The following is a 53963-nucleotide window of genomic DNA, read 5'->3' as shown; positions in this document are numbered from 1 at the left end:
AGGATTGCGAACTGGCCTTGGCTTCCTCTAATGCGTTGCCGGTCATGGAGCAGCCTCCTCGATTGAAAGGCTGAGAATAATGATCAGTTTTGTATAGGTCAACAAAGTTAGGCTGTGATAAACTCGACCTTATGACAACTTCGCCCCCGATCCGCAACTCGCCGCGCATCGGCGCCATGCTGCGACTCAAGCGCCGGCAGCTCGACTTGACCCTGGAGCAGGTCGCGGCAGCCGCCGACGTCACCAAGGGCTTCCTCAGCGAGGTCGAGCGCGACAAGGCCTCCCCGTCGGTCGCCCTCCTGGTCAGGTTGTGCGATGTGCTGTCCCTGCCGGTCGGCAGTCTCTTCTCGACTGTCGGGTCCGCGGTGGTGCGCAAGGCCGAGCGCATGCCGATCAAATTCGGCGGCGCGCGGATCAGCGATTACCTCCTGTCGCCGAGCAGCGCCGTCAAAGCCAAAGTCATCATGTCGGATCTGGCGCCCGGTGGCAGCGGGGGCGAAGCCCTCTACAGCCTCAATTGCGAAGAGGAATTCGTCTTCGTCCTCAAAGGTCGGCTCCTCGTCAGGGTCGATGACGAGGAAACGGCCCTCGATGAAGGCGATGCGATGACCTTCGATCCGCGCCGGCCGCATACATTTCGCAACGCCTCCGAGAGCCTGCCGGCGCAAGCTCTGTTCATGCTGATGCCGCCGCCGGCGTGAGCCGCATCCTTATTCCCGCTTTATGCCGGACGTCCCGAATCCACATCGTTTTCCGATGGCGGGATGACTAGATGAGAACCGATCGAAGGTTCCGAGCACACCACCATGACCAGGATCCATGCCCGCAAATGGGGACCGCCGCTGTCGCGGGCGGCAGTCGGCTTCGCTCTCGCGCCGGCGCTGGTGGTGTTGATCGCCTCGCTCGCGCCACTCGTCTTCAAGAATATCCCTGAAACGCCGAAATCGGGCATTGCCGAATGCCGGGCGACCGAGGAGGCGCGAAGCCGGCTCGCCTGTTACGACGCATTCGCAAAGCAGCCTGCGCCAGTCCCGGCGAAGGGTGGCGAACCCATTCTTACGCAGCACTGATTTCGCTCGTGTTGATCACATCAAACGGGTGCCGCGGATGTCGAGGCCCTTAGCGCAAGATCGTGATCTGTTTCATCAGATATCCTGTGCTATTGCACGTCCACCGGCATAGTGCCGGCGAATTGGGAATGGAATGTCTGAAGTCTTGAAATTATCACGGCGCGGCGCTCTCGCTTTCTGCGCTCTCATGGTCGGTGGTCTGCCGGTGCGCGGCCAACTGGTCGACAAGGACCCTTATGCGCTGAAGCCCGGCGAGTTCACCTGGCATCCCGAGCGCGCTGAGGCGGGTCCCCTGGCCATCATCGTGTCACTGCCCGAGCAGTGCGTCTTCGTCTATCGCAATGGCACCCGGATCGGGAGCTCGACCTGCTCGACCGGCAAGCCCGGCCATGAGACGCCGACCGGTGTCTTCCACATCCTGCAGAAGGACAAGAACCACCACTCCACGACCTATAATAATGCGCCGATGCCGAACATGAACCGGCTGACCTGGTCGGGCATCGCGCTGCATGCCGGTCAGCTTCCCGGCTACCCGGCGAGCCATGGCTGCGTGCGTCTGCCGCTTGCATTCTCTGACCTCCTATTCGGGATCACACATGTCGGCATGACCGTGATCATCGCCAATGCCGCCACGCAGCCACAGGACATCGTCCATCCCGGCATGGTGCTGAGCGAGTATGTGGAGGAGGAGTTCGGCGAGACTGCCGCCCGGCTCAAGAAGACGCCGCTGCCAGCCACGGCGCCCGGCGACCAGACAGTCCTGCCGCTGGCGGTCGTCATCAGCTCGGCCGACAAACAGGGCTATCTCTATGAGAATGGGGTCCTTATCGCCGAGGGCAGTGTCATCATCGCCAATCCCGGCAAGCCGCTCGGCTCGCATATTTACGTGCTCGCCGGCACCCATGACGGCTCCAAGGGGCTGGCATGGCAGGCGATGGGCTATCACCGGCAGACGCCCGGCGGCGCGTCAGATCCCTCGCTCGATGTCATCAAGCGCATCAGGGCGAATTCGACGCTTCTCGACGCGATGAAGTCGCGTATGCATCCGGGCATGGCCCTGGTGCTGACGGATGAGCCCGCCAACAGCGCGGCGCGCAGCGAGAAAGGTTTTGTGATCATTACCGACGATCCGAAAACGACCTGAGCGCGCCTGCAGCCGCCGCCTCAAAGGGCGGCGGTTCGGCGCAGCGTCTTGCTTGTCAGAGCTTCAATTTGAAAATCATGTCGGCGCAAGCCTGGGCAACCTTGGAATCAGGTGCCGTGCTCCCGGGCATTGTCGCCCAGCCGGCTTTCTCGACGAATGAATTGCGGTCATAGAGACCGATCTTCTTCAGCTCGTCCTGTTTTGCCGTGGCATCGGCAGTGAGCTGGAACTGGCTGACGCAGATCGGCGCCAGGGCGGCGACAACGGCGCTCGAGGCCTTTTGCTCTGCCGTACGCTCGGCAGTGCCGGCGGTCACCCAGCCGCCCCAGGTGAAACCCACGATGGCCAGAAGCACTGCGCCGCCGGCGGCACCCCACAATGCGGGCGCGAGAGATGAAGGAATTTTGGGAGCGCTCATGACTATGCCTTTCGTTCAGATGGTTCTCGGCGGATTCTGGGCGTAACGCGACCGTTGCCGTGCCGAGATGGCCGGCGCCGATGGGATCGGGCAGTTTCAGCTGTCAGTACTGGTAGCGAGGAAATACGGATTCGGTTGGAAAGATGGCACCGGCAGAGCTGAACCGCCTGCGCCGTTTCGAATCCTGATCCTCCTGAACGTCATTGTTGCATTCGTTTTCCAGCCTGAACCGCCTCGTAAAGAGGCGCTCATAGCGAGCGGCGAGCAACATACGAAGAGTGGAGAGCTTCATGAATAGCTTCCAGTGCCAACGGGCGGGAGCAGCTATCTCTCTGTCACCAACATGCCAGGAGGTCGAAGCCGGTGATGCCATTACACATACGCTCTTCCTGATGAATCACCTAACTAATTCACCGGTCGACGAGAACTATCGCACTGTGCAGACGCCTTTGTACTTGTTTGTGGCGCAAAGCTCCTCATATTGACAGTACTTCCACGGCAATGGTCCGGGAGCCCATCCATGTTCAATCGCATCAAGCGGTTCACCTATAATTTTCCTACGCCGTTTCAACTGACCGGCATGAACGAGATTTGCGCCGCCGGCGACTACGAAATCACGACCGAGGACGAACAGATCGGGGATTTCATCGTCCCGGCCTATCGGCGGATATCGACCACGATCTACATCCCGCCGCCACTTGGCAGTCCCGGCATTGGACAGATCATCGAGATCAATCCGGAACAGCTCATGGTGCCAGTACTCAAGTCTTCATCGTGAAGCCGCTCGTGGCCGAGGAAGTGGTATTCGACGCGGACGAACTGCGCCTATTGATCATGATCCTGCGGCAGGCTTGCGAGGATATCGGCCCCGTCGACGACAAGCTTAGATCCGAGATCGCAAACCGCATCCTGAGCATGGCTTGCCACGGTGAAAGAGATTTTGAAACACTGAGAAACCATGCGACCCTGGGCATTGCCGGGCGCAGCAGAGCATGATCTGGAAGAGTGGCAGCCGCCCGCGATGTCTCCGGCGGCGGGATGCTTGTGTTTCTTGTCAGTGTGGAGGGTTGTTACTTTGAAAAAGTACGAGGAATTGCCGGCAGCGACCGATTTTGTGGTGGTTTTGCTTACGCCGCAGCTCCTGCGCGCGCTTGATCGCTATATCGATGAGGAAACCGACGGTACGCCGCGGCCCGCGGCATTGCGCGCCGTCTTCGAAGATTGGTGCATCGCGATGGGATATATTTCTCCCCATGAGATGAACAGGCGGCTGAACTGAGAAAACTGCGGTCTCATTCGGCGCATCAAATTCACCGACGCGGGCCTTCCGCCGTCCTATATAGCCTTCGTCGTAAGGGGGCGCTAAGCGTGGACCCTCCGATGGGTCATTTGGGCTTCTCTATCGCCGTCTGGCCGAGGCCCCTGGCCGGGCTGCCGTCCGCCAGCTGGCGCCAGGCTGCCAAAAACCCGTTTTCCCTCGCCATCGATTATTGCTTGAATATTCGGCAAAACGCGCCCATATAGGCGGCTTCGAGTTTCGGCCGCATTGATTATCGGTCTCGCGTCTTGGGCAAACCCGGCGCGCTTACTGACGACCTCTCTCCAGAACATCGATCGTTTGAGCGGACGCAATAGTGTGTCCCGCGCTACCATATGAAAGGCACAAGCATGCCGGTTGGCATAGTTAAATTCTTCAATACCCAGAAGGGTTTCGGCTTCATTCAGCCGGAAGACGGAAGCAAGGACGTCTTCGTCCATATCAGCGCTGTCGAGCGCTCGAATATGGGCACTCTCAAGGAAGGGCAAAAAGTCCAGTTCGAAGCGGTCACGGATCGCCGCACTGGTAAGACCTCGGCCGAGAATCTCGCGAAACCGGCGTAATCGTCGGCTTGGCAGAGCAGACCGCGGATGTACCGGCTGTTCTGCCAGCCATAGAAGTTCACTCATTCCAAGCGCGAGGTGCCGATGCAAGTCTTCGTACGCGACAACAATGTCGACCAAGCCCTCAGGGTCCTGAAGAAGAAAATGCAGCGCGAAGGCGTCTTCAGGGAACTGAAGAGGCGTTCGGCCTATGAAAAGCCCTCCGAGCGCAAGGCGCGCGAGAAGGGAGAGGCGATCCGTCGGATGAGAAAGCTGGCGCGCAAGAAGTTGCAGCGCGAAGGATTGCTGCCGCCGCCGAAGCCCAAGGAGAAGCCCGTCAGACGCCCTGATACTTTCCGCTCGCCCGCCCCGGCCGGCGCATCTGCGGTTCCAGAGGCCGGCAAGACGCAAGCCTCATAATCGGCTGAGTCGATCGCATCGACATCGCTGCAACGTGCCCTGGCGCGGGATGCGAAAAAGTGGGCACCGGTTTTTCGCAAGAATCCCGCGCCAACATATAAGAATCGATCACGTTTATGAGTTTGGATTGACTCAATCCAAACTCATCGTGATCTATGCGCCGATATGGCGCCGGGGCTCAGCTCGGCAGCACCTTGCCGGGATTAAGAATACCATGGGGATCGAGCGCCAGCTTGATGCGGCGCATGACCTCGAGCTCCTCCGGCTTACGGGAAAACCCGAGATAATCCCTTTTGAGCGTGCCGATGCCGTGCTCGGCCGAGACTGATCCGCCAAAGCTGGCGACGAGCCGATAGACAATCTCGTCGATTTCATGAAGGTCGCTGTCACCCGCAGCCTCGACCGAGACGGCGATATGCAGGTTGCTGTCGCCGATATGGCCGAAAAACGAGACATGGGCGGCGGGAAAGCGCGCCTTCAGCGCCGCGTCGCAGCTTTCTGCGAAAGCACCCAAACTGCCGATCGCGAGGCTCACATCGAGATTGACGAGCGCCGGCAGGCGGTCCAGCGACCGGCCCTCGCGGACCATCCAGAATGACTGTCTCTCTTTCTCCGACTGCGCGATGAGCGCGTCGGCAATCAGCCCGTCACCGAGAACGCCTTCGAGAAAGGCCTCCAGCGGAGCACTCTGCTCGGCGCCTTCCGTCTCGATGATGACGGCGAAGTCCGGCTCGCTGTCGAAGAGGCGGATATTCTCGGCCGCGGCGGTGAAGCTGAAATAGCTTCGCCACATGGCTTCGAAGGCGGAGAGCCCGGAGAGCTCGCGCTGTGCCCGCTGCAGCAGCCTGATCACATCGTCATAGGTGTTGAGCGCACAGAGCGCGGTCGCGCGGCCCTGGGGCAACGGCTTCAAGCGCAGAACGGCACGGGTGATCACACCGAGCGTTCCCTCAGCACCGATGAAGAGCTGGCGCAGGTCGTAGCCGGTGTTGTTCTTGACCATCTTGTTCAGCATGGTCAGCACCGTCCCGTCGGCGAGTACCGCTTCGAGGCCCAATACATTGTCGCGGGTGACGCCGTTGCGGATCACGCGGATGCCGCCGGCATTGGTCGAGAGATTGCCGCCGATCTGGCAGCTGCCGCGGGCGCCGAGATCGATCGCCAGCAGAAATCCCGCCGCTTCCGCCGCCTTCTGCGCCGCTTCGAGCGGCGTTCCCGCCTTGACCGTCATGGTCTGCGCGGCCGCGTCGATCTCCTCGACGCCGGCGAGGCGCTCGAGCGACAGCGCGAAATCGCCCGTGGCTGGATTGGCGCCGCCGGCGAGACCGGTCATTCCACCTTGCGGCACGACGCTCTGCCGGTGCGCATTGCAGATACGCAGTGCCGCCGCGACCGCCTCGACGCTCGCCGGGCGCAGCACGGCCTTCGGCAGGCTCAGGCCCGTGCGGCTCGCATCGCTCTTGTGGCGATCGCCGATCTCGCCGCCGGTGAGCACGGCGTCGTCGCCCAAGGCGCGCTTCAGTTCGTCGATGATGTGTGTTGTCTCAGCGGACATAGCTCGCGCCGTTGATGTCGAAAGTGGCGCCGGTCATATGGCGCACCTGGTCGGTGCAGAGGAAGGCGACAAGAGCGCCCACTTCCTCCGCACTCGCCATGCTGCCGAGGGGGATTTCGGAGAGAATGCGGCGGATATCGGCGTCCGTCATGCCGACATAGGCCATGTCGGTCTCGGTGAAGCCCGGCGCCACGGCGAAGGCCAGGATGTTCTCCGCCGCATAGCCGCGCGCGATGGTCTTGGTCAGCGCCACCAGGGCGCCCTTCGAGGCGGCATAGGGCCATTGATCGGGCGCGTCGCCGCGATGGGCGGCGCGGCTGGCGATATTGACGATCTTGCCACCGCCTTTTCCGCGGAAATGCGCCACCGCCAGCTTGCACAATTCGGCCGGGGCGGTGAGGTTCACCTGCATCACGTGAGCAAAGCTGCGTTGCCAGTCGGCCATGGGCGCTGTGATCGGCGCAGGTGCGAAGATGCCGGCATTGTTGACCAGCACATCGATGCGCGGCGCGGCCGTCTCGGCCTGGTGCCACAGATCGCTTGCCGCATCGGCCAAAGCAAGATCGGCCGCGAGGAGCTGGCAGGAGGCGGGGCCAATCTCGTCGCGCAATCTCTCCGCCGCTTCCCGGCTCTTCGCGAAGTGAAGCAGCACGCGGGCGCCCGCCGCCGCGGTCGCCCGCGCGATGGCGGCACCAATGCCGCGCGATCCGCCCGTCACCAGGACGGTCTTTCCTTTGAGATCGATCATGATGGGGTTCCCCTTTGAGGCCGGTATTCTGTCAGGCCTGCAGGTGTGTCGGCAAGGCGCCCTGGCAAGTATTTCAATCTGGTCGGAAGGGACCGCCGGTCAGTCGGAAAAGCGTTTCACTGTAAGGCAGGCGCAGGAGGATGACACCACGCTTGCTGATCTGGGCCGCGGCCACCGTCCATATCAAGGAGGAGCGTGCTCTGATGCGGGGCGTGCCAGTCGAGTCGTAGAGCAAATCTGGAACAACGACGCCACGGCCAAGGGTGTGATGCTCGACGCCGTCATAAAGTTCTTCGACCGTCCGGGCGCCAAGGATGATCCCACGTGTTTGGTATGGACGTGGTCACGGATCGTGTGGCTATCAGTCGGGACTAATGACGTTGTCCGGTCAGGCGATCAGAAAGCGCGGCCATAGGGCCGGCAGAATGGCGGTATCCAGCCGTCGTAGGTATCGAAGTAGAAGATGCAGCGGTCGTCCCAACCCGCATTGGGTTCGCCCCACGGGTAATTCTTTTGTCCGTGCGGGTGCTGTTGCTGCTTCTTCTGGTTCTGGCTTGGCTTCTTCTCTTTCTTTTTAACGGTGGTTTGCGCGGCCTCCGCGTGTTGTGGAGTGACGGGCACGATGGCGAGAACGAGGCTTCCCAGGATCGCGCCAATGAGCAGATGCCGGATACCCATGCTTCAGTCCCTCCTTCTCATCACCCGATATCACTGGTGACGGCGGCCCGGCTCGCGGGGATGCCTACCCCTTTATGCAACAAAATCCTGATAACGAGAAGAAGCCGGTGCCGTCTAGCGCGGGATGAGATTAGGCGGGGTTATATCCGTCATTTGTGAAGTAGTCTGCGCATACGTACGCGCCACGGTGGGCGCTTGACATCGTGGGCCAGACGGCAGGATTTTGGAAATATCAAGTTCAGGAGTTGCGTTCGGACGTCAACTCCTGAGTCTGACCGGACAGGCTCCTCTATCCGAACTCCGATAGGATCAACCGAATGGCTCTCGGCCTCCGAATAATCCGTGAAATCGTGCAAGTTTTGCTACGCGTGTGGAACAAGGAGGATGAGGGTAATCTCCTCGAGAATGTCGCACAAACCAGCACGGCGTCTGGCGATGGAGCTGCGAGTCAAGCGCCCGGGACTCCATCACGGCTGGCGAATGTACAGACCATCCATGGCCGGCCATTGAATGCGGCCGGAGGATTGCGTGCCGCTGAGCGCGCAACACAATTGGTCTTTGGCGGAACAGGGTCGCATCAACGCCCCGAGAATACAAACAAGGGATTAAGTGATCCCGGAGTTCACATCGATATGGCCAAGAAAGCTCCGCACCTGGAGAAGCAGTTGCCGGAAATTCGCTGCAGAAGGTCCGGCGAAGTCAATTGGCAAGGGCTGCCAGATCAAGTCTGCAGGCAGGTGTCGCCACGTAGATTACGCAACGCGGGCTAGTTGTCCGGATGCGAAAAAGTAGATACCGGCTTTCGCAGGAATCCCACGCCACGGATCGATAAGAGGCTCCGCGGTAACTCGCAGCAGGCGCGCGGTCGCACATCATCGCCACAAGTCACCCTTCCGCCACCGTCAGTGGTAAGAAAGCAACGCGACGATCAAATGCGCCACACCAGACAGCTCGACCAGACTCGTCTGGTCGAGCCGCCAGGATTCAGAGTCTATTTATACGGAATAACCCAGGAATGCCTTGGCCTTGGAAACTTCCGCATCCCACTTCGTCAGCTGCTCCGGCGTCAGGAATGCTACCACACGCGCGCGTAGGGGGTCACGAGCACCTTTCAGCTTCGCAATCACGTCGGCCTTTGTGATATCCGGATTGTTCTTGCGAATTTCATCAAGTTTCTCGCGGGCATTCTCCAGCGCAGACTTCAGTCGGGTCTTTTGGTCATCTGACAGATTCAGATCGGCTGCGAAACGCTTCAGCTCACTCTGGACTGCTTGGGTTGCTTCAGGGGAGAGGTTCATTTCACTGCTCCTTTCATGGATATGGTCGCAAACGCATCTTCGCGTCGGGCCATGAACAGGAATGAAGGAGCGAGAGCTTCTCTGGTGATTGTGTTCTTAGTATGGATGTAGTCTGGAATCTGCGATGAGAAGACGTGATGATTGCGATGCTCGAACGGGCGATCTGCGAGCCGCTGAGTTTAAACTAGTGTTCCGACCGCCGGTCAACCGCCGGCTTAGTTCAAGGCTGCGAGTTCTATGATAAGAATTGATCATGTTTAAGAGTTTGGATTGATTCAATCCAAACTCACCATGATCTAGGCACTGCCTGCGGGGTCGCAGAAAAGGAGTGCATCCAGCTGTTCAGGGGCAAGTTTCTTGGCCAACTCGGCGGCGGCGTCCATCTCTGCTGAACTCAGACGCTCTGTGGTGCCAGCCATCGGGAGACACTTATAGTCGTCGGGATGGTTCCAGCGCAGCTCCAGGATGTCACGCACCTCCTTGGGGGGAACGCGACGATACATCCAGGCAACATTCGGCATGGTGTAGGACATTCCCCTTTCCTCCAAGGCAAGGGTGGCAGCCACATGCATGGCATCCGAGAAGATGACGTCCTCATGCAGGTTGTCGCGCTTTCCGATCTCGGCAGCGAATTGCCTCGCCTCGTGATACTCGGTGAATCCATCGAATATGATTGGCGGTGATTTGCTCGTCTCTCTACGTTCCCCCAAACGGATCTCCCCAGATGCAGTGGCCGAATCGGACTCCCTCCAACATATAGTGCAGGATTTGTAGTCAACCGCAAATGCCGGCCAGCACAGCTAACCGTCTTATGCACGATCATGGCCACCGGGACGGCAATGGCAGCCTAGTACAATCTTCTGTTCCAACCGGCATGACCGGGCCGGGGTACCGCCCCTGCCTTCGGGACAGCTCGGAAAATGCCGGAGCAAGGGCCATGCCGAGAACTTGTTCCACACTGGCGATCACTCCGCCGACTGGCGGCCCTTCGCTAGGCGACGAAAATCGCAATCCTCTGTGAATTTGATCCGGACGAAACATGGTGCCATCCTCGCGAATGAGTAAAATTCCTACTCAATTTTACAATAGTATTGTTAAATTCCGACCATTATACTGAGAAAACGCACCGCAATATTGTCCAGCTCCAGGGAAAAATTGGTGGACATGAGCCAGCAGAGGCGCGCGGAGTTTCCCCAGCGGGGTGTTCTCGCGGCGCTCCAGTTGCTCTTCTCATTACGGTTCTCCGTCAATGCATCGGCCATCGGGACACTAACGCGATCGGCTACGCAAGTGTGGCGCGTCGCGGCTCGGGGAAGTGGCTGCTGTCTATCGCGCGACGCTGGAAGAGAGGAAACGCGAGCACCTTCCGTTTGAATGCGACATGATCCGAAACCCTGTCGGAACGGCGAGACTCGAGGAAGTGGTTGCTGCCTGCCGCGCCGCGCTGGAGGAAAAGACGCGCGAGCGGGTGCCGCTCGACTGGGCCAGGATGCAAAACAATCTCGGCGTTGCGCTTTCGAGGCTCGGCGAACACAGGGGTGATGTGGCCCGGCTCGAGGAAGCAATTACCACTTTTCGCGCGGCGCTGAAGGAATCGGACCGCGAGCGGTTGCCTCTCCTTTGGGCCACGGCCCAGAACAACCTCGGCAATACGCTTCGGACGCTCGGCGGGCGCGAAAGTGATCCAGCACATCTCAAGGAAGCGATTGCAGCCTATCGCGCGGCGCTGGAGGAGTGGACCCGCGAGCGGATGCCGCTTCAATGGGCCGGCACACAGAACAATCTTGGCCTGGCGCTTTGGACACTGGGCGAGCGCGAGAGTGGCACGGCTCGGCTCGAGGAGTCGGTTGCCGCCTTTCGCGCGGCGCTGAAGGAGAGGACACGCGAGGAGGTGCCGCTCGACTGGGCACTGACTCAGAACAATCTCGGCAATGCTCTATTGACGCTCGGCCGGCGCGAGAGCGGGACGGCGCGGCTCGGTGAAGCGGTTGTCGCCTATCGCTCGGCGCTGGAGGAATGGACCCGCGAGCGCGTACCGCTCCGTTGGGCTGCAGCGCAGAACAATCTCGGCACTGCGCTTCGGAAGCTCGGCGAGCGCGAGGACAGCCAGGCGCGGCTCGAGGAGGCGGTTGCTGCCTTTCGCGCGGCGCTGAAGGAGAGGATACGCGAGCAGGTGCCGCTCGACTGGGCAGTGACTCAGAACAATCTCGGCAATGCTCTTTTGACGCTCGGCCGGCGCGAGAGCGGTACGGCGCGGCTCGAGGAAGCGGTTACCGTCTTTCGCGCGGCGCTGACGGAATGGACCCGCGAGCGATTGCCGCTTCTCTGGGCCACGGCCCAGGGCAATCTCGGAAATGCGCTTCGAACGCTGGGCGAGCGCGAGAGTGGCCCGGAGCGGCTTGTGAAGGCGGTTGCCGCCTATCGCGCGGCACTCGAGGAACAGACCCGCGAGCGGGTGCCGCTTGAATGGGCCAGGACACAGAACAATCTCGGCACTGCGCTTGTGACGCTCGGTCGGCGCGAGAAGGGAACGGCGCGGCTGGAGGAGGCTGTTGTCGTATATCGCGCGGCACTGGAGGAGAGAACGCGCGAGCGCGTGCCGCCCGATTGGGTGGCGACCCAGAACAATCTCGGCACCGCGCTTCTTATTCTTGGGGTTCGTGTGCGCTCAAGAGATCTCGTCACAGAGGCAAAGCATGCGGTACAGCTTGCATGGGAGTGCCTGCGGTCAGAGGACATCAGCAAATACGATGCATATCTTGCCAACAGGGTGGCGCGGATCGACGCCGAGCTCAGCAAATTGGGCTCCGCTATAGATGCTGGCAACTGATGACGAGAACCTCAGGGATAACTCGACTCGACTAGACGCCAGCGCGTTCGAGTTGCCGAGAGGCTGGAACGTGACCCGCAAACACGTGACTATAGTGCTTAGGAAAATGGTGCCGCCTAGGTGACTCGAACACCTGACCTACGCATTACGAATGCGCCGCTCTACCGACTGAGCTAAGGCGGCCCGCCTTGAATGGGGCGGACTGATACAGCGTTCGCCCGGCCATTTCAACCATTTGTCGATGGTTCAGCCTTCGGCAGGCGATCGGCGGGTGGATAGCTCCGGATCGTCTTCCGGCAGGCCCGGATCGTCGGGCGGGCGGACCGGCTCGACGATACGCGGCTTGGCCGGTTTGCGGGCCACAGGCGGGGCTGGGGGCGGGGACGGAACAGGCGTGGGGGCTGGGGGTTCCGGCGCCGGGGGAGGCTCCGCGGGGACCGCTGGGGCCGCCAGCGCCGGCGCTTCTTCGGCCACCACGTATTCTGACTCCGGGGCAGGCGCCTGGGGCTCGGGGCCCGTCCGGCGCGGCAACTGATCGTAAGGCACCTTCCACTCGGCGAAGGCGATCTCGCCGGTCATCGGGGAAATCGGCGTCCAGTAAGGCGAAGCGGCGCCGTCGATCACCCACATGGGATCCGAGGGCGCCCGGACCGCTCGCGCCAGCCATTCGCGCGCCCGGCCCTTGTCGCCGCGGCCCTCCTCGACCTCCGCCATGGTGGCGCAGACACGCGCCTGAGGCTCGCTTGAAAGAAGCGGCTCCAGCGCCTTGGCGGCGTCGTCCCATTGGCGCGCCTCGGCAGCCGCCCGGCCGAGGGCAAAAGCACCCTCGATGCCGCCGGCATAGGAGCCGATCAGCCGGCGCACCCGTTCGTAGCGCTCCTGTGCCGGGCTCGTCGGGCGGGCATAGGCATAGGCTTCGGCGAGATCGGGATGGGGCTGCAGCGCCCAGGTCCTGGAAGCGACGCGCCAGGCCCGGCGCAGCGCGCCATCGGCGCCGTAGAGACGGACCGCCATGGCGGCCGCCGGCACCAGAGACGGGTCGAGCTTGTGGGCTTCGAGCGCCCAATCGAGCGCCGCGTTGCGGTCGCCCGTCTCGGCAGCCAGCGCCTTGGCCGCGAGCAGTACTGCCTTCACGCGCTTGACCTTGTCGGCCGGCGCCTGGCCCGCTTTGCGTTGGGTTTCGAGCGTCACAAGTGCTGAATCCCAGTCCCGCGCCTGCGACTGGATGGCCAGCAGCGCGGATGAGGCCCAGCCATGCGCCACGTTGAGCTTCAAAGCGCGCTCGGCGTAACCGCGCGCAGCGACGAGGTCGCCGGCCTGGCGCGCCTCGGCGAAGAGGCCGCGCAGGCCCAGGGCCTCCGTCTCCGGCGAATTGAGCATCGCCTCGAACCCCTGGCGCACTTTGCCGCGGTCGCCCTTGAGCTGGGCCGCCTGTACTTCGAGCAGCTTGAGCAACGGCTCGTCGGTCAGCGACTTGGCGGCGATGGTGGCGAAGCGCTGGGCGCTGGCGCCGTCGCCAGCGCCCGCCGCGATGATGCCGCGCGACAGGCTCTCATAGCCGCGGCGCGCCTTGCGGAAGCGGAAATAGCCGCCAATGGCGCCAGGTGTGCCGATCAGCCGGCGCAGCAGACCCAAGAGGAACCACAGAGCGAGCATGGCGAGGATAAGGCCGGCCAAGCCCGCCACCACGGATGTCTCGATCTCGTGGTTCAGCCAGCGGATGACGATGGTGCCCGGCCGGTCGGCGATCCAGGCGAAGCCCGCTGCGGCGGCGGCGAGAAGCAGGAAACGGAAGAGCAGTCGGGTCATGGCGTGCCCGAAATGACGGCGGTGAGCGCGGCGGAGAGTTGCGCCATCGCCCCTTCGGCCTTGAGACGCTGGCTCGCCTTGTCGCGCCATTGCGCGAGCTCGGGTGGCAGGTCGCCGCCCGGCTCCTCGAGCCTGGCAATGGCCGATCTAAGATCGCCGGACCTTGCGGTGAGGGCGGCAGCCTGCGCGAGATCGGCCCAGTTCAGCGTCTTGAGGTCGCGGATCTTCACCACCGTGCCGAACCAGGCCCAGAAGCCGCCCGTGTCGCCAGAAGGCCCATCGGCCGCACCCGGCTGCGACAGGCTGGGGACCAGCGCTTCCAAAGCCGTGGCCAACCCCTCCGGATTGACGATGCCGGTTGCCGCAATGGGCTGGAGCGCGGCGAAATCCGGATTGCCAGGCACATAGATGGCGATGCGATCGAGCTCTTCCTTGAAGGGGAAGCCCGGCGGCGAACTTCGCCTTGAGGTCGGCGAGCGCCTGCGCCAACTGTGTGAAATCCTGGCCGCCTCCGGTGGTGGTTGTGGTCGTCGTGGTCGCGCCACCTGATTGGCCGAGCGCGGCGACCGCCTGTTCGAGCTTCGCGACACGCTCGGTGAGGGCGATGAGCGCCGTTGGATCGGCGGTGGCGCCGCCGCCCGTCGTCTGACCGAGTGCCGCGACAGATTGGCGAAGCTCGGCCACCGCCTTGTCGAGATCACCGAGACGGGTCTCGACACTCGCCGCGGCGTTCGTGTTGTCCTCGGCGCGCTTGGCGATATCGGCCTTCAGCGTATCGAGCGTGCCGCTGAGCGCTAAGAGCTGATCATTGACGGTGCGGTTCGAGGCTTCGAGCGTCGCCAGCCGTTCGGCCATGGAGGAGGGTGGCCACAGATCGGAGATGAAAGTGCGATAGAGCCAGGCGCCGAGCAGAATGGCGATGATCGCCGCAGCGATGGCGCCCAGATTGCGTGACCAGAAAGAGGGCTGTTTTTTGGGTGGAGGCGGTGGCGGCGCGGCGGGTTCTTCCGTCTGCTTCTGCGGTTCGGTGTCGCCGGTATCGGAGGGCGGGGAGATGTCCTCCGCTTCGAGGTCGATGACGGGGCTCCTGGCCTTCGAGCCTTGCGATTCGTTTTCGATGTTGCTGTTCATCGGCACTCATTCATCTCGTGGCTGTACCCGTCATGCTATTCCAATCACTAGAGCAAATCCCGCCAAAGTTGAAGACTTTGGCGATGAGGATTTGCTCCAACATATTGATTTGGCGCGTATCCTTATCGGCGAAGTGAATTCACTTCGCCGGGATGCGCGCTAGGCGTGGCCAATGACTTCCAGTAAGGCGTCATCCACCGGCCGCGCCGCCACCCGTCTGGCAAAGGCGTCGGGCAGAATCGCGGCAATATTCGCCGAAAGACAATAATGTACCATGGCGCCGGCCGGAATCGCGTGACGCTGGACGAGATCGAGCCAGATCTTCGCGGAGCGCGGCGAATAGAGCAGCACGCCTTGCGCCTTTGCGGCCTCAGGGGCGAGCGCGCCCGCGGGTTTCGCCTCATAAACGACGACCCGCCGGGCATTGAGCCCGCCTCTTTCGAGAAGTCCGGTGAAGTCGCTCGCCGTGTCCTGCCCTGAGAGATAGAGAACCGGGCCGGCATTCGGATCGAGCGAGGCGATCACGTGGCGGGCCAGGCCGACGCCGTCGCCGCCCGCTTCGGTGATCTGGGCGAAGCCTGCCTGGCGCGCCGCTGTCGCCGATTGCGGCCCCACGGCCATCACCGGCAGATGGCGCAAGCCGTCGAGATGGGGGCCGCCTTCGAGGGAGCGCACAGCATTGGCGCTGGTGAGGGCGACGGCTTGATAGTTCTCCGCCGGGATGGTGATGGCCGGGCGTGGTGCGATGACGAGCAGCGGCGATAGGATCACCTCATGACCGAGCGCTTCAAGCCGCTGCTTGAGAGGCTCGGCGTCTTCGACGGGACGGGTGACGAGAAGCCGCATGGTTCAGGCTAGATGCAGCAGATGCCCGCCGCCCTTGGCTTTCACCTCCTCGCCGGCCTCGCGGCCGAGACGCGCCGCATCGGCCAGGGCGCCAGTGCGCTCGGCAACAAAGGTCATGCGGCCATCGAGGGTCAGCGCCTCGCCGCGGAAGGAGATCACGCCGTTCTTCAGCGTGGCATGGCCGGCGATCGGCGTGCGGCAGGAGCCGTCGAGCGTGGCGAGGAAAGCACGCTCGCAGGTGACGGCGATTTCCGTTGCCGCGTCGTTTACCGCGGCGAGCAGTTCGCGCATGCGCATATCGTCCTTGCGGATCTCTATGCCGATCGCGCCTTGCGCGACGGCGGGAAGCATCTCGTCCTCGGGCACGGGGGCGGTGATGCGGTGGCTGAGGCCGAGGCGGTTCAGGCCGGCGCAGGCGAGAAAAGTCGCCGCCACTTCCCCGCGGTCGAGCTTGGCGAGACGCGTTTCGACATTGCCGCGCAAACTCACCACGGTGATGTCAGGGCGCAGCCGCTTCAATTGCGCCGCGCGGCGTACCGAAGCCGAGCCCACGGTGCAGCCTTGCTGCAGATCGCCGATGCGGGCGCAGAGATTGCTGATGAAAGCGTCACGGGCGTCCTCGCGCGGCAGATAGGCCGTGATGGCGAGAGATGCCGGCAGCACCGCCGGCATGTCCTTCATCGAATGGACGGCGAGATCGACGGCACCCGAGACCAGCGCCTCCTCGATCTCCTTGGTGAACAGGCCCTTGCCGCCGATCTCGCTCAGAGGACGGTCGCGGATACGGTCGCCGGTGGTGGTGATGGCGACGATCTCGATGTCCGCCGGCGCCCACCCATGCGCGGCAGCGAGGCGCGCCCGCGTCTCTTCCGCTTGGGCAAGGGCCAGGCGCGAACCGCGCGTTCCGATCTTCAGTCTCGGTGTATGCAAGTCGACTCCACAAGATACTGAAGCGCCAGGGCCCGGATTGGCCATCACGCTTTATCTCATTGTTTGCGCATGATCTTTCTGGAAAATCGGTATCCCCTTTTCCAGATCATGCTATATCACGGCTCCTCTTAATCTCTAACGCGCGAAACGTCATTGGCATTCATGGCCGCACCGGATCAGACCATTCTTGGCATCGAAACCTCCTGCGACGAGACCGCGGCGGCGCTGGTGCGCCGCCATGCCGACGGGTCAGGCGAGATCCTGGCCAATATCGTCCTGTCGCAGATCAAGGACCATGCGCCCTATGGCGGCGTGGTCCCGGAAATCGCCGCGCGCGCCCATGCCCGCCATCTCGACCGGCTGATCGGCGACGCGCTGGCGGAGGCCGGCTTGCGCCTCTCCGACATCGACGGCGTGGCGGCCACCGCCGGGCCGGGCCTGATCGGCGGGCTTCTGGTCGGCCTCACCACCGCCAAGGCGTTGGCGCTCGCTACCGACAAGCCGCTCGCCGCCATCAACCATCTCGAAGCCCATGCGCTCACCCCGAGGCTGCTCGGCCGCGTCGATTTTCCTTATCTGCTGCTCCTGATCTCGGGCGGCCATACGCAGATCCAGATTGTCGAAGGAGTCGGGCGCTACCGTCGCATCGGGACGACCATCGACGATGCCTTGGGCGAGGCCTTCGACAAGACGGCGAAGCTGTTAGGCCTTCCCTATCCCGGCGGCCCTAAGGTCGAGCAGCTGGCGCGCCAGGGCAATCCCAAACGCTTCGATTTCCCGCGCCCGCTGAAAGGGCGCGAGGGCTGCAATTTCTCCTTCTCCGGCCTCAAGACCGCCGTGCGCGAAACGGTGGAGGAACTGCGCCCGCTCAGTGATCAGGACATCGCCGATATCTGCGCCGGTTTCGAGGCCGCCGTCGCCGAGACGATGCGCGACCGGCTCGGCCGCGCGCTCAAATTCTTCAAGGACGAGTTTCCCGAGGTGCGTTCTCCGGTGCTGGTGGTAGCGGGCGGCGTCGCCGCCAACCGCACGCTGAAGGTCGCCTTCGAGGAGGTCTGCGCGCGCTCGGGCTTCAGCCTGATGGTGCCGCCGGCTCATCTGTGTACGGACAATGCCGCGATGGTGGCCTGGGCCGGGGCGGAGCGCCTGGCGCTGGGTCTCGCCGATCCGCTCGACGCGCCGGCCAAAGCACGCTGGCCGCTCGACCCCGACGCAAAGCGTCTCACCGGTGCGGGGGTGAAGGCATGAGCCGCATCGGCGTTCTGGGCGCCGGCGCCTGGGGCATGGCGCTCGCCAGCGTCGCTGAGCGCGCCGGCCACGACGTCACCGTCTGGGCGCGCAAGCCTGAAACGGCGGCTCTCATCAACGGCACGCACCGGCTCGAAGTGCGTCTCCCGGGCATAGAATTCGGAAAGAAACTTCGCGCCACCAGCGACCCGTCCGACCTTTCGGGCGTCGATGCCGTGCTGGCGATGGTGCCGGCGCAGGTTCTGCGCGGCGTGCTGGCGCAATTTCAGCACCTTAAGGTGCCGGTCGTGCTGTGCGCCAAGGGCATCGAGGCGGACAGCGGTCTCCTGATGAACGAGGTCCTGGCGCAGTGCCTGCCCGAGGTGCCGGGCCTCATCCTGTCGGGCCCGAGCTTCGCGGCGGATGTGGCGCGCGGACTGCCGACGGCGGTGACCCTGGCGTCGTCCGATCTCAGGCTCGCCAAGGACTGGGCCCAGGCTTTGAGCCTGCCCACCTTCCGCATCTATCCCTCGGACGATCCGCGCGGCGTCGAACTCGGCGGCGCGGTCAAGAACGTGCTGGCGATCGCCTGCGGCATCGCCGCCGGCAAGAATCTCGGCGACAGCGCCCGTGCGGCGCTGACGACGCGGGCCTTCACCGAGCTCACGCGTTTCGGCAAGGCGTTGGGCGGGCGGCCTGAGACGCTGACCGGCCTGTCAGGATTGGGCGATCTGCTGCTGACCTGTTCGAGCCGCCAATCGCGCAACTATTCCTTCGGTCTGGCGCTGGGCGAGGGCAAGAGCGCAGAGGCGGCGCTCGCCGAAGCCCGCGGAACGGTCGAAGGCATCGCCACCGCGAGGATCGTCGCCCGGCTGGCGCGCGAGCAAAGTATCGACATGCCGATCTCGGTCGCGGTCGCCGCGGTTATTGACGGCGCCTCCGATCCTGAGACAGAAATCGCCAGACTGCTCGCCCGTCCCATCAACCCAGAATTTCACAGAGGGTAGAAAATGCTGTACGCCTTGATCTGCACGGACAAGTCCAATTCAGTCGATCTGCGCCTGAAGGAACGTCCCGGCCATATCGATTATCTCAACGGTCTCGGCAACGCGCTCAAGGCGGCCGGACCTTTCACCGACGAAGCGGGCAGCCCGATCGGTTCGCTCGTCATCGTCGAGGCGAAGGACCGCGCCGGCGCCGAGGAGATCGCCAAAAACGATCCCTATGCCAAGGCCGGGCTCTTCGCCGCCGTGGAGATCCGGGCGTGGAAATGGGGTCTCAAGAATCCGGAGGATAAGTGATGGCATATTGGCTGTTCAAATCGGAACCCGATGCCTGGTCGTGGGATCAGCAGAAGAAAGCCGGAGCCAAGGGCACCGAATGGACCGGCGTGCGCAATTTCCAGGCGCGCAACAACATGCGGGCGATGAAGCTCGGCGACAAGGGCTTCTTCTATCATTCCAACGAGGGCAAGGACATCGTCGGCATCGTCGAGGTGGCGAAGCTCGCGCATCCGGATTCGACCGCCAAGGAAGGCAATTGGGAATGCGTCGACATCCGCGCCGTCACCGATGTGCCGAAGCCGGTAACGCTCGATTATATCAAGACCGACAAGCAGCTGAAGGACATGGTGCTGGTCAATAATTCGCGGCTTTCCGTCCAGCCGGTGTCGGCGGAAGAGTGGAAGATCATCTGCGATCTCGGCGGCGTGAAGAAGGCATAGGGTTAGTTAGGCTAGTCTAACCCATCCTGATGGACGCTTCGAGGGCCGCACGCGCGGCCACCTCAGCGTGAGGGTACTTTGGAGAGATCAAGCCAGTATGCTGAAGCTCATCGATCATCTGGAATTCATCCGGCAGAATACCAGCCTGCTGGCGCCGCCTCTGGTGCCGGAGGTGACGCTCCATCTCGCCCATGAAGCGGTGCCGATCTGGCAGAAGACCGAAGAAGAATTGGGCGAGATCGGTCTGCCGCCGCCTTTCTGGGCCTTTGCCTGGGCGGGCGGCCAGGCGCTGGCGCGTTATGTGCTCGACCATCCTGAACTCGTGGCGGGCAAGCGCGTGCTCGATCTCGCCACCGGATCGGGTCTTGTCGCCATTGCGGCGAAGAAGGCCGGCGCGAAGGAAGTGCTTGCCGCCGATATCGATCTCTTCGCCTGCGCCGCGACGAGGCTCAATGCGCGCGCGAATGATATCACGCTCGAGATCATGGACGACGATCTGCTGCGAAATAAGCCCCAAAGCTTCGACGTCATCCTGGTCGGCGATCTGTTCTACGAGAAGGATCTGGCGGCGCGTGTTCATGCATGGCTCGACCAGGCGCGGGAGCAGGGCGCCCTGGTGCTGATCGGCGATCCCGGCCGCTCCTATTTGCGGAAATCGACGCTCGTCCATGTCGTCGATTACAATGTGCCGGTGACGCGCGAGCTCGAGGATTCCGAGATCAAGCGCACTGCCGTGTGGCGACTAAGAAACGTCGTTTAATTTGCCCTCCCCCTTGTGGGATCCTCGTGGGAGGGTAGATTCATAACGCCACCCGTCGCGTGCTGTTGTTGAGCCACAGCGCCGCCATCAGGATGGCGAGGCTCGCCCAGATCCACGCATCGGCGGGTTTGCTGAAGATCACGATCGCCCACAACACAGCGGCGGGCGTCGACACATAGATGGCCTGGATGGTGTAGAGCGCGCCCTTCTCGCGGATCAGGGTGAAGAAGGCGATGCGCTCGACGATCCACAAAGCCGATGCCGCGAGCGCTGTCCAATAGGCCCAGAGAGGCGGGGTGGCATCGCTCCAGAGCGGCGCCAGGACGAGCATGAAAGGAATGGCCAGCAGGCCGGAAAATACCGATTCCAGGGCGCCTACCGTCATGGTGTCGGCCTGCTTCGGCCAGTATTCGGCGGCGAAGGAATTATAGGCGCTGTAGATGATCGGCACGATGAAGGCGGCGGCGAGCCACCAGGAAATGACCGCTTGCGAGCCATGGTCGCGCGTCAGGATGAGGACGGCGCTCGACAGAAAGCCGAGCAGGAGGGCGCCGATGCGGCGCGGATGGGCGGTTTCGCGCCGCCGCGCGAGCGCCAGCACGTAGTTCCAGAAGGGGGCAGTCGACACGACCAGGGCATATTCGGTCGCCGGCACATGGCGCGCGAAGAACAGGCTCAAGGAAAAGGGGATATTGAGGAGCGTCGCGCAGCCGAGGCCATAGAGAAGGGTCTCGCGGGTAAGCGTGAGCCGGCCGCGCGCCAGGGGGACGAGCGCCAGCGCGGCGCCGACGATGAGCCCGGTATAGACAATGATATGACTGACCGGCAGGCCCGCCTCGCCCATGAGTTTGTAAAAGGAGGGGGTGAGACCCCAGAAACAGCCAAGGACGAGGAACCAGATGAGATGGACGGGCATGGCTGTCATGGGCCGATTTTCTTAGACACTTGTCGGATTGCAGGATAGGACTCTGCGCCGTCATATTGCTTGCCCGAACCCGGCATGAGAGGGAGGATTTTGCCTATGTCCGAGAAGGTTTACCCGGTCCCGGCCCAGTGGAAGAAGCGGGCCTTGGTGAACGACGACCAGTACAAGAAGATGTATGCGGAGTCGATTGCCGCGCCCGACAAGTTCTGGGCCAAGCATGCCAAGCGGGTGGACTGGTTCAAGGCGCCGAAGAAGATCAAGAACACCAGCTTCGCCCATGACTATGTGTCGATCAAGTGGTTCGAGGACGGCATCCTCAACGTCTCGGTCAACTGCATCGACCGCCATCTGAAGAAGCGCGCCAACCAAACGGCGATCATCTGGGAGGGCGACGACCCCTATTACGACAAGAAGATCACCTATCGCGAGCTCTATGAGCAGGTCTGCCGCTTCGCCAATGTGCTGAAGGCGCATGGCGTCAAGAAGGGCGACCGGGTCACGATCTACATGCCGATGATCCCGGAAGCGGCCTATGCGATGCTCGCCTGCACCCGCATCGGCGCCGTGCATTCGGTGGTATTCGGCGGCTTCTCGCCGGATTCGCTCGCCGGGCGGATCAACGATGCGGATTCGAAATTCGTCATCACCGCCGATGAAGGACTGCGCGGCGGCAAGAAGATCCCGCTCAAGCTCAATACCGACGAGGCGTTGAAGAAGTGCTCCGGCGACGAAAAGGTCATCGTGGTCAGGCGCACCGGCGGCCAGGTACCGATGGAGGAGGGCCGGGACTTCTGGTATCACGTCGAGGCGGCAAAGGTGCCGGCCGAGTGTAAGCCGGAAAAGATGAAGGCGGAAGATCCGCTCTTCATCCTCTACACGTCAGGCTCGACCGGCAAGCCGAAGGGCGTGCTGCACACGACGGGCGGCTATCTCGTCTATGCGGCGATGACGCATCAATATGTCTTCGACTATCACGACGGTGACATCTACTGGTGCACGGCGGATGTGGGCTGGGTCACCGGCCATTCCTATATCGTCTATGGTCCGCTCGCCAATGGCGCCATCACCTTGATGTTCGAAGGTGTGCCGAATTATCCGACCGCCTCGCGCTTCTGGGAGGTGATCGACAAGCACCAGGTCAACATCTTCTACACCGCGCCGACCGCCATCCGGGCACTCATGGGCGCCGGCGAGGATCTGGTGACGCGCACCTCGCGCAAGTCGCTCCGGCTGCTCGGCAGTGTCGGCGAGCCGATCAATCCGGAAGCCTGGGAATGGTATCACCGCGTGGTGGGCGACGGGCGCTGCCCGATCGTCGACACCTGGTGGCAGACCGAGACCGGCGGCATTCTGATCACGCCGCTCCCAGGCGCCACCAAGCTCAAGCCCGGCTCGGCGACGCGGCCGTTCTTCGGCTGCAAGCCGGCGCTGGTCGATGATAGGGGCGAGTTCCTGAAAGGCGAAGCTTCCGGCAATCTGGTCATCCTCGATTCGTGGCCCGGCCAGATGCGTACCGTCTATGGCGATCACGAGCGCTTCGTGCAGACCTATTTCTCCGCCTATAAGGGCACGTACTTCACCGGCGACGGCTGCCGGCGCGACAAGGACGGCTTCTACTGGATCACCGGCCGCGTCGATGACGTGCTCAACGTCTCGGGCCACCGGCTCGGCACCGCGGAAGTCGAATCGGCCCTCGTCTCGCATGTCAAAGTGTCCGAGGCCGCGGTGGTCGGCTATCCGCATGACATCAAGGGTACCGGTATCTATTGCTATGTGACCTTGATGGCCGGCGAGCAGGGCTCGGATATTCTGCGCAAGGAGCTCGTCGCCCATGTGAGGAAGGAGATCGGCCCGATCGCCTCTCCCGACCTCATCCAGTTCTCGCCGGGCCTGCCCAAGACACGCTCAGGCAAGATCATGCGGCGTATCCTGCGCAAGATCGCCGAGGACGAATTCGGCAATCTCGGCGACACCTCGACGCTCGCCGATCCCGCCGTGGTCGAAGACCTCATCGCCAACCGTCAGAACAAGAGATAGGACTCCCCAAGAATGTCCCGCCTGTCGAACATGGCCGTCCGCGACATCGAGACGGTCATCCACCCCTATACGAATCTCGCCCGCCACCGCGAGACCGGCCCGCTCATACTTAATGAGGGCCGCGGCATCCATCTCTATGACGACAAGGGCAAGCGCTATATCGAGGGCCTCGCCGGCCTGTGGTGCACCTCGCTCGGCTATGGCAATGAGGAGCTTGTCGAAGCCGCCGCGCAGGCCATGCGCAAGCTCTCTTATACGAGCATCTTCTCCGGCAAGTCGCATGACTCGGCGATCGAACTCTCCGAGAAGCTCAAGGAGATAGCACCTTGCCCCACCTCCAAGGTGCTGTTCGGCGGCTCGGGCTCGGAAGCCAATGACATGCAGATCAAGCTCACCTGGTACATGAGCAATGCCAGGGGCCTGCCAAAAAAGAAGAAGATCATCTCGCGCCAGCGCGCCTATCACGGCGTCACCATCGCCAGTGCGTCGCTCACCGGATTGCCCTGGGTGCATGCCGATTTCGATCTGCCGATCGCCAATATCCTGCATACTTCCTGTCCGCATCACTATCGCTTCGCGGAAGCCGGCGAAACGGAAGAGCAGTTCGCCGATCGCCTCGCCCAGGATCTCGACGATCTCATCCAGAAGGAGGGCCCCGACACGGTTGCCGCCTTCATCGCCGAGCCGATCATGGGGGCGGGCGGCGTCATCATTCCGCCCGCGACCTACTTCGCCAAGATCAATGCGGTGCTCGCCAAATATGACGTGCGCTATATCGCCGATGAAGTGATCTGCGGCTTCGGGCGTACCGGCGACTGGTTCGGCACCACCACCATGGGCATGAAGCCCTCCTCGATCTCGATGGCGAAGGCCATCACCTCGGCCTATTTCCCGATGGGCGCCATCACCATCGAGGAAGAGCTCTACCAGGCGATGCTGGACGAAAGCCGCAAGCTCGGCACCTTCGGCCATGGCTTCACCTACACCGCGCATCCGGTCGGCTGCGCGGTGGCGCTGAAGACGATCGAGATCTATGAGCGCGACAAGACCGTGGAGCATGTGCGCCGGGTGGCGCCGGTGTTCGAAAAGCGCATCGCCGAGTTCGCCGATCACCCCTTGGTCGGCAATGCCCGCGCCAAGGGCCTCATCGGCGCGCTCGAGCTCGTCGCCGACAAGAAGACCAAGCGCCCCTTCGATCCGAAGAAGGCGGTGGGGGCGCTGTGCGCCGACATCTTCCAGGAGAACGGTCTCATCGTGCGCGCCATGGGCGATGCGGTCGCCTTCTGCCCGCCGCTCGTCATCACGGCGGATGAGATCAACGAGATGTTCGACATCGTGGCCAAGGGCCTCAAGATTCTCGAGGAGCGCGTGCTCAAGGAGAATCTGCGGAGCTAGATCGGGGAAAGAAATGAGTCGGATCGCGGAAAAGAGCGTCCTCAGAGCCAAGATGGGTGAGGTCGGCGAGCTTGCCGCCGGCAAGACCCTCAAGCGCATAGACAAATATGCGCGGACCTATATCGAGCGCTCGCCCTTCCTGTGCATCGGCACGGCGGATGAGAACGGCAATGCCGACGTCTCGCCGCGCGGCGATCCGCCAGGCTTCGTGCGCGTCGTCGATGATCGCACGCTGATCATCCCGGACCGGCCGGGTAACAACCGGGTCGACACGATGGCGAATATCATCGCTAATCCGAAGATCGGCATCCTGTTTCTTATTCCAGGGATAGACGACACTCTGCGCGTGAATGGCACGGCCGAGATCATCGACGATCCGGCCGAGCTGGCACCTGCCGCCGTCAATGGCCGGCCGCCCAAGATCGGCATCCGCGTGCGTGTGGAGGAAGTGTTCTTCCACTGCGCCAAGGCTTTCCGCCGCTCGAAGCTGTGGGATCCCGCGGCGCAGCAGGATCGCTCCTTCCTGCCCGGCCTCGCCCATATGGTGATGGAGCAGGCGCGCGCCTGCGAGATCGAAACGGACGAGTCCGACAAGGTCGAGGCGGAGATCCAGGAAGAATACAAGACCGGGCTTTACTGATGACGAACGCAACCGATCTCAAGCATATCCGCCGGGCGGTGGAACTCGCGCGCGAGGCGCTGGAGGTGGGCGATGAGCCTTTCGGCTCGGTCCTCGTCGCGGGCGACGGCCAAGTGCTGGCCGAGGACCGCAACCGCGTCGCGGGCGGTGACCAGACGCGCCATCCCGAATTCGACCTGGCGCGCTGGGCCGGCGAGAACATGACGCCGGCCGAGCGCGCCCGGGCCACTGTCTACACGTCGGGCGAGCATTGCCCGATGTGCGCGGCGGCGCATGGCTGGGTCGGGTTGGGCCGCATCGTTTATGCGGTGTCGTCGCGCCAGTTCACCCAGTGGCGCAAGGAAATGGGCGCCACCGGTGAATCGGCAGTGCGGCCGCTGCCGATCCAGGAGATCGCGCCCTTCGTAAAGGTCGAAGGGCCGGTGCCCGAAGTCGAGGACGAGGTGCATGAGCTGCACCGCCGTGCCTTCGCGCGCGACACGGCCTGAGAGTTACCGGAAAGGACCAAATGAGTGAGGCGGCGCGCCTTTGAAGAGCGCCAGCCTTCCCGCGCCCGTTACCGCGACAAGCAAAAAGCCGCCGGCCATCACCAGGTTCTTGAAGAGTTGCGTCGCGTCGCCGCCATGGATGAGAATGCCGGTCGCCACGCACCATAATGCCAGAAGGATGCCGGCGAGCCGGATGGGAAAGCCGATTACCACCGCGATGCCGCCCACCAGCTCGAACAGACTGATCAGATAGGCGAGCAGGAGCGGCGCCGGCAGTCCCATCTGGGTCAGGCCGCCCGACAGACCCACCGCGCCGCCAGCCAGCTTGAGCGCCCCCCAGATCACGAAGGGCACGCCCAGGAGAAGCCGCGCAAGCAATAGGCCTTCATTGTTCATCTCAGCGCCTCTCCACCGGCACAATGAAACGTTCGCGCAATTCGCCGCGCCGCAGGACCGTGACGCGCGTTTCATGGCCGACGCGCTCGTGGTTGAGCAGCCGCAGCATATCGTCGATTCCCGCCACCGGCTGGCCATCTATGGCGATGATGAGGTCGCCCGATTTGATGCCGCCATCATCCGCCGGACTCTTCTCGACCACTTTCATGACGCGCACACCCATCTCCTGGTCGATGCCGGCAAAGCGCGCGACGTGACGCGGTACCACGGTCTGCTGGCCCTCGATGCCGATGGCGGCGCGGCGCACGCGGCCATGCTGCAGGATCTGGCTCAGCACGTAAAGCGCGGTATTGCTGGCGACCGAGAAGCAGATGCCCTGGGCGCCGACGATGACGGCGGTGTTGACGCCGATCACCCGGCCTTTCGAATCGACCAGCGGCCCACCGGAATTGCCTGGATTGAGCGCGGCGTCGGTCTGGATCACATCGTCGATCAGGCGGCCCGTCGAGGCTCTTAGCGAACGGCCGATGGCGCTGATGACGCCGGTCGTCACCGTCTGCTCGAAGCCCAGAGGGTTGCCGATGGCGATGGCGAGCTGGCCGCGTTTGATCGCCTTGGAATCATGCAAGGCGAGCGGCGGAACCTGCAGGTTCTCGTCGGTGCGGATCACGGCGATGTCGCTGTCGGGATCCTCGCCGATGATGCGCGCCGTGGCGCGCTGGCCGTCGGGCAGGCCGACCATGATGGCCTTGGCGCCCGAGACGACATGGCTGTTAGTGAAGATGAGGCCGTCGGAGGCGACGACGAAACCCGAGCCGCCACCCTGGCGGCCCTGGCCGTTCTTCACCGCAATATGGACGACGGACGGTCCGGCCTTGTCGACCGCGCCGATCACCGCCGTGGAATAGGCGTCAAAAATTTCGCCGTCGGACACCGGGTGGGTGACCTCCGGCAGGGACTGGCCCTGTTCATCCAGATCAAGCATGAGAGTTCTCCGCCAAAGCATATGGGGAGAAGAGGTGGGCGGTTCCAGAGGGGGCATAAGGCGTCGTCCACCCCCTGCCGTCATCCCGGCGCAAGCCGGGATCCAGTAAATTCCTCAGCCCAGCGCCTGGTCGAGATCTGCTATGAGGTCGTCGGCATGCTCGATGCCGATCGACAGGCGGATGAGATTGTCGGGAACCGGGCTTTCCGGACCCTCCACCGTCTTCCTGTGCTCGGCGAGGCTTTCGACACCGCCCAGGGACGTCGCGGGCACGATGACCTTGAGGCGGGTGCAGACGCGGACCGCTTCCCCCGCATCGCCCTTGATCAGCAGTGAAATCATGCCGCCGAAGCCGTCGGTCATCTGGCGGCTGGCGATCGCATGGCCGCGATGCGAGGCGAGGCCCGGATACAGCACCCGCTCGATCCTCGGATGCTTCTCGAAATGGCGTGCGATGGCGAGCGCATTGGCCGATGCCTGGCGATAGCGCACATACAGCGTGCGCAGGCCGCGGATGAGTAGCCAGCATTCGAACGGCGCCAGCGGCGATCCGATCTTGGTGCGCAAGGCCTGGATCTCCTTCCAGCGCGCATTGGCCTGCCGGGTGACGAGCGCGCCGGCGAGCACGTCGGAATGGCCGTTGAGATATTTCGTCGCCGAATGGAAGACGATATCGGCGCCGAGGGTGAGCGGCCGGGTGGTGACGGCGGCGCTGGCGGTGGCATCGACGGCGAGGATGGCGCCCACGGCATGCGCGGCCTCGGCGGCCTTGGCAATGTCGATCACATCCCAGGTCGGGTTGAGCGGTGTCTCGATCCAGACAAGATCGGTCTTGCCCTTGCGCAGTGCGCCGGCAAGCGCCTTGGGGTCGGCGGCGTCGAACAGGGTCAGCTCGATGCGGCCCTTGGCCTCCAGCCGCTTCAGCCAGTCGCGCGTGCCGTAATACATGACATCGGGGGCGGCGACATGGGCACCTTGCGGCACCGTCTCCAGGAGCGTCGTGATCGCCGCCATGCCGGATGCGAAGAGCAGCGCTTCCTCGCCCAGTTCCAGAGCCGCCACCGCCTCCTCGGCATGCCACAGCGTGGGATTGCCGCTGCGGATGTAGTTCTCCTTGAGCTTCGGCGTGTAGGTTTCATCGCGCGCATAAGTGGACGCAGTGTAAAGCGGCGGGGCGACCGATCCCGTCGTGGCGTCGGTCGCCTTCAGCGCATGCGCCGCAATAGTCTCAGGACGCAGATTACGATTAGACATGCTGGCCGCCATTGATGTGCAACTCGGCGCCGGTCACATAGCTCGACGCGTCGGTGCACAGGAAATAGATCGACTTCGCCACTTCCTCGGGCTGGCCCAAGCGATGCAGCGGGATCTGGGCGACGATCTTCTCGGTGCCGGGCGACAGAATCGAAGTTTCGATCTCGCCCGGCGAGATGGCGTTCACGCGGACGCCGAAGGGGCCGAAATCGGTGGCCATCTCGCGCGTCAGAGCGGCAAGTGCCGCTTTCGAGGTGGCATAGGCAGCACCGGCAAAGGGATGCACGCGCGAACCGGCGATAGAGGTGACATTGACGACGGCGCCCTTGGCGCGGGTGAGTTCGTCGATGAGGCCGCGGGCCAGCATGATCGGGGCGTAGAAGTTGACCTGAAAGACCGTCTTCCAGTCGTCTTCCGACGTCTCGATGGAATTGAGGCGGCCGCCGCCCGGCTTCTTGGGCGAGATGGCGGCGTTGTTGACGAGCGCATAAAGGCGCGAGCCCTGCGCCTTGAGGCGTTCCTTGATCTGGGCGATTGCCCCGACCGTCTCTTGCGGATCGGCGAGATCGGCCTGGATGTGATCCTCAGGTCCCGCATCCCAGGGGCAATCCTCCGGGAAGGGATGGCGCGACACCGTGATCGCCCGCCAACCGGCGGTCGAGAAGCGCTTCGCCGTTGCATGGCCGATGCCGCGCGAGGCGCCGGTGAGAATCAGAGTCTTGCGTTCGCTGTCGGGAATATTGGTCATGACCTGCTTTTCTTTAGAGCATCGGGCCGAAAAGTGCGCGTGGTTTTCGGACAACTCGCATCGGCGATGCGATGCTCATGGGTATAGCGGAGTTTTGCTCCAGCCACCCTGCGGTATCTCGCGGCGGAAAACGACGCGGTCATGCAGGCGGAAAGGCCGGTCGTGCCAGAACTCGATGGAGCTCGGCAGCAAGCGGAAACCCGACCAGTAAGGCGGGCGCGGCACCTCACCGATGGCGTAGCGCGCGCCATAGAGCGCGACCTGGGCCTCGAGCTCGAAGCGGCCCTTCAACGGTCTCGACTGTTGCGAGGCCCAGGCGCCGATGCGGCTGTCGCGCGGGCGCGAGGCGAAATAGGCATCCGCCTCGGCGTCGCTCACGGTCTCGACCGGGCCTCTGACCCTGACCTGACGACGCAGCGACTTCCAGTGGAAGCAGAGCGCGGCTTTCTTCGCCGACAGGAGCTCATGGCCCTTCTGGCTTTCGTAGTTCGTGTAGAAGACGAAGCCGCGGCCATCCACCGCCTTCAGCAGCACCATGCGCACATTGGGCAGGCCCTCTTCATCGACGGTGGCGAGTGCCATCGCATTGGGGTCGTTGGGCTCGCTCTTGCCGGCATCCTTCAGCCATTCCTCGAACAGCGAGATCGGTTCCGCGCGCTCGGTGAAACCTTGGGCTGCCATTAGGGTAGGAAGATCGCTCAGTGACATCTGGTTAACCGCTCGTTGCTATGCCTCAGACTTACCATATTTCGCCCGTCTTGCCGCCATTGCCTGGGCTTAGTCAGGCATGCGCCCATCGGGGTGGGTTTCTAGTTTCTTTAGAGTGCTGGGGAAGTCGAATGCAATCCAAGTGTGTTGTCGTCATTGTCGCCACGGGTCTTCTGCTCGCGGGCTGCGCCAATTCGGGCCCGAAGGAAACCGGCGGCGCCGTCATCGGCGGTGTGGCGGGCGGTCTGCTCGGCAATACGATCGGCGGCGGCAAGGGCCGAGCGGCGGCGACGATCCTGGGCGCCGCTTTGGGCGCGGTGGTCGGCGGTGCGGTCGGGCGCAATCTTGACGATGCCGACCGCGAGCGCGCTTATTATGCCGCCGACCGTTCCTTCCGCACCGGCCGCGAAGCCTCTTGGGAGAATCCCAACAACGGCCATCGCGGCCGCATCAAGCCGCGCCGCTCTTATCGCGACGATGATGACCGCATGTGCCGCGATTTCGAGCACACGATCTGGGTCGAGGGCGAGCCGGAGTTGATCGAAGGCACGGCCTGCGAGATGCGCGACGGCAGCTGGCGCGTCGTCGGCTAATTCGCCACCGTCTCGGATACCGCAATATCTCTCTGCGCTCTTATCCAGTAGGGGAAGTAGGCAAACCCCAGGTTGATGAAGGCGCGGAGAGCGATCAGCGCATCGCCAAATAGTGAGGGGCGAAAGCGCGGCGGCCGGAATTTCCATCGACTTGACACAAACCGTCTGGACGGTACAGTTGCCTTAAGAGGAAACTGGCCATGGCGTCCCCCTGCCGCTCGCGACACCCGTGCCCTGCTTCTCGACGCCGCCGAGGCGGTCGTCGCCCGTGACGGCGTGCGCGCCTTGACCCTCGATGCGGTCGCCGCCCGTTCGGGCATCTCGAAAGGCGGGCTTCTCTATCATTTCCGCTCCAAGGAAGATCTCGCCGCGGCGATGATCGAGCGCTCGATCGCCTGGTTCGACGACGCGCTCGTCGAGGCCGGCGCCGATGATCCGGACACCAAGGGCCGCGCCACCCGCGCCTATGTCAAAGCGAGTCTCGGCATGACGCCGCTGACCGGGGCGGGCTTCGACAATCTCTGCGCCGCCATCACCACCGCACTGCTCGCTTTCCCGGAAAGGCTGGCGCCGGTGCAGGATCAGGGTGCCCGCACCCAGGCCGATGTCGAAAGTGACGGGCTCGATCCGGTGCTGGCGACCATCATCCGTCTCGCCATTGACGGCCTGTGGCTTGCCGAAAATTTCAACCTGATGCGTTTCGACCCGGACCTGAAGTCCAAGGTCGCGGCGCGTCTTCTCGAATGGACCCGCAATGAACCAAAGTAAGTTCAAGCCGCAAGGCCCCGAAGGCATATCCTATGACCGCCCGACCCTGATCAAGGCGCATGAGACGCCGCGCTTCCTGTGGGGCGATGAGAAGGCGCGATATGTGTCGGACTGGATCTATGGCTCGAGCCCGAAGATCCACATGATGAGCTTCGAGATGTCGGTGGGCGCGCGGTTCGGCAATTCGCCCGACTTCAAGACCTATTACAATTGCGCCGAGACCTATCACTGCCTCAAGGGCGAGTTCACCTTCCATTGCCCGGAGACCGGCGAGGTGCATGTGCTGAGGAAAGGCGACACGCTCTATTTCCCGCCCAATACCTGGCACTGGGGCTATAATTTCGGCGCCGAGACCTCGCATATCCTCGAATGCCTGACGCCGCGCACGCTGGAGGCAGTCGAGGCCTATGCGGTGAAACAGCCCTGGCTCGACAATATCAAGCTCAGTCCCCGCGAAGCCCTGGGCAGCTTCCCGCCGGCGAAAGCCTCACCCCAGCAGCGCGCCGCGCTCGTGCGTGAGGGCGAGTATGTCTATGAGATCGTCGGCGAGACGCGCCCGATGCGCGTCGGCCTCGTCTGCGCCAATGAAAAACTGACCGTCGGTATTATTGACCTTCACGCCGGACAGGAGTGTGAATGGATCAGCCACAAGGGCGACAAGGTCATCTACAATCTCGACGGAAGGAGTAACATCTATCTACCCGACGAAACGCCGAACTGGTGGGAACTCAATCCGGGCGACGCCGCCTTCATTCCGGGTGGCACGCGCCATGCGTTCTTCAACACGTCGGACGGGAGATCGAAGGTGATCTTCGGCGTGGCGCCGGATTATTGAGCCGGAGCCATGACACGCAACGAGAACAGTCATCAGGGAGAAAAGCCATGGCATTGCATAAGGATGATCTCGCTCTTCTATTGAAGATGGACCGCCGCCAATTCCTGGCGGCGATGGCCGCGGCCTCGGGCACGCTGGCCTTTGGCGGGTCCGCTCTCGCCGACACGACAGTGAACTGGGTCGGCTGGCAGGGCTATGACGAGCCGCTGAAGATCGGCTCGTTTCTGAAGGACAACGGCATCGCGCTGGCCACCACCTATATCAACACCAATGAGGAAATCATCACGCGGCTGCAGGCGGGCGGCGCCGGCCAGATCGATTTCATCACCATCTATTACGGGCACATCCCGATCCTGATCGCCGCCGATTTGATCGAGCCAATCGACGAGAGCAAGGTCTCCGGTATCGCCGACATCTTCCCGGAATTCCTCAATGTCGAGACGATCCGCAAGGACGGCAAGCTCTATGCGGTGCCGTTCAGCTGGGGCACGCTGTCGATGGTCTATGACCCGGCGGCGACGGCCAAGCCGACCTCATGGAAGGATGCGCTGAAGGATGACGTCAAAGGCAAGGTCGCCATGGTCGACGACATGACCGGGCTCCTCGCCACCTGGTCGCCGATCGTCACCGGCGCCAAGATTGCAACGCGCCTTACCATGGACGAGCTCAAGAAGACGATCGATTTCCTGATCACCGTCAAGAAGAACCATGCGCGCACCTTCTCGGCCTCCTATGGCGAGGCTGTCGATCTCTTCGCCAGGGGCGAGGTGGTGACCTCGGTGATCGGCTGGGACGCGATGGTCGGTTTCGCCGCCGCCAAGAACAAGGTACTCGACTTCGTCGTGCCGGAAGAGGGCGCCATGGTTTTCATGGACACGCTCGCTATTCCCAAGGGTGCGCCTAACCGCGATCTCGCCTACAAGCTCCTCAGCCAGTCGATCTCGCCCGAGGGCCAAAAGCAGATCGCCGATGCGCTCACCCAAGCCATCATCACCAAGGCGGCGCTGCCCTTGGTCGATGAGAAGAACAAGAAGATCTATCAGTATGACAATCTGCCGAAGCTGTTCGAGAAGGCGCGGTTCTATCCGTTCTGGCCGATCGAGCCGGAAGGCGACTTCGTCACCCATGCGCAGGTGATGGAGGAATATCAGCGCTTCTTGAAGGCGTGATGCCAATCCCCTCTCCCCCCGCGGGGGAGAGGGCTAGGGTGAGGGGGAAACGGCGGAGAGATTATCAGTGAAACATAAAAGGCTTCACCGTCAGTTCCCCCTCACCCTCCCAATGCTGCGCATTGGGTCCCTCCCTCTCCCCCGTTGGGGGCGAGGGTAAGTGTGAAATTGCTTTGCTATGACCGCTCCGTCCACTCCGCTCCTCAAGCTCTCCGGTCTCTCCAAATCCTTCGGCGCGGCGCGCGCGGTCGAGCCGCTCGATCTCGATGTCCAGGCGGGGGACTTCTGCGCCATATTGGGCCCGTCGGGCTGCGGCAAGTCCACGCTGCTGCGCATGATCGCGGGCTTCATCGAGCCGTCCTCCGGATCGATCGCCATCGAAGGCCGTGACGTCACCAGGCTCGGTCCGGAGAAGCGTCCGACCAACATGGTGTTCCAGAGCTATGGGCTGTTTCCGCATCTGACCGTATCCCAGAATGTCGGCTTCGGACTCGCGCTGCAGAAGATGCCGCGCGCGGAGATCGCAGAGCGGACGCAGGATGCGCTGCGCCTCGTCAGGCTCGAGGCCTTCGGCGAGCGCATGATCGACCGCCTCTCCGGCGGTCAGCAACAGCGCGTGGCGCTCGCCCGCGCCCTCATCATGCGGCCCAAGATCCTGCTGCTCGACGAGCCACTCGCGGCGCTCGACCTCAAGCTGCGTCACCAGATGCAGGAGGAGCTGCGCCGCATCCATCAGGAGATCGGCGGCACCTTCATCTTCGTCACCCATGACCAGAGCGAGGCCTTCGCGCTCGCCAGTCTGGTGGCGGTGATGAATCAGGGCCGGGTCGAGCAGATCGGCAGTCCGGCGCAGGTCTATCTCGAGCCCGCCACCTTGTTCGTCGCCGATTTCGTCGGCGAGACGAGCCTGCTCGAAGGCGAGCGGCGGCAGGGGCGCGTGACGCTCAAGGCCGGCCCTCACTTCACGAGTCCGGGTCCCGATGGACCGGTGCGCGCCGTGGTGCGCCCCGAACGCGTGCTGCCCCGGCCCAAAGGAGTACCGGCAGTCGTCACGGATGCGGTCTTCTTCGGCGCCTCGCTCAAAGTGGCGCTGCGGCTGGCGAGCGGCGAAACCCTCATTCTGCGCAGCAGCGAGGCCGATGCCGGCGAGCGCTATCGCATCGGTGCGCAACTCAATGTCGGCTGGGAGGACCAGCAGGTCATCGATATGGGACAAAGATGATGCGCCGCCTCATCCTGTTGCTCGTCCCTTCCTTCGCCGTGCTGATCGGCATCTTCGCGATCCCGGTGATGCTGCTTTTCGCGGTGAGCTTCTGGTCGGTGAAGAGCTTCAAGCTGCAGCCCGACTTCTCATTTGCCGCCTGGCAGCGTTTCCTCAGCGTCTATGGCGACCTGACGATCTACACGCTGGCGATCGGTCTCGCGGTCGGTTTCCTGTGCACCTCGCTCGGCTTCGTTTTTGCCTATGCGGCGCGCTTCAAGGCCGGGCGCTTCGGCGATCTCCTGCTCGTCGCCACACTCATCACACTGTTCGGCGGCTATCTGGTCAAGATCTATGCCTGGAAGTCGATCCTCGGCGCCGATGGTCTTCTCAACCAGGCGCTGATGGGGCTGGGCCTCACCGACCAGCCGCTCGCCATCCTCATCTATAGCCGCGGCGCCGTCATCGTGGCGCTCGTGCATTTCCTGCTGCCCTTCGCCATCCTGCCGATCTATGCCGCGCTGCGGAACGTCTCGGAAGCGACCGTCGAAGCGGCGCGGGACCTGGGCGCATCGGGCGCACAGGTGCTGAGCCGGGTCATCGTGCCGCAATGCCTGTCGGGTCTGTTCTCCGCCTTCGCCTTCTGTTTCCTGCTCGCCGCCGGCGACTATGTGACGCCGATGCTTCTCGGCGGCACCTCGGGCAGCATGCTCGGCCAGTTCGTGCTTCTCGAATTCTCGACGAATTTCAACTGGCCGGCCGGGTCGGCCATGTCCTTCGGCCTGCTTTTCGCCTGCCTCCTGGTGATAGGCGCGCTGGCGGCGCTCGGCAGCCGGATGATGCGGCACCGGCAAGGAGGAGCTGCGTCATGATCTGGCGTCTCGTCGTCGCGGCGTTTCTTCTCTTCATGCTGGGGCCGATCCTGCTCGTCGTGCTGTTCTCCTTCGGATCGAATGCGCTGATCGGCTTTCCGATGGGCGAGCTCACTTTCGACTGGTATGCGAAGCTCGCGCGCGACACGGGCTTCCATTCCGCCTTCTGGACCAGCCTGATCGTCGCGCTGGCGACGGCGATCCTCGCCACCGTCACCGGCACCTGCGCGGCGCTCGCCTTGACGAAGGCGGCGCCCAATGTGGTGAAGAGCGCCCTTGCCGCTCTGTCGCTGCCGGTGCTGTTGCCGCCGCTGGTGGTGGCGATCGCCATCGTGGTGCTCTTCGTGCGCGGCCTAGGGCTGGGGCTTGGCCTGCCGGTCGTCATCCTGGGCCACATTCTGGTGGCGCAGCCCTTCGTCATCCTGATCGTCATGGCGAGACTGGCACGCTTCGATCAGGCGACCGTCGATGCGGCGCGCGATCTCGGCGCCTCGCGCTGGAACGCTTTCCGGCTCGTCACGCTGCCGCAGATCGCCAGCGCCCTCATCGGCGCCGCGCTCGTCAGTGCCGCCATCTCGCTCGATGATTTCATCATCGCCTCCTTCACCATCGGCGGCGGCAATACGATCTCGACCTTCGTCTGGGGCAAGATGCGCACCACGCTCGATCCCTCGATCAACGCGATCGCGACTATCCTTCTGGTGCTGACGGTGGGGCTCTCGGCGCTGGCGCTCAAAGTGAGCAAGTATAAGGGGTGAGTTGTTGCAATACCCTCACGCTGAGGCGCCCGGCGTAGCCGGGCCTCGAAGCGTCCCTCAGGATAGAGCGAAATGGCTGGAACACACCCTTCGAGGCTCGCTTCGCTCGCACCTCAGGGTGAGGGTAGTCGTCAGAGCCGCCGCTCGACCATCATCTTCTTGATCTCGGCGATGGCCTTGGCCGGGTTCAGATGCTTCGGGCAGGCTTTGGCGCAGTTCATGATCGTGTGGCAGCGATAGAGCCGGAACGGATCCTCGAGATTGTCCAGGCGCTCGCCGGTCGCCTCGTCGCGGCTGTCGATCAGCCAGCGATAGGCCTGGAGCAGGACGGCGGGGCCGAGATAGCGATCGCCGTTCCACCAGTAGCTCGGGCACGAGGTCGAGCAGCAGGCACACAGAATGCACTCATAGAGGCCGTCGAGCTTGGCGCGGTCGGGGCGCGACTGCTTCCATTCGGCCTGCGGCGTCGGCGTGGTGGTCTTGAGCCAGGGCTCGATCGAACGGTGCTGGGCATAGAAGCGGGTGAGGTCGGGCACCAGGTCCTTGACCACCGGCATATGCGGCAGCGGATAGATCTTCACCGGCCCCTTCACGTCCTCGATCGATTTGAGGCAGGCGAGCGTGTTGGTGCCGTCGATATTCATGGCGCAGGAGCCGCAGATGCCTTCGCGGCAGGACCGGCGGAAGGTCAGCGTCGCATCCTGCTCGTTCTTGATCTTGATCAGCGCGTCGAGGACCATCGGCCCGCAGGACTTCATGTCGACATGGTAGGTGTCGATGTGCGGATTCTGATTGTCGTCCGGCGACCAGCGATAGATGCGGAATTCCCTGAGATCGCCACTCGCGGGCTTGGGCCAGGATTTGCCCGTCTCGATCTTGGAGTTCCGCGGCAGGCTGAAGGCAACCATCTATTCCATAACTCCTAGTAAACCCGCGCCTTCGGCTTGATATAGGCGATATCGTTGGACATCGTGTAATCATGCACCGGGCGATAGCCGAGCTTCACCTCGCGCTTGGCATCGTCGGCCCAGGCGAGAGTGTGCTTCATCCAGTCCTTGTCGTTGCGCTCGGGGAAGTCTTCTCTTGCGTGGGCGCCGCGGCTTTCCTCGCGCGCCAGGGCGCCCTCGACGGTCACCGCCGCCTGCAGAATGAGATTGTCATATTCGAGCGTCTCGACGAGATCCGAATTCCAGATCAGCGAGCGGTCGGAAACCTTGATGTCGTCGCCCGCCTGCCAGACATCGGCAATGAGCTGTTTGCCCTGTGCAAGCACCTCGCCGGTGCGGAACACCGCGCAGTCGTTCTGCATGGCGCGCTGCATGCGGTTGCGCAATTGCGCGGTCGGCGTTCCGCCATTGGCGAAGCGATAATGGTCGAGGCGCGCGATCGAGGCCTCGCCGGCATCCTTCGGCAATTCGGCATGCGGCATGTTGGGCTCGATCTCCTCGGCGCATTTAAGTGCCGCGGCGCGGCCGAAGACGACGAGATCGATGAGCGAGTTGGAGCCGAGCCGGTTGGCGCCATGGACGGAGACGCAGGCGGCTTCGCCGACCGCATAAAGGCCCGGCACCACCTTTTCGGGATCGGTGGGATCGCCGGCCAGCGCCTGGCCATGATAATTGGTCGGCACGCCGCCCATATTGTAATGCACCGTCGGCACGATCGGGATCGGATCGCGGGTGACGTCGACATTGGCGAAGATCTTGGCCGATTCGCTGATGCCGGGCAGGCGCTCTTCCAGGATCTTGGGATCGAGATGCTCGAGATGGAGATGGATATGGTCCTTCTCCGGCCCGATGCCGCGGCCCTCGCGGATCTCGATGGTCATCGAGCGCGAGACGACGTCGCGGGACGCCAAATCCTTGGCGGATGGCGCGTAGCGCTCCATGAAGCGTTCGCCCGCCGAATTGGTGAGATAGCCGCCTTCGCCGCGCGCCCCCTCGGTGATGAGGACGCCCACGCCATAGATGCCGGTCGGATGGAACTGCACGAATTCCATGTCCTGCAAGGGCAGCCCGGCGCGCAGCACCATGGCATTGCCGTCGCCAGTGCAGGTATGCGCGGACGTGGCGGAGAAATAAGCGCGGCCATAGCCGCCGCTGGCGAGGATGACGCGATGGGCGCGGAAACGATGTAGCGAGCCGTCTTCCAAAGAGAGCGCCATCACGCCGCGGCAGGCGCCGTTCTCCATGATGAGATCGAGGGCGAAATATTCGATGAAGAACTCGGTCGAATAGCGCAACGACTGGCCATAGAGCGTATGCAGCATGGCATGGCCGGTGCGGTCGGCGACCGCGCAGGTGCGCTGCACCGGCGGGCCGTCACCGAAATTCATCATATGGCCGCCGAAGGGCCGCTGATAGATCTTGCCTTCCTCGGTGCGCGAGAAGGGCATGCCGAAATGCTCGAGCTCATAGACCGCGACCGGCGCATTGCGGCACATATATTCGATGGCGTCCTGGTCGCCGAGCCAGTCGGCGCCCTTGACGGTGTCATACATGTGCCAGCGCCAGTTGTCGGGGCCCATATTGCCGAGCGAGGCGGCGATGCCGCCCTGTGCGGCCACCGTGTGCGAGCGGGTCGGGAACACCTTGCTGATGCAGGCGGTCTTAAGGCCCGCCTGCGAGGCGCCGAGTGCGGCGCGAAGGCCTGAGCCGCCGGCGCCGACGACAACGACGTCGAAACTATGATCAATGATGGGATAGGCGCGACCGCCGATGGTGAAGGATTTCGGCGCGGTTGCGGTGTTTTCAGGCGCGGCCATGCGCTCAGGCTCCAAAGCTCATGGACAGGATCGCATAGAGAGCGGCGACGCCCAGAGCGATGGTGAAGAAGGCATTGCCGATCAGGCAGGCGATGCGCCAGCCGCCATGGATGTAGTCCTCGATAACGACCTGCATGCCGAGACGCATATGCCAGAGGATCGACAGGAAGGATGCGATCAACGCGATGGCGATGAGCGGATGCTTGACGCTGGCGACCAAAGCGGCGTGATCGGCGCCCAGATGAGAGAGGATGAAGACGACGAGGAAGAGGACAAGCGGGATATTGGCAACCGCCGTCACGCGCTGCAGCCACCAATGTTCGGTGCCGGTCTTGGCGGACCCTAAGCCCCGCACCATGCCGAGAGGTGTTCTCATAGCGTGCCCCGCGCGAGATAGACGCCGATCCACAGAGCGAGCGTCAGGACGATCGAAAGGATGAGATTGGCGCGGGCCATGAATTCGACAGCGGGGAGCTTGAAGCCGTGGCCGGTATCCCAGAGGAGATGGCGCAGGCCTCCCAGCATGTGGTGGATCAGCGCCCAGGTGAAACCGAACAGGATGATCTTGCTCAGCCAGTGGCCGAAGACCGCCTGCGTCATGGCGAAATCTCCGCCGAAACGGCGCCGGCGATGAGCCACCAGACGAGGAGAATAATGCCGAAATAGAGGGCGATGCCGGTGATGCGATGGACGATGGACATCGCCGTTGTCAGCATCGGCCGGTAGATCTGCAGATGCGGCGACAGGGGCCGCTTGTCGGTATGTGTTTCAGCCATTGGTCGTATTTGGTCTCAGCTAGGTTGGCCTTTTAGCCCGGTCCATGCTGCACCGCAATGATCGATACGGCATGGCGTATGTGCAGGAACGCGGGGCGCACTTTGCCGTCCATCTGTGCGTTAAGTATTTGAACCCGATCATGTTTGTCGCTTCCGAGGCGCCAGGGGTGACAGGGCGGGGTTGAGGTGCTAGGGACCGGCCGGAAAAGAGCCCAAAATCATGAACATCATGCAAACATCGGCCGCTGCCGAAGTGGCGCGGCGGCGCACTTTCGCGGTCATCTCGCATCCGGACGCCGGCAAGACCACCTTGACCGAGAAATTCCTGCTGTTCGGCGGCGCGATCCAACTCGCCGGCGAAGTCAAGGCGAAGAAGAACCGCATCTCGACGCGCTCCGACTGGATGGCGATCGAGCGCCAGCGCGGCATTTCCGTCGTCACCTCGGTGATGACCTTCGAATATGGCGGCCATGTCTTCAATCTGCTCGACACGCCGGGCCATGCCGACTTCTCCGAGGACACCTACCGCACCCTGACCGCGGTCGATTCCGCCATCATGGTCATCGACGCCGCCAAGGGCATCGAGGCGCGTACCCGCAAGCTCTTCGAGGTCTGCCGTCTGCGCGACATCCCGATCGTCACCTTCATCAACAAGATGGATCGCGAGACGCGCGATCCTTTCGACCTTCTCGACGAGATCGAAAAGACGCTCGCGCTCGACGTCACGCCGATGACCTGGCCGGTCGGGCGGGGCCGCAGCTTCGCCGCCACCTATGATCTCGCCCGCAATACGTTGCGCGGCCTCGATTCCGAGGAAACGCCCCGCCAGCTCTCCGGCCCTGATGATCCTGTGATCGCCAGCCTCCTGCCGGCGGACGAAGCGAGCTCTTTCCACGACGAAGTGGTGCTGGCGCGCGACGGCTCGAAGCCCTTCGAACTGACATCCTTCCGCGAGGGCCATCTGACCCCGGTCTTCTGGGGCTCGGCGTTGCGCAATTACGGCGTGCGCGATCTCATCAACGGACTGGGCGCCTATGCGCCTTCGCCGCGCAACCAGCAGGCGCAAAGCCGCATGGTGGAAGCCAGCGAACCCAAAATGGCGGGCTTCGTCTTCAAGATCCAGGCCAATATGGATCCCAATCACCGCGACCGTATCGCCTTCCTGCGCGTCTGCGCCGGCAAGCTGCAGCGCGGCATGAAGGCCAAGCTGGTGCGCACCGGCAAGCCGATCAGCCTGTCGGCGCCGCAATTCTTCTTCGCTCAGGATCGCGCGCTGGCGGACGAGGCCTATGCCGGCGATGTCGTCGGCATTCCCAATCACGGTACCTTGCGCATCGGCGACACGCTCACCGAGGGCGAGGACCTGGTATTCCGCGGCGTGCCGAGCTTCGCCCCGGAAATCCTGCGCCGCATCAAGCTGCAGGACGCGATGAAGGCGAAGAAGCTGCGCGAAGCGCTGCAGCAGATGGCGGAAGAGGGCGTGGTGCAATTGTTCCTGCCCTTTGACGGTTCGAACGCCATGGTGGGCGTGGTCGGCGCGTTGCAGCTCGACGTGCTGGCCGAGCGCCTGCAAGGCGAATATGGTTTGCCGATCGCCTATGAGACGCCACGTTTCTCGATCTGCCGCTGGATATCGTCGGACGATACGAGCGAGCTCGAGCGCTTCATCGAAGCCAATCGCTCCAGCATGGCGTATGATCTCGACCAGGCGCCGGTGTTTCTCGCCGGCAGCGCCTTTCTGCTGCAATATGAGCAGGAGCGCTGGCCCAAGATCGCGTTTGCGGACGTGAAGGATTATCAGAAGCAGGCCTGACGTAAATGTGCCGGCAGGTGGAGCGAGATTCACCGAGCTCTGGGAGGAAAGCGGCATGACGAAGGATGCACTGAAGTTCTATCCCATCAAGGGCGGAGAAATCGGGCGGTCCCGACTCGCGGTGCTGGCGCAAGTGCTGGCGCCGACCACCGAGCTGCACTTGCAGCGAGCCGGGCCTCTCGCCGGCCTCACCGCCATCGATGTCGGCTGTGGCGGTGGCGATGTGACCTTCGCCTTGGCAAGGCATGTCGGCCCCAAGGGTCAAGTCATCGGCATCGATCTCGATGAGGAGAAACTGGGCTGGGCTCGTTCCGAAGCCCAGGCGCAGGGCCTCGGCCATCTCCGCTTCGAGGCTTGCGACGTCACGCAAGCCTGGCCCGTGCCTTCGGCTGATCTCGTCTATGCCCGCTTCATCCTCACCCACCTGCGAACGCCGCAGGATCTGCTGACGCAGGCTAAGCGCGCACTCAAGCCCGGCGCCATGATCCTTGTCGAGGACATCGATATCGCCGGACGCTTCACCTACCCGGAAAGTCCGGCGCTCAATACCGCCTCGGATCTCTATATGGCCCTGTCACGGCGGCGCGGCGGCGACCCAATCATCGGGCGGCGCCTGGACCTGGTCCTGGAACAGGCCGGGTTCCGGGATGTCGGGACCACCGTGGTGCAACCCTTCTCGCGCCAGGGCGGCGCCAAGGATGTCGCCGCACTCACCTTCGCGGCGATCGGCGATGGCCTCAAGGCGGAAGGACTCGCCAGCGCCGAGGACATTGCCCGGATCAGCCGGGAGATCGAGGAGTTCAACTCCCGCCCCGACACGGTTGTCTCAATGCCGCGCATTTTCCAGGCCTGGGGCCGCAAAGTGTAGGTCCCAGGCCGGGCTTAATACTCCTGCGTCATCGCCGCATTTCATGTTCAACGACAAGGAGAAGACGGAAGATCTGGTGGATGATTCGTCGGAAGGCGATTTCGCGAAACTGGAAGATCTCTTCGTCCTCCGCGCCGGCCCGAATTTCCACTTCTGAGATTGAAGAATCTCTCGCCGAAAGGGCCCCGTCAGGGGCCCTTTTTTGCCGCGCACACCTATTGCTTTGCCGGGGCTTCAGTAAGGAAGCGCGCCTTCGCCCCCGCTGGAAGGGTCATGCAAACATCGCGCTTGCCGAACCATTTGTAGCGGTTGCGCGCCAGGAGATCGTAGAGCGGGTCGCGTATGAAACGCGGCACGATCCATCCCAACGAAGCCCAGCGCCAATAGGGAAGCCGTTGCATGATGGCGATGGCGGCGTCCGATTTGAACAGGATGTAGCCTTTGTCGACGAAAGCGAAGGTCTCGGCGAAATCGCGGTCGATGCCGTAGCGCGCCATGATCTCATAACCCCAGGGCGACTGGCACGGGACGTAGGAAAACTGCTGGATTTTATCGCGTGCCCACAGAAATTGCACGCCGCCCGAACAGACATGGCAATAGCCGTCGAACAGGACGAGGCCGTCCGGCAGGTCTGGGGCGGGCTCAGGCTTCCAGCTCTTTCCCGGCATGATGTGCTCCGGAATATAATGTGGGACATCCGTTGCGCGGCATCCCTGAGGCGCAGCGCCGCAGCTAGAGCAAATCCCGCCAAAGTTGAAGACTTTGGCGATAAGGATTTGCTCCAGCATATTGAACTGGCGCGAATCCTTATCGGCGAAGTGATTCCACTTCGCCGGGATGCGCGCTACAGCACGATCACCTTGGCGCCGACCGGCACCCTTTCATAGAGCTCGGTGACCTCTTCATTGAGCATGCGGATGCAACCTGAGGAGGCGGCGGTGCCGATCGACTGCGGTTCGTTGGTGCCGTGAATGCGGAATAGCGTGTCGCGGCCGTTGTCGAAGAGATAGAGGGCGCGGGCGCCCAGAGGGTTGTTGGGGCCGCCCGGCATGCCATTGGCGAATTTGGCGAGCTCCGGCTTGCGCTTGATCATCGAGGCGGGCGGCGTCCAGCGCGGCCATTCGGTCTTGCGTCCGATCTTGGCGATGCCGGCCCAGGAGAAACCTTCCTTGCCGACGGCGACGCCATACCGGATCGCTTCGCTTTCGCTCAGTATATAGAAGAGGGCGCGCTTGCCGGTATCGACGATGATTGTGCCCGGCTGCTCATAGCTTTCGAAATAGACCACTTCGGCACCGCGATAGCGCTGGCGATTCTGTTTGGCCGCCTCGGCGAGCCCAGGAAAGGCCGCGGCTCCCAGGCTCGAGGCGAGAGCGGACAGGAACAGGCGGCGATGCATGAAGAATCTCCCGAGGCTATACATAGTCTAGACGGATTGCGAAGCCGGTTCCGTCGCTTGTTTCGGATCAGCGCCAAAAAAGAAGCGGCGACCGGATGATCGCCGCCTCATTGCAATCTCAGGAGTAGAAGTTAGTTGCCCAAAATGGCGGATTCGAGGATGTCGAGGCCTTCCTTCAGGATGGCTTCCGACGCGGTGAGCGGGGTCAGGAGGCGGATCGTGTCGCCATAGACGCCGCAGCTCAGGATCATGAGGCCACGCTCCAGGCACTTGGCGACCAGCGCCTTGGCGGCGGCGGCATCCGGCTTGTTGCCGCCACGCTCGGTCACCAGCTCGAAGGCGACCATGGCGCCCAAAGCGCGAATGTCGCCGATCGGCATGCCCTGGTTCTTGGCCTTGATGGCCTTGAGCCGCTCGACCATGAGCTTGCCCTGCTTCTCCGCCTTTTCGAGGAGCTTGTCCTGTTCGAAGGCGTCGAAGACACCGAGAGCGGCAGCACAGGACACCGGGTTGCCGGCATAGGTGCCGCCGAGGCCGCCGGGCTCCGGCGCGTCCATCATCTTGGCGCGGCCGACGACGCCGGCCAGCGGGAAACCGCCGGCGAGCGACTTGGCGACCGTCATCAGATCGGGCTCGACGCCCATATGCTCCATGGCGAACCACTTGCCGGTGCGTCCGAAGCCCGACTGGATCTCATCGGCGATGAGCACGATGCCATGATCGTCGCAGATCTTGCGCAGCGCCTTCATGAGCTCCTTGGGAGCCACATAGAAGCCGCCTTCACCCTGCACCGGCTCGATGACGATGGCCGCCACGCGCGACGGCTCGACATCGGCCTTGAACAGCCATTCGATAGCATGGATCGAATCCTCGACCGTGATGCCCTTATGGGCGACCGGGAAGGGCACATGCCACACGCCGCCCGGCATCGGGCCGAACTTCGTCTTGTAGGGGACGACCTTGCCGGTCATCGCCATGGTGAGCAAAGTGCGGCCATGGAAGCTGCCCTGGAAACAGATGATGTCGCTGCGGCCGGTATGGGCGCGGGCGATCTTGATGGCGTTTTCGACCGCCTCGGCACCGGTGGTGACGAACAGGCTCTTCTTGTCGCCCGAGATCGGGGCGATGGCGTTGAGCTTCTCGGCGAGCTCGATGAAGGGCGCATAGGGCGCCACCATGAAGCAGGTATGGGTGAAGGCGTTGAGCTGCTCCTGCACGCGCTTCATCACCGCCGGATGGCGATGGCCGGTGTTGAGCACCGCGATGCCGCCGCCGAAATCGATATAGCGGCGGCCTTCGATGTCCCACATCTCGGAATCTTCGGCGCGCGCCGCGATCACCGGCGCGGCCATGCCGACGCCGCGTGAAACCGCTTTGGCGCGTCTTTCAACCCAAGCTTCGTTGAGGCCCTTGGCCGATGCCTTGACGTTCATGTTATGGTCTCCTGACGGGAAATGCTGCGGCGTTCTACCTCCATTGACCCCCGGGCGGCAAATGGATTCAAATCGATCAAGCAGAGGGGCGACACCATGACCGACCTGATTCGAGAATCCGCCAATGACATCGTGGCTTTGCTGAAGGCCGGCGAAATCACCCCGCTCGATTGTCTCGCGGCGCTCGAGGGCAGAATCGCCCAGGTCGACAAGGCGGTCAACGCGCTGCCGACCTTGTGCTTCGAGCGCGCGCGCGACCATGCGCTGGCGCTGATGAAGAACCCCGTCGCGGAGCGCGGACCGCTCGCCGGACTGCCGGTCCCGATCAAGGACCTGAATGACGTAGCGGGCGTTCGCTCGACGCAAGGCTCACCCATTTTCGCGAATCACGTGCCGGCAAAGTCCGACATCCTTGTCGAGAATCTCGAAGCCCAGGGCGGCATCGTCTATGCGATGTCGAACACACCGGAATTCGGCGCCGGCGCCAATACTTTCAACGAAGTGTTCGGGCGCACGCTCAATCCGTGGAATCTGTCGCGCTCGGCGGCGGGGTCGTCGGGCGGTGCCGCAGCGGCACTCGCCACCGGCATGGCGTGGATCGCCCATGGCTCCGACATGGGCGGCTCGCTGCGCAATCCGGCGAGCTTCTGCGGCGTCGTCGGCATGCGCCCTTCGCCTGGCAGAGTGGCGATGAGCGTCTACGGAAAGATCGATGGCACGCTCGGTGTCGATGGGCCGATGGCGCGCAATGTCGAAGACCTCGCTCTGCTCTTCGATGCGATGGTCGGTGCCAATCCGGCCGATCCGCTGTCGCTGCCGCGCGAGGACGTTTCCTATCTCGCCCAGACGCGCACCGGCCCCAAGCCAAAGCGCGTCGCCTTCAGCCGCGATCTCGGCATCACGCCGGTCGACCGCGAAGTCGCCACGATCGTCGAGAAGGCGGCGCTCAAACTTCAGGATGTCGGCGTCATTGTCGAGGAAGCGCATCCGGATTTCCGCGAGGCGCATGAGTGCTTCCAGGTGCTTCGGGCTCTCTCTTTCGCTACCGGCCTCAAGACGCTCTATGAGAATCACCGCGACAAGCTGAAACCCGATGTCATCTGGAATGTCGAGAAGGGCCTCAAGCTCACCGGCGCCGAGATCGCCCGCGCCGAGATGCAGCGCGGCGTCATGTTCGCGCGGGCGCGTGAGTTCTTCAGCCGATATGATCTCATATTGTGTCCCGCCACGATCGTGGCGCCTTTCCCCGTCGAACAGCGCTATGTCACCGAATGCGACGGACACAAATTCTCGAACTATGTCGAATGGCTCGCCATCGTCTATGCCTTCACCAATGTCGCTTCGCCCGCTATCTCCATCCCGGCCGGCTTCACCTCTGAGAACCTCCCCGTCGGGCTTCAGATCGCTGCCCCATGCCGCGGAGAAGGCCGCCTGCTTGCCGCCGCAAAGCTCATGGAAGATATTCTCGGCCTCGGCCGGATCACCCCGATCGATCCCAGGTCAAGCGCTTGAAAAGAGAAACAAGAGTTGAATTTGATGAGAATCCTGAAGAACTCGCTGTACTGCGCTCCTGTGCTCCTCGCTTTGGGCGTCCAGCCAGCTGTGGCCTTCGATTGCGCCAAGGCGCAGAGCCCGGTTGAAAAAGCAATCTGCGCCGATCAGAAGCTCAAGGCGGCGGATGATGCGATGGCGGCCGCCTATTCAAGCCTGCGCGGGACGCTCGGCGCCGCGGAGCGCAAGGGGCTCGCCGCCTCGCAGCGGAAATGGATCAAGAGCCGTGAAGACATTTGCGGGTATCAGGAGGGCGCGGAGCGTTCGAGTTGCATCCTGGATCGGACCGAGGAGCGCCGCCGGCTGTTCCTGGCCGAGCCCGCAAGCGGGCCCGGCACGGGATCGCGCATGGTGCCGATCTTCGTCCAGCAGGATCCCGATCCCTATCGCTTCGATATCGACTATGCTCTGATCCATTTCGCGGCGCCCAAGTCGCCCGGGGAAAATCTGTTCAACGCCGAAGTGGACAAGATGGTCAAGGACGCGCCGGTGAAGCGCCAGGACGAGCCGGCCCCGGAAGGCATGAACTACGCCTCCTATGCGGCGATGGACATCACCTATGCGTCGCCGAAATTCCTCTCCGCCAAGGTCGAAGGCTGGGAGAATACCGGCGGCGCGCACGGCAATGGCGGCACGTCGGCGCTCAATATCGATCTGGCGCGCGGCGTCGTATTGAAGGCGGACGACCTCTTTGACGACAAGGGGCTGGCGGCGCTCAAGACCGACTGCGTCGCCCAGATCGCCGTGCAGAAGAAGGCGCGGAATGACGGTCAGGATTTTGATCCGGCGAATGATCCGAACTACCAGGAGAGCACGGTGGCCGACATTCTGAAGTCGCTCGATGCCTGGAGCTTCTGGCAGGACAAGGCGCTCGTCACCTTCAACGCCTATGCGATCGGCTCCTATGCCGAAGGCGCCTATGAATGCGAGTTCCCGATGGCGAAAGTCAAATCCTTGGCCAAGGCTGGAGCGCCTTTGCCGGAATAGAGCGCTTCCCGCCAAAGTTGCTCGACTTTGGCGATAAGGAAGCGCTCCAGATTAGGAGATCAGCATGCTCGACCATGTCGGATTTGCCGTGACGGACTACAAGACGTCCAAGGCCTTCTATGAGAAGGCCTTGCTGCCGCTCGGCATCGGCCTTGTGATGGAGGTGACGCCGGAGCAGACGGGCGGCGATGCCCATGCGGGCTTCGGCGAGGGCCGCAAGCCCTATTTCTGGATCGGCACCGGCGCCAAGCCGAAAGGTGGGCAGCATGTCGCTTTCGCTGCGGCGGACCGCAAGTCGGTGGACGCGTTCTACACAGCGGCGATCGCCGCCGGCGGGCGCGACAATGGCAAACCGGGCCTCCGGCCGATCTATCATCCCGATTATTACGGCGCCTTCGTCCTCGATCCCGACGGCAACAATATCGAGGCCGTATGCCACAACCCGGCGTGAATGCGCAGCTGTCGCGGCCTCACTACCAGGCATTGCTGCGTCTCGCCGCGTTTCACTCACGCCGCCGTGACGAGGCGGAGGATCTGCTTCATGACGCGCTGATCGACGCCATCGCGGAAGGTCGCCTGCCGTGGCAGGAAGGCACGGCATGGTTTCGCGGCATGCTGCGCCGGAAAGCGGCCATGGCGGCGCGCGGCGCCATCCGTCAGCGCCGGCGCGAGGGGCTGGCGGCGGTGCCGGATGTCGCACAAGCGGACGCCTTGCCGGAGCCCTGGAAGGCCGTGGCGGCCTTGCCGCGCGGCCAGCGGATCGTGGCTCTCCTGATTCTCACCGGCCACACCCGGGCGGAGATATGTCATTTGCTGCGCATTGCGGACGAGACGCTGCGCCAGCGTCTCGCGGCCCTGAAGCGCAAGCTCGCCGAGATCGGCCCCCGCGAGCCTCTGGTGGAGTTCACCCGTCTGAATGGCGGCCTGGCGGCGGGCGCGCTGCGGCGGGCGCACCTGCCGGCGATACAGCGGGGGCAGGCCTCCTTCGGCAGCTACGATCCCGACGGGCATCTCTTCACCGTAAAAATCGTGAAAGACCGACCTCACAAATCGCGAGGCAGCGGCAACTAGAGCGTTTTCGTGATTGATGGAATCTGGGGGATTCTCAGGGGGAGGGTTTTCTGATTCCTTGTTCTTGTGGTTGATTCGGCACGAGGACCCCATGGGCAAGCCCTATTCCCAGGATTTACGTGATCGCGTGTTGGCGGCGGTTGACGGCGGGCTGAAGCCCGGCGCGGTGGCTGAGCTGTTTCATGTCGATGTGTCCTACGTCTATAAGATTCTGATCCGGCGTCGGACCAGCGGAATGACGACAGCGCTGCCGTGGGCTGGTGGTCCCCAGCCCAAGCTCAAGGGCCATCATGAAGTTCTACGCCAGCATGTGAGTGAGAACTGTGATGCCACGCTAGCGGAGATCCGGACCTTCTTACTGGCTGAGCATGGTATCGAGGTCAGTGTTGGTTGCCTTTGGAATGCTCTCAAGCAGTTGAAGCTGCCGCTCAAAAAAAGACACAACGCGCCACCGAGCAGGAGCGCGAAGACATCGCCGAAGCGCGCCGAGCCTGGCACGAGGCTCAGAGCGATCTAAACGCGGCGCGCCTTGTCTTCATCGATGAGACCGGCGCTCAAACTAACATGGCACGCCGCTATGGCCGCGCTCCCCGCGGACAGCGCCTGCTGTGCAAAGTCCCGTGGGGACATTGGAAAACGATAACCTTCGTCGCCGCTCTCAGATGCGACGGTATCACCGCACCTGCCGTCTTCGATGGTCCGATGGATGGCGAGTGCTTCCGCGCCTATGTCGAACAGATCCTTGCGCCCACACTCTCAACCGGCGACATCGTCATCATGGACAATCTCGCCAGCCACAAGGTTCCCGGCATCAAGGATGCGATCGAAGCCGCCGGTGCTGCTCTGCGTTACCTGCCCCCTTACTCACCCGATCTCAACCCCATCGAGCAGGCAATCGCCAAGTTCAAATCACACCTGCGAAAGGAAGCTGCCCGTACTCTCGAAACCCTCATCCAGGCTATCGCCCGCACTCTCAACACCTTCACACTGAAAGAGTGCGAAAACTATATCCGCGCCGCTGGCTATCGCCATCAACTATGAAAATGCTCTAGCGCGTATCCCGGCGAAGTGGAATCACTTCGCCGAAAAGGATTCGCGCCAGATCAATATGCTGGAGCAAATCCTTATCGCCAAAGTCTTCAACTTTGGCGGGATTTGCTCAAGGACTGTTTCAACTCCAAGAGGGGCTAAAGCCATGCTCAAGAACTGCCGAATCGGGAATATCTGCTTCTTTGTCAAAGATGTCGCCCGCACCGAAGCCTTTTACCGCGATGTGATGGGCCTCGAGGTCCAGCAGATGGGCGATGACGGCAGCGGCAATGACTGGATCATGATCACGATCGAAAACAACATCGACCTGATCTTCTTCAAGGGCGACAGCCGGCCCGGCACCACGCCGATCATCGTCTTCGATCTCAAGGAAGGCCTGATTGACGATGTGATCGAGGGTCTGGCGCAGAAGGGTGCCAGCATCGTGACACCGGTAAGCCATGCGCCGGGTGGCTGGTCGGCCGAATTCAGCGATCCGGACGGACACCAGATCTCGGTCTATCAGAGCGAGGAGATGCCGCGCCGCCGCGCGTGATGGTTACAGGATCCGCTTGCCGAAAGCGGAGAGCGCGAAATGGACGACCAGCGAGGCGAGGCGCGGCTCCGCCTCGCCTTCGAGCCCGGTAATGTCCATGCCGCGCATCGCCTTGCTCTGGTGAATGGCCTCCATCGCCTGATGGGTCTCTCGTACGGTGATGCCGCCCGAACCCGGCAGATAGGCCGGTATGTCGGTCACGGCGGGATTGTAGCTGACATGGAAGCCCTGCATGCCGGCGGCGGCGATCTGCACGGCCTGGCGGATCACCTCGCGCATGCCGAGCGCGTCGATATCGGCAATGGTGAAGATCTTGAGACGCGCCGCTCTCAGGATCTCTACTTCCTCGGGCGCCGTCTCGCGCAGGCCGATGAGCACGACATTCTCGGGCGAAAGCCTGGGCACAATTGGCTCATCGCCGGCGCCCAGTCCGAGCGCGCGATAGAGTGCCGATTCACTGGTCGCCGGCCGGTCCGGCTGCTCGGGCAGCATGCCCGCCACCGCATCGAGCCAGATGAGACCGAAGGCGTCGAAGGTGCGCGTGAGCGCCTTCATCGCGGTGAAGCTCGCGCGGTGATCGGCGCCGAAGACGAGAGGCGTAGCCCGCCGCTCCAGCGCCGCGGCGATATCATCGGCGGATGTCGCAGTGGTGAAATCGACGTCATAACCGATATTGGCAAGCCTTCCGTCGAGCGTCTGTTTGCGCAGCACGGGCGCCACTGCCTCATCAGCGAAGATGCTGACGCGCGATGCGGGTGTGGCGGCATGGCGGTCATACATGGGGATCTTCTCCACATATTCTGATGTCATGGCGGCGAGCAAGGCGCCATAGCTCATGCGGAAATTCACGCGGTCGCCGACCACGGGCGGTGTCGCCGCCTCGGTGACGTCGAGGATCAGATGGTCGCTCGAGGCGCCGAGCACCGTGATGCCCGGCGCCAGCGGCAGGAGGCCTTCGATATTCGCATCCTCGCGTCCGATGTTGACGATGCCGCGCAGGCGCTCGCCGATATCCTGGAAGACCGGGCGCCCGCCAAAGGCGTCGACGCCCGATATGCCGATCGGCATCGACGGCTTCATCTTCACTTCCAGCAACTCGCCGGACAGGAGGAAGACGTCACGGTCGAGCTCCGCTCGCGGCGTATCGAGAAACGTGTCGCGGCCGCCCTGCAATATAGCCTCGCCGATGCGCAAATTGTTGATGCCCTTGGGCATGCCGCCGGCGAGCAGCAAAGGCAGTGAGCTTGAATTGCCGCCCGAAATGTATTTGAGGTCGAGGGTGAAAGTCTCTCGTACTTTGTCGGCGAGCTCGGTGAGCTGGCCGAGATTGACCTCGGTCGGGATGATGGCGCCGAAACAAGTGAGATTGGTGCCGAGGCCGGCGATACGGATGCCGGGCAGTTCGAGGATCTGCTCGACCGTCGGGACGAGATCGTCGGGCCAGATGCCTTCGCGCAGATCGCCGAGATCGACCATCAGGATGATATCATGCAGGCGGCCCATGCGCTCGGCGACGCGCGACAATTCACGGATGACGGCCAGTTCGGAATTGAGACTGATGTCGACCGAACGGATGACCTCGTCGATCAGCGAAAGAGGCGGCGAGCGCAGCAGCATGATCGGCGCGTCGATGCCGGCTTCGCGCAGCCGCTTGATGTTCTCGAAGCGCGACTCAGCGAGACCCGAAACACCGCCGCGCAGCATCGCGCGCGCCACTTGCGGCATGCCGCAGGCGCCCTTGGTGACGCCGAAGGTCGAGATGCCCGCCTTCTCACACCAGGAGACGACGGTCCTGGCATTGCGCTCTATCCGTTCGAGGTCGATGGTAACTTGCGGTCCTGGCATTGCGCCTACTCTCCCTCCCACGCGCCGTCAGGCGTGGGGGAGGGTGGTCGAAGCGCAGCGGAGACCGGGTGGGGGGCGTTCCACCTGCGAGACAGGATTGCGGAGAAGCTTCGTTTCATCCTAATTCACATACAGAAGGCCGTCCGTGTCGATCTCCGGCTTGCGGCCGGAAACGAGATCGGCGACGAATTTCCCCGATCCGCAGGCCATCGTCCAGCCGACATGGCCATGGCCGCAATCGAGGAAGAGATTGGCGTAACGGGCGCGTCCCAATATCGGCACCGAAGCCGGCGTCATTGGCCTGAAGCCTGCCCAATATTCGGCGTGGGCCCGGTCGAAGGCGCCAGGGAAAAGATCCTCGGCGGTGGCGAGAAGCCGCGCGAAATCCGAAGGCCGGTGGCTTTTGTCATAGCCGGCGAATTCCGCGGTGCTCGCCACGCGCAGGCGCTCGCCCAATCGCGAATAGGCGATGAGCCGGTCCTCATCGACGCCGCCCATGGTGGGTGCGCGCGACGGATCGCTGAGCGGCAGAGTGGCGGAGTAGCCTTTCACCGGATAGATCGGGACATCGAGGCCGAGCTTGCGGGTGAGCAGCGGCGTCTCGGGGCCGAGAGCGATCACGATCGCATCGCAGGCATGCCGGCCCTTGTCGGTCAGGACGGTGGTCACGCGGTCGCCATCGGTTTCGATGCCGATCGCCGTCGTGCCGTAGTGGAAGCGGGCGCCGAGATTCTGTTCGCACCAGGCGGCCAGGCTGCGCGAAAATTTGCAGCAATCACCTGTCTGGTCGATCGGCGAATAGACGGCGCCGGCGATCTCATGCGCCGCCGCCTTGAGGCCGGGCTCGAGCTCCACCAGGCGCTCGCGGCCGATCACCTCGAGGGTGAGGCCATTGTCGGCGAGGATCTGCATATGTTTGGCGCCGGCATCGAGGCTTTCCTGAGAGCGGTAGAAATACAGAATGCCTTTGCCGCCAGCATCATAGGCGACCTTCGTCGCTTCGGCGATCTCGTTGATGCAGGTCTTGGAGTAGAAAGCGAGGCGGAGCTTGCGCAGCGTGTTGATGCGCGCGCGCGCATGGGTGCATTCGAACAGAAACTTCCAGCTCCAGGCGATGAAATGCGGATCGAGATTGAAACGCACCTTGATGCCGAGATCGCGCCGGTAGAGCGACTTGATAAAGACGACAAGGGCCGAGGGCGAAGCCCAGGCATAGGAATCGCCCGGCGATACCAGGCCGGCATTGCCATAGCTTGTCTCGCTCGCCGCCTTGTCGTTTCGCTCGACGATCTCGACCTCATGGCCGTCGCGGCTTAGATAATAGGCGGCGGCCACGCCGACCACGCCGCCGCCGAGCACCAGCACTTTCATAGGATGCCTCCTCTGATGGCCATGCCTTTGGGCGGCCGCAAGCGCGGCGGCATCGTGCCCTCGGCAAAATTAATGCTGCGTGTTCCTTCCTCGAAAACGGCGCAGGACTGCCGCCAGCGCGCGACCGGCCAGACGAGCTCCGCCGATGCATCCTCGGGACAATAGAGCGCGGTATAGATCGTACCATAGCCGCGCCCATAAGCGGTCTGATAGACCGGCGGATGCAGGAAGGTCTTGAGCAGCGCCTCCGCATCCGGCTCGTCGAGCATCGCCTCGTCGAG

The 53963-nt window shown here is 63.0% G+C and carries 62 protein-coding genes, 1 tRNA gene and 1 pseudogene (2 of these 64 only partly in view); 36 read left to right on the top strand and 28 right to left on the bottom strand.

The features are described 5' to 3' along the window. Positions 1-46: the 5' portion of an arginase family protein gene (locus G5V57_RS10045; protein ID WP_165167364.1), read on the bottom strand. Its footprint begins 959 nt before the window's first position; only the first 46 of its 1005 coding nucleotides appear in the window; its start codon is at positions 44-46; the stop codon falls past the left edge of the window. 85 nt (positions 47-131) lie between these two features. Here G5V57_RS10045 and G5V57_RS10040 point away from each other — a divergent pair, with 85 nt between their 5' ends. From G5V57_RS10040 to G5V57_RS10030, 3 genes are all read left to right on the top strand, one after another. Continuing rightward, on the top strand, positions 132-701 hold the full coding sequence (locus tag G5V57_RS10040; RefSeq protein ID WP_165167363.1) for a helix-turn-helix domain-containing protein: 570 nt from the start codon (positions 132-134) through the stop codon (positions 699-701). Positions 702-806: 105 nt separating this feature from the next. Continuing rightward, a complete protein-coding gene (locus G5V57_RS10035; RefSeq protein ID WP_165167362.1) occupies positions 807-1070 on the top strand; it encodes a hypothetical protein in 264 nt (87 codons plus the stop codon). 133 nt (positions 1071-1203) lie between these two features. Next, complete coding sequence (locus G5V57_RS10030; RefSeq protein WP_165167361.1) at positions 1204-2214, top strand: L,D-transpeptidase; 1011 nt, start codon at positions 1204-1206, stop codon at positions 2212-2214. A 55-nt stretch (positions 2215-2269) separates the two neighbouring features. Here the strand turns inward: G5V57_RS10030 and G5V57_RS10025 are convergent, their stop codons facing one another. Next, entirely contained in the window at positions 2270-2632 is a 363-nt protein-coding gene (locus tag G5V57_RS10025) for a hypothetical protein (RefSeq protein ID WP_165167360.1), read from the bottom strand. A 520-nt stretch (positions 2633-3152) separates the two neighbouring features. Between G5V57_RS10025 and G5V57_RS10020 the strand changes: the two genes are divergently transcribed. From G5V57_RS10020 to rpsU, 5 genes are all read left to right on the top strand, one after another. Further along, positions 3153-3410 (top strand): hypothetical protein, encoded by a 258-nt coding sequence (locus tag G5V57_RS10020; protein ID WP_165167359.1) that lies wholly within the window; start codon positions 3153-3155, stop codon positions 3408-3410. Beyond that, positions 3407-3628, top strand: a complete 222-nt coding sequence (locus G5V57_RS10015) for a hypothetical protein (protein ID WP_165167358.1) — start codon at positions 3407-3409, stop codon at positions 3626-3628. The genes G5V57_RS10020 and G5V57_RS10015 overlap by 4 nt, the downstream gene beginning before the upstream one ends. Next, on the top strand, positions 3591-3911 hold the full coding sequence (locus G5V57_RS10010; RefSeq protein ID WP_165167357.1) for a hypothetical protein: 321 nt from the start codon (positions 3591-3593) through the stop codon (positions 3909-3911). The genes G5V57_RS10015 and G5V57_RS10010 overlap by 38 nt, the downstream gene beginning before the upstream one ends. Before the next feature lie 389 nt (positions 3912-4300). Next, positions 4301-4513, top strand: a complete 213-nt coding sequence (locus G5V57_RS10005) for a cold-shock protein (RefSeq protein WP_165167356.1) — start codon at positions 4301-4303, stop codon at positions 4511-4513. Positions 4514-4597: 84 nt separating this feature from the next. Next, positions 4598-4912 carry a 30S ribosomal protein S21 gene (rpsU, locus tag G5V57_RS10000; RefSeq protein WP_165167355.1) on the top strand — a complete coding sequence of 105 codons (315 nt, stop codon included), beginning with the start codon at positions 4598-4600 and terminating at the stop codon, positions 4910-4912. A gap of 178 nt (positions 4913-5090) precedes the next feature. Here rpsU and G5V57_RS09995 read toward each other — a convergent pair whose 3' ends face one another. The 3 genes from G5V57_RS09995 to G5V57_RS09985 form a co-directional block, all read right to left on the bottom strand. After that, positions 5091-6467, bottom strand: coding sequence for an FAD-binding oxidoreductase (locus G5V57_RS09995; RefSeq protein ID WP_165167354.1), 1377 nt, complete (start codon positions 6465-6467; stop codon positions 5091-5093). Continuing rightward, on the bottom strand, positions 6457-7215 hold the full coding sequence (locus G5V57_RS09990) for an SDR family NAD(P)-dependent oxidoreductase (protein WP_165167353.1): 759 nt from the start codon (positions 7213-7215) through the stop codon (positions 6457-6459). Before G5V57_RS09990 ends, G5V57_RS09995 begins: the two co-directional genes overlap by 11 nt. 396 nt (positions 7216-7611) lie before the next feature. Then, on the bottom strand, positions 7612-7893 hold the full coding sequence (locus tag G5V57_RS09985; protein ID WP_165167352.1) for a hypothetical protein: 282 nt from the start codon (positions 7891-7893) through the stop codon (positions 7612-7614). A gap of 317 nt (positions 7894-8210) precedes the next feature. Between G5V57_RS09985 and G5V57_RS09980 the strand changes: the two genes are divergently transcribed. Further along, on the top strand, positions 8211-8663 hold the full coding sequence (locus G5V57_RS09980) for a hypothetical protein (protein ID WP_165167351.1): 453 nt from the start codon (positions 8211-8213) through the stop codon (positions 8661-8663). A 225-nt stretch (positions 8664-8888) separates the two neighbouring features. On the opposite strand, the gene G5V57_RS09975 is transcribed toward G5V57_RS09980, so the two are convergent. Both G5V57_RS09975 and G5V57_RS09970 read right to left on the bottom strand, forming a co-directional pair. Further along, positions 8889-9191, bottom strand: coding sequence for a hypothetical protein (locus G5V57_RS09975; RefSeq protein WP_165167350.1), 303 nt, complete (start codon positions 9189-9191; stop codon positions 8889-8891). A gap of 296 nt (positions 9192-9487) precedes the next feature. After that, entirely contained in the window at positions 9488-9901 is a 414-nt protein-coding gene (locus tag G5V57_RS09970) for a hypothetical protein (protein WP_165167349.1), read from the bottom strand. A gap of 671 nt (positions 9902-10572) precedes the next feature. Here G5V57_RS09970 and G5V57_RS09965 point away from each other — a divergent pair. Further along, the gene (locus tag G5V57_RS09965; RefSeq protein WP_165167348.1) at positions 10573-12021 is read left to right on the top strand and encodes a tetratricopeptide repeat protein; all 1449 of its coding nucleotides are present in this window, start codon (positions 10573-10575) and stop codon (positions 12019-12021) included. Positions 12022-12128: 107 nt separating this feature from the next. Here the strand turns inward: G5V57_RS09965 and G5V57_RS09960 are convergent. From G5V57_RS09960 to G5V57_RS09950, 3 genes are all read right to left on the bottom strand, one after another. Then, positions 12129-12204: transfer RNA gene (locus G5V57_RS09960), tRNA-Thr, on the bottom strand. A 63-nt stretch (positions 12205-12267) separates the two neighbouring features. Beyond that, on the bottom strand, positions 12268-13830 hold the full coding sequence (locus G5V57_RS09955; protein WP_165167347.1) for a heme biosynthesis protein HemY: 1563 nt from the start codon (positions 13828-13830) through the stop codon (positions 12268-12270). Continuing rightward, on the bottom strand, positions 13827-14375 hold the full coding sequence (locus G5V57_RS09950; protein WP_165167346.1) for a hypothetical protein: 549 nt from the start codon (positions 14373-14375) through the stop codon (positions 13827-13829). Before G5V57_RS09950 ends, G5V57_RS09955 begins: the two co-directional genes overlap by 4 nt. Before the next feature lie 4 nt (positions 14376-14379). On the opposite strand from G5V57_RS09950, the gene G5V57_RS09945 reads away from it, so the two are divergent. Together G5V57_RS09945 and G5V57_RS09940 are read left to right on the top strand one after the other, a co-directional pair. Next, a complete protein-coding gene (locus G5V57_RS09945) occupies positions 14380-14628 on the top strand; it encodes a hypothetical protein (protein WP_165167345.1) in 249 nt (82 codons plus the stop codon). A gap of 115 nt (positions 14629-14743) precedes the next feature. Beyond that, entirely contained in the window at positions 14744-15124 is a 381-nt protein-coding gene (locus G5V57_RS09940) for a hypothetical protein (RefSeq protein ID WP_165167344.1), read from the top strand. On the opposite strand, the gene G5V57_RS09935 is transcribed toward G5V57_RS09940, so the two are convergent. Beyond that, the gene (locus tag G5V57_RS09935) at positions 15121-15807 is read right to left on the bottom strand and encodes a uroporphyrinogen-III synthase (protein ID WP_165167343.1); all 687 of its coding nucleotides are present in this window, start codon (positions 15805-15807) and stop codon (positions 15121-15123) included. The two genes, G5V57_RS09940 and G5V57_RS09935, sit on opposite strands and share 4 nt — an antisense overlap. Positions 15808-15810: 3 nt before the next feature. Then, entirely contained in the window at positions 15811-16737 is a 927-nt protein-coding gene (gene hemC, locus G5V57_RS09930; RefSeq protein ID WP_165167342.1) for a hydroxymethylbilane synthase, read from the bottom strand. A gap of 162 nt (positions 16738-16899) precedes the next feature. Between hemC and tsaD the strand changes: the two genes are divergently transcribed. From tsaD to G5V57_RS09905, 5 genes are all read left to right on the top strand, one after another. After that, positions 16900-17985 carry a tRNA (adenosine(37)-N6)-threonylcarbamoyltransferase complex transferase subunit TsaD gene (gene tsaD / locus G5V57_RS09925; protein WP_165167341.1) on the top strand — a complete coding sequence of 362 codons (1086 nt, stop codon included), beginning with the start codon at positions 16900-16902 and terminating at the stop codon, positions 17983-17985. Continuing rightward, positions 17982-18971 (top strand): NAD(P)H-dependent glycerol-3-phosphate dehydrogenase, encoded by a 990-nt coding sequence (locus G5V57_RS09920; protein WP_165167340.1) that lies wholly within the window; start codon positions 17982-17984, stop codon positions 18969-18971. The genes tsaD and G5V57_RS09920 overlap by 4 nt, the downstream gene beginning before the upstream one ends. A gap of 3 nt (positions 18972-18974) precedes the next feature. After that, a complete protein-coding gene (locus G5V57_RS09915; protein ID WP_165167339.1) occupies positions 18975-19265 on the top strand; it encodes a YciI family protein in 291 nt (96 codons plus the stop codon). Next, positions 19265-19687 carry an EVE domain-containing protein gene (locus G5V57_RS09910; protein ID WP_165167338.1) on the top strand — a complete coding sequence of 141 codons (423 nt, stop codon included), beginning with the start codon at positions 19265-19267 and terminating at the stop codon, positions 19685-19687. Before G5V57_RS09915 ends, G5V57_RS09910 begins: the two co-directional genes overlap by 1 nt. Positions 19688-19784: 97 nt before the next feature. Beyond that, complete coding sequence (locus G5V57_RS09905) at positions 19785-20447, top strand: methyltransferase (protein ID WP_165167337.1); 663 nt, start codon at positions 19785-19787, stop codon at positions 20445-20447. Positions 20448-20487: 40 nt separating this feature from the next. Here the strand turns inward: G5V57_RS09905 and G5V57_RS09900 are convergent, their stop codons facing one another. Then, positions 20488-21372 (bottom strand): DMT family transporter, encoded by an 885-nt coding sequence (locus tag G5V57_RS09900; protein ID WP_165167336.1) that lies wholly within the window; start codon positions 21370-21372, stop codon positions 20488-20490. Between the two features lie 96 nt (positions 21373-21468). Between G5V57_RS09900 and acs the strand changes: the two genes are divergently transcribed. The 4 genes from acs to G5V57_RS09880 are packed head-to-tail and all read left to right on the top strand — an operon-like array spanning position 21469 to position 25932. After that, positions 21469-23409: an acetate--CoA ligase gene (gene acs / locus G5V57_RS09895; protein WP_165167335.1), complete on the top strand. Its 1941-nt coding sequence runs from the start codon at positions 21469-21471 to the stop codon at positions 23407-23409. Positions 23410-23421: 12 nt separating this feature from the next. Further along, positions 23422-24804: an aminotransferase gene (locus G5V57_RS09890; protein ID WP_165167334.1), complete on the top strand. Its 1383-nt coding sequence runs from the start codon at positions 23422-23424 to the stop codon at positions 24802-24804. Positions 24805-24817: 13 nt separating this feature from the next. After that, positions 24818-25444: a pyridoxamine 5'-phosphate oxidase family protein gene (locus G5V57_RS09885; RefSeq protein WP_165167333.1), complete on the top strand. Its 627-nt coding sequence runs from the start codon at positions 24818-24820 to the stop codon at positions 25442-25444. Further along, positions 25444-25932: a nucleoside deaminase gene (locus tag G5V57_RS09880; RefSeq protein WP_165167332.1), complete on the top strand. Its 489-nt coding sequence runs from the start codon at positions 25444-25446 to the stop codon at positions 25930-25932. The genes G5V57_RS09885 and G5V57_RS09880 overlap by 1 nt, the downstream gene beginning before the upstream one ends. A gap of 3 nt (positions 25933-25935) precedes the next feature. On the opposite strand, the gene G5V57_RS09875 is transcribed toward G5V57_RS09880, so the two are convergent. From G5V57_RS09875 to pdxH, 5 genes are all read right to left on the bottom strand, one after another. Continuing rightward, the gene (locus G5V57_RS09875) at positions 25936-26328 is read right to left on the bottom strand and encodes a DoxX family protein (protein ID WP_165167331.1); all 393 of its coding nucleotides are present in this window, start codon (positions 26326-26328) and stop codon (positions 25936-25938) included. Position 26329: 1 nt separating this feature from the next. Beyond that, positions 26330-27313 carry a S1C family serine protease gene (locus G5V57_RS09870; RefSeq protein WP_165167330.1) on the bottom strand — a complete coding sequence of 328 codons (984 nt, stop codon included), beginning with the start codon at positions 27311-27313 and terminating at the stop codon, positions 26330-26332. Between the two features lie 114 nt (positions 27314-27427). Continuing rightward, positions 27428-28567: a PLP-dependent aspartate aminotransferase family protein gene (locus G5V57_RS09865; protein WP_165167329.1), complete on the bottom strand. Its 1140-nt coding sequence runs from the start codon at positions 28565-28567 to the stop codon at positions 27428-27430. Beyond that, entirely contained in the window at positions 28560-29315 is a 756-nt protein-coding gene (locus G5V57_RS09860; RefSeq protein ID WP_165167328.1) for an SDR family NAD(P)-dependent oxidoreductase, read from the bottom strand. The genes G5V57_RS09865 and G5V57_RS09860 overlap by 8 nt, the downstream gene beginning before the upstream one ends. Positions 29316-29390: 75 nt before the next feature. Beyond that, positions 29391-29996, bottom strand: coding sequence for a pyridoxamine 5'-phosphate oxidase (gene pdxH / locus G5V57_RS09855; protein ID WP_371744758.1), 606 nt, complete (start codon positions 29994-29996; stop codon positions 29391-29393). A 158-nt stretch (positions 29997-30154) separates the two neighbouring features. Between pdxH and G5V57_RS34995 the strand changes: the two genes are divergently transcribed. The 7 genes from G5V57_RS34995 (at position 30155) to G5V57_RS09820 (ending at position 36219) form a co-directional block, all read left to right on the top strand. Then, entirely contained in the window at positions 30155-30616 is a 462-nt protein-coding gene (locus G5V57_RS34995; RefSeq protein ID WP_165167326.1) for an RT0821/Lpp0805 family surface protein, read from the top strand. Between the two features lie 75 nt (positions 30617-30691). Beyond that, positions 30692-31384 (top strand): TetR/AcrR family transcriptional regulator, encoded by a 693-nt coding sequence (locus G5V57_RS09845; RefSeq protein WP_256378659.1) that lies wholly within the window; start codon positions 30692-30694, stop codon positions 31382-31384. Continuing rightward, the gene (locus G5V57_RS09840) at positions 31371-32219 is read left to right on the top strand and encodes a cupin domain-containing protein (protein ID WP_165167324.1); all 849 of its coding nucleotides are present in this window, start codon (positions 31371-31373) and stop codon (positions 32217-32219) included. The genes G5V57_RS09845 and G5V57_RS09840 overlap by 14 nt, the downstream gene beginning before the upstream one ends. A gap of 47 nt (positions 32220-32266) precedes the next feature. Continuing rightward, complete coding sequence (locus G5V57_RS09835; RefSeq protein ID WP_165167323.1) at positions 32267-33388, top strand: PotD/PotF family extracellular solute-binding protein; 1122 nt, start codon at positions 32267-32269, stop codon at positions 33386-33388. 178 nt (positions 33389-33566) lie between these two features. Further along, positions 33567-34610, top strand: a complete 1044-nt coding sequence (locus tag G5V57_RS09830) for an ABC transporter ATP-binding protein (protein WP_165167322.1) — start codon at positions 33567-33569, stop codon at positions 34608-34610. Beyond that, the gene (locus G5V57_RS09825) at positions 34607-35461 is read left to right on the top strand and encodes an ABC transporter permease (protein ID WP_165167321.1); all 855 of its coding nucleotides are present in this window, start codon (positions 34607-34609) and stop codon (positions 35459-35461) included. The genes G5V57_RS09830 and G5V57_RS09825 overlap by 4 nt, the downstream gene beginning before the upstream one ends. Further along, on the top strand, positions 35458-36219 hold the full coding sequence (locus G5V57_RS09820) for an ABC transporter permease (RefSeq protein ID WP_165167320.1): 762 nt from the start codon (positions 35458-35460) through the stop codon (positions 36217-36219). Before G5V57_RS09825 ends, G5V57_RS09820 begins: the two co-directional genes overlap by 4 nt. Positions 36220-36350: 131 nt before the next feature. Here the strand turns inward: G5V57_RS09820 and G5V57_RS09815 are convergent, their stop codons facing one another. The 4 genes and pseudogenes from G5V57_RS09815 to sdhC all read right to left on the bottom strand — a co-directional run bounded on the left by G5V57_RS09815 (position 36351) and on the right by sdhC (position 39759). Further along, positions 36351-37127 carry a succinate dehydrogenase iron-sulfur subunit gene (locus tag G5V57_RS09815; protein WP_165167319.1) on the bottom strand — a complete coding sequence of 259 codons (777 nt, stop codon included), beginning with the start codon at positions 37125-37127 and terminating at the stop codon, positions 36351-36353. 14 nt (positions 37128-37141) lie between these two features. After that, on the bottom strand, positions 37142-38983 hold the full coding sequence (sdhA, locus tag G5V57_RS09810; RefSeq protein WP_165167318.1) for a succinate dehydrogenase flavoprotein subunit: 1842 nt from the start codon (positions 38981-38983) through the stop codon (positions 37142-37144). A 4-nt stretch (positions 38984-38987) separates the two neighbouring features. Next, entirely contained in the window at positions 38988-39359 is a 372-nt protein-coding gene (gene sdhD / locus G5V57_RS09805; protein WP_165167317.1) for a succinate dehydrogenase, hydrophobic membrane anchor protein, read from the bottom strand. Beyond that, positions 39356-39759 (bottom strand): annotated as a pseudogene (gene sdhC / locus G5V57_RS09800) (succinate dehydrogenase, cytochrome b556 subunit). The gene sdhD and the pseudogene sdhC overlap by 4 nt, the downstream one beginning before the upstream one ends. A 220-nt stretch (positions 39760-39979) precedes the next feature. Here sdhC and G5V57_RS09795 point away from each other — a divergent pair. Together G5V57_RS09795 and G5V57_RS09790 are read left to right on the top strand one after the other, a co-directional pair. Then, positions 39980-41572, top strand: a complete 1593-nt coding sequence (locus tag G5V57_RS09795; protein ID WP_165167316.1) for a peptide chain release factor 3 — start codon at positions 39980-39982, stop codon at positions 41570-41572. Between the two features lie 55 nt (positions 41573-41627). Then, positions 41628-42440 carry a class I SAM-dependent methyltransferase gene (locus G5V57_RS09790; protein WP_165167315.1) on the top strand — a complete coding sequence of 271 codons (813 nt, stop codon included), beginning with the start codon at positions 41628-41630 and terminating at the stop codon, positions 42438-42440. Positions 42441-42655: 215 nt separating this feature from the next. On the opposite strand, the gene G5V57_RS09785 is transcribed toward G5V57_RS09790, so the two are convergent. The 3 genes from G5V57_RS09785 to gabT form a co-directional block, all read right to left on the bottom strand. Then, the gene (locus G5V57_RS09785) at positions 42656-43108 is read right to left on the bottom strand and encodes a thiol-disulfide oxidoreductase DCC family protein (protein ID WP_165167314.1); all 453 of its coding nucleotides are present in this window, start codon (positions 43106-43108) and stop codon (positions 42656-42658) included. Between the two features lie 176 nt (positions 43109-43284). Beyond that, a complete protein-coding gene (locus G5V57_RS09780; protein ID WP_246737586.1) occupies positions 43285-43839 on the bottom strand; it encodes a L,D-transpeptidase in 555 nt (184 codons plus the stop codon). A 131-nt stretch (positions 43840-43970) separates the two neighbouring features. After that, the gene (gene gabT, locus G5V57_RS09775) at positions 43971-45272 is read right to left on the bottom strand and encodes a 4-aminobutyrate--2-oxoglutarate transaminase (RefSeq protein WP_165167312.1); all 1302 of its coding nucleotides are present in this window, start codon (positions 45270-45272) and stop codon (positions 43971-43973) included. Positions 45273-45368: 96 nt separating this feature from the next. Here gabT and G5V57_RS09770 point away from each other — a divergent pair, with 96 nt between their 5' ends. From G5V57_RS09770 to G5V57_RS09745, 6 genes are all read left to right on the top strand, one after another. Beyond that, positions 45369-46784 carry an amidase gene (locus G5V57_RS09770; RefSeq protein WP_165167311.1) on the top strand — a complete coding sequence of 472 codons (1416 nt, stop codon included), beginning with the start codon at positions 45369-45371 and terminating at the stop codon, positions 46782-46784. A gap of 24 nt (positions 46785-46808) precedes the next feature. Then, positions 46809-47810, top strand: a complete 1002-nt coding sequence (locus G5V57_RS09765) for a lysozyme inhibitor LprI family protein (protein ID WP_165167310.1) — start codon at positions 46809-46811, stop codon at positions 47808-47810. Between the two features lie 64 nt (positions 47811-47874). Continuing rightward, the gene (locus tag G5V57_RS09760) at positions 47875-48261 is read left to right on the top strand and encodes a VOC family protein (RefSeq protein WP_165167309.1); all 387 of its coding nucleotides are present in this window, start codon (positions 47875-47877) and stop codon (positions 48259-48261) included. Further along, entirely contained in the window at positions 48243-48881 is a 639-nt protein-coding gene (locus G5V57_RS09755) for an RNA polymerase sigma factor (RefSeq protein WP_165167308.1), read from the top strand. The genes G5V57_RS09760 and G5V57_RS09755 overlap by 19 nt, the downstream gene beginning before the upstream one ends. 91 nt (positions 48882-48972) lie before the next feature. Beyond that, a protein-coding gene (locus tag G5V57_RS09750) for an IS630 family transposase (protein ID WP_165173998.1) occupies positions 48973-49922 on the top strand; the annotation gives its coding sequence in 2 pieces (ribosomal slippage) (positions 48973-49309 and positions 49309-49922; 951 coding nt in all). Positions 49923-50076: 154 nt separating this feature from the next. Further along, the gene (locus G5V57_RS09745; RefSeq protein WP_165167307.1) at positions 50077-50466 is read left to right on the top strand and encodes a VOC family protein; all 390 of its coding nucleotides are present in this window, start codon (positions 50077-50079) and stop codon (positions 50464-50466) included. 3 nt (positions 50467-50469) lie between these two features. On the opposite strand, the gene G5V57_RS09740 is transcribed toward G5V57_RS09745, so the two are convergent. The 3 genes from G5V57_RS09740 to G5V57_RS09730 form a co-directional block, all read right to left on the bottom strand. Then, entirely contained in the window at positions 50470-52311 is a 1842-nt protein-coding gene (locus tag G5V57_RS09740) for an alanine racemase (RefSeq protein ID WP_165167306.1), read from the bottom strand. Between the two features lie 120 nt (positions 52312-52431). After that, on the bottom strand, positions 52432-53682 hold the full coding sequence (locus tag G5V57_RS09735) for a D-amino acid dehydrogenase (protein WP_165167305.1): 1251 nt from the start codon (positions 53680-53682) through the stop codon (positions 52432-52434). Further along, a protein-coding gene (locus tag G5V57_RS09730) for a C45 family autoproteolytic acyltransferase/hydolase (RefSeq protein ID WP_165167304.1) crosses the window boundary here: on the bottom strand, positions 53679-53963 show its 3' portion. 744 nt of this gene lie beyond the right edge of the window; the window shows 285 of its 1029 coding nt (coding positions 745-1029); its start codon lies beyond the right edge, outside the window — the gene reads right to left on this strand; it ends in the stop codon at positions 53679-53681. Before G5V57_RS09730 ends, G5V57_RS09735 begins: the two co-directional genes overlap by 4 nt.

It is taken from the genome of Nordella sp. HKS 07, assembly GCF_011046735.1.
In the GTDB taxonomy this organism is placed as follows: domain Bacteria; phylum Pseudomonadota; class Alphaproteobacteria; order Rhizobiales; family Aestuariivirgaceae; genus Taklimakanibacter.
Note: the sequence above shows the minus strand (reverse complement) of the source record. Positions and strands in the feature narration are given on the sequence as shown.

Excerpts from the sequence above, each read along its gene's own strand:
- G5V57_RS09875 (WP_165167331.1), bottom strand. The coding sequence starts at position 26,328 with ATGAACAATGAAGGCCTATTGCTTGCGCGGCTTCTCCTGGGCGTGCCC.
- G5V57_RS09840 (WP_165167324.1), top strand. The coding sequence starts at position 31,371 with ATGAACCAAAGTAAGTTCAAGCCGCAAGGCCCCGAAGGCATATCCTAT.
- G5V57_RS09760 (WP_165167309.1), top strand. The coding sequence starts at position 47,875 with ATGCTCGACCATGTCGGATTTGCCGTGACGGACTACAAGACGTCCAAG.
- gabT (WP_165167312.1), bottom strand. The coding sequence starts at position 45,272 with ATGAACGTCAAGGCATCGGCCAAGGGCCTCAACGAAGCTTGGGTTGAA.
- G5V57_RS09935 (WP_165167343.1), bottom strand. The coding sequence starts at position 15,807 with ATGCGGCTTCTCGTCACCCGTCCCGTCGAAGACGCCGAGCCTCTCAAG.
- acs (WP_165167335.1), top strand. The coding sequence starts at position 21,469 with ATGTCCGAGAAGGTTTACCCGGTCCCGGCCCAGTGGAAGAAGCGGGCC.
- G5V57_RS09915 (WP_165167339.1), top strand. The coding sequence starts at position 18,975 with ATGCTGTACGCCTTGATCTGCACGGACAAGTCCAATTCAGTCGATCTG.
- G5V57_RS09980 (WP_165167351.1), top strand. The coding sequence starts at position 8,211 with ATGGCTCTCGGCCTCCGAATAATCCGTGAAATCGTGCAAGTTTTGCTA.
- G5V57_RS10035 (WP_165167362.1), top strand. The coding sequence starts at position 807 with ATGACCAGGATCCATGCCCGCAAATGGGGACCGCCGCTGTCGCGGGCG.
- G5V57_RS09745 (WP_165167307.1), top strand. The coding sequence starts at position 50,077 with ATGCTCAAGAACTGCCGAATCGGGAATATCTGCTTCTTTGTCAAAGAT.
- G5V57_RS09765 (WP_165167310.1), top strand. The coding sequence starts at position 46,809 with ATGAGAATCCTGAAGAACTCGCTGTACTGCGCTCCTGTGCTCCTCGCT.
- sdhA (WP_165167318.1), bottom strand. The coding sequence starts at position 38,983 with ATGGCCGCGCCTGAAAACACCGCAACCGCGCCGAAATCCTTCACCATC.
- G5V57_RS09770 (WP_165167311.1), top strand. The coding sequence starts at position 45,369 with ATGACCGACCTGATTCGAGAATCCGCCAATGACATCGTGGCTTTGCTG.
- G5V57_RS09870 (WP_165167330.1), bottom strand. The coding sequence starts at position 27,313 with ATGCTTGATCTGGATGAACAGGGCCAGTCCCTGCCGGAGGTCACCCAC.
- G5V57_RS34995 (WP_165167326.1), top strand. The coding sequence starts at position 30,155 with ATGCAATCCAAGTGTGTTGTCGTCATTGTCGCCACGGGTCTTCTGCTC.
- G5V57_RS09830 (WP_165167322.1), top strand. The coding sequence starts at position 33,567 with ATGACCGCTCCGTCCACTCCGCTCCTCAAGCTCTCCGGTCTCTCCAAA.
- G5V57_RS09815 (WP_165167319.1), bottom strand. The coding sequence starts at position 37,127 with ATGGTTGCCTTCAGCCTGCCGCGGAACTCCAAGATCGAGACGGGCAAA.
- rpsU (WP_165167355.1), top strand. The coding sequence starts at position 4,598 with ATGCAAGTCTTCGTACGCGACAACAATGTCGACCAAGCCCTCAGGGTC.
- G5V57_RS09880 (WP_165167332.1), top strand. The coding sequence starts at position 25,444 with ATGACGAACGCAACCGATCTCAAGCATATCCGCCGGGCGGTGGAACTC.
- G5V57_RS09790 (WP_165167315.1), top strand. The coding sequence starts at position 41,628 with ATGACGAAGGATGCACTGAAGTTCTATCCCATCAAGGGCGGAGAAATC.
- G5V57_RS09965 (WP_165167348.1), top strand. The coding sequence starts at position 10,573 with ATGATCCGAAACCCTGTCGGAACGGCGAGACTCGAGGAAGTGGTTGCT.
- G5V57_RS10025 (WP_165167360.1), bottom strand. The coding sequence starts at position 2,632 with ATGAGCGCTCCCAAAATTCCTTCATCTCTCGCGCCCGCATTGTGGGGT.
- G5V57_RS09845 (WP_256378659.1), top strand. The coding sequence starts at position 30,692 with ATGAAGGCGCGGAGAGCGATCAGCGCATCGCCAAATAGTGAGGGGCGA.
- G5V57_RS09920 (WP_165167340.1), top strand. The coding sequence starts at position 17,982 with ATGAGCCGCATCGGCGTTCTGGGCGCCGGCGCCTGGGGCATGGCGCTC.
- G5V57_RS09755 (WP_165167308.1), top strand. The coding sequence starts at position 48,243 with ATGCCACAACCCGGCGTGAATGCGCAGCTGTCGCGGCCTCACTACCAG.
- G5V57_RS09940 (WP_165167344.1), top strand. The coding sequence starts at position 14,744 with ATGGCGATGATCGCCGCAGCGATGGCGCCCAGATTGCGTGACCAGAAA.
- G5V57_RS09780 (WP_246737586.1), bottom strand. The coding sequence starts at position 43,839 with ATGCATCGCCGCCTGTTCCTGTCCGCTCTCGCCTCGAGCCTGGGAGCC.
- G5V57_RS09975 (WP_165167350.1), bottom strand. The coding sequence starts at position 9,191 with ATGAACCTCTCCCCTGAAGCAACCCAAGCAGTCCAGAGTGAGCTGAAG.
- G5V57_RS09860 (WP_165167328.1), bottom strand. The coding sequence starts at position 29,315 with ATGACCAATATTCCCGACAGCGAACGCAAGACTCTGATTCTCACCGGC.
- G5V57_RS09740 (WP_165167306.1), bottom strand. The coding sequence starts at position 52,311 with ATGCCAGGACCGCAAGTTACCATCGACCTCGAACGGATAGAGCGCAAT.
- G5V57_RS09955 (WP_165167347.1), bottom strand. The coding sequence starts at position 13,830 with ATGACCCGACTGCTCTTCCGTTTCCTGCTTCTCGCCGCCGCCGCAGCG.
- G5V57_RS09885 (WP_165167333.1), top strand. The coding sequence starts at position 24,818 with ATGAGTCGGATCGCGGAAAAGAGCGTCCTCAGAGCCAAGATGGGTGAG.
- G5V57_RS10030 (WP_165167361.1), top strand. The coding sequence starts at position 1,204 with ATGTCTGAAGTCTTGAAATTATCACGGCGCGGCGCTCTCGCTTTCTGC.
- G5V57_RS09825 (WP_165167321.1), top strand. The coding sequence starts at position 34,607 with ATGATGCGCCGCCTCATCCTGTTGCTCGTCCCTTCCTTCGCCGTGCTG.
- G5V57_RS09905 (WP_165167337.1), top strand. The coding sequence starts at position 19,785 with ATGCTGAAGCTCATCGATCATCTGGAATTCATCCGGCAGAATACCAGC.
- pdxH (WP_371744758.1), bottom strand. The coding sequence starts at position 29,996 with ATGGCAGCCCAAGGTTTCACCGAGCGCGCGGAACCGATCTCGCTGTTC.
- G5V57_RS09995 (WP_165167354.1), bottom strand. The coding sequence starts at position 6,467 with ATGTCCGCTGAGACAACACACATCATCGACGAACTGAAGCGCGCCTTG.
- G5V57_RS09990 (WP_165167353.1), bottom strand. The coding sequence starts at position 7,215 with ATGATCGATCTCAAAGGAAAGACCGTCCTGGTGACGGGCGGATCGCGC.
- G5V57_RS09890 (WP_165167334.1), top strand. The coding sequence starts at position 23,422 with ATGTCCCGCCTGTCGAACATGGCCGTCCGCGACATCGAGACGGTCATC.
- tsaD (WP_165167341.1), top strand. The coding sequence starts at position 16,900 with ATGGCCGCACCGGATCAGACCATTCTTGGCATCGAAACCTCCTGCGAC.
- G5V57_RS10040 (WP_165167363.1), top strand. The coding sequence starts at position 132 with ATGACAACTTCGCCCCCGATCCGCAACTCGCCGCGCATCGGCGCCATG.
- G5V57_RS09795 (WP_165167316.1), top strand. The coding sequence starts at position 39,980 with ATGAACATCATGCAAACATCGGCCGCTGCCGAAGTGGCGCGGCGGCGC.
- G5V57_RS10005 (WP_165167356.1), top strand. The coding sequence starts at position 4,301 with ATGCCGGTTGGCATAGTTAAATTCTTCAATACCCAGAAGGGTTTCGGC.
- G5V57_RS09865 (WP_165167329.1), bottom strand. The coding sequence starts at position 28,567 with ATGTCTAATCGTAATCTGCGTCCTGAGACTATTGCGGCGCATGCGCTG.
- G5V57_RS10010 (WP_165167357.1), top strand. The coding sequence starts at position 3,591 with ATGCGACCCTGGGCATTGCCGGGCGCAGCAGAGCATGATCTGGAAGAG.
- G5V57_RS09910 (WP_165167338.1), top strand. The coding sequence starts at position 19,265 with ATGGCATATTGGCTGTTCAAATCGGAACCCGATGCCTGGTCGTGGGAT.
- G5V57_RS09820 (WP_165167320.1), top strand. The coding sequence starts at position 35,458 with ATGATCTGGCGTCTCGTCGTCGCGGCGTTTCTTCTCTTCATGCTGGGG.
- sdhD (WP_165167317.1), bottom strand. The coding sequence starts at position 39,359 with ATGAGAACACCTCTCGGCATGGTGCGGGGCTTAGGGTCCGCCAAGACC.
- G5V57_RS09985 (WP_165167352.1), bottom strand. The coding sequence starts at position 7,893 with ATGGGTATCCGGCATCTGCTCATTGGCGCGATCCTGGGAAGCCTCGTT.
- G5V57_RS10020 (WP_165167359.1), top strand. The coding sequence starts at position 3,153 with ATGTTCAATCGCATCAAGCGGTTCACCTATAATTTTCCTACGCCGTTT.
- G5V57_RS09735 (WP_165167305.1), bottom strand. The coding sequence starts at position 53,682 with ATGAAAGTGCTGGTGCTCGGCGGCGGCGTGGTCGGCGTGGCCGCCGCC.
- G5V57_RS09900 (WP_165167336.1), bottom strand. The coding sequence starts at position 21,372 with ATGACAGCCATGCCCGTCCATCTCATCTGGTTCCTCGTCCTTGGCTGT.
- G5V57_RS09835 (WP_165167323.1), top strand. The coding sequence starts at position 32,267 with ATGGCATTGCATAAGGATGATCTCGCTCTTCTATTGAAGATGGACCGC.
- G5V57_RS09785 (WP_165167314.1), bottom strand. The coding sequence starts at position 43,108 with ATGCCGGGAAAGAGCTGGAAGCCTGAGCCCGCCCCAGACCTGCCGGAC.